Source organism: Phenylobacterium sp. (assembly GCF_965229015.1).
GTDB lineage: Bacteria > Pseudomonadota > Alphaproteobacteria > Caulobacterales > Caulobacteraceae > Phenylobacterium.
On sequence record NZ_CBDDIM010000002.1, the window covers coordinates 711259 to 768929 of the forward strand.

Annotated in this window: 51 protein-coding genes, 2 pseudogenes and 1 riboswitch (1 of these 54 running past the window's edge); of the genes and pseudogenes, 33 read left to right on the plus strand and 20 right to left on the minus strand. The window is 67.3% G+C overall.

Translation table 11 applies throughout. The features are described from left to right. Positions 1–249 precede the first annotated feature (249 nt). Positions 250–2073, plus strand: coding sequence for an ATP-binding protein (locus ACO06I_RS19785; RefSeq protein ID WP_421934334.1), 1824 nt, complete (start codon positions 250–252; stop codon positions 2071–2073). 114 nt (positions 2074–2187) lie between these two features. On the opposite strand, the gene ACO06I_RS19790 is transcribed toward ACO06I_RS19785, so the two are convergent. Further along, positions 2188–2367, minus strand: a complete 180-nt coding sequence (locus tag ACO06I_RS19790; protein WP_421934335.1) for a hypothetical protein — start codon at positions 2365–2367, stop codon at positions 2188–2190. Between the two features lie 117 nt (positions 2368–2484). Continuing rightward, on the minus strand, positions 2485–2850 hold the full coding sequence (locus ACO06I_RS19795; protein ID WP_421934336.1) for a hypothetical protein: 366 nt from the start codon (positions 2848–2850) through the stop codon (positions 2485–2487). Between the two features lie 101 nt (positions 2851–2951). Between ACO06I_RS19795 and ACO06I_RS19800 the strand changes: the two genes are divergently transcribed. The 4 genes from ACO06I_RS19800 (at position 2952) to ACO06I_RS19815 (ending at position 6333) form a co-directional block, all read left to right on the plus strand. Then, positions 2952–3170: an IS66 family transposase gene (locus ACO06I_RS19800; RefSeq protein WP_421935108.1), complete on the plus strand. Its 219-nt coding sequence runs from the start codon at positions 2952–2954 to the stop codon at positions 3168–3170. A gap of 297 nt (positions 3171–3467) precedes the next feature. Continuing rightward, positions 3468–3872: a helix-turn-helix domain-containing protein gene (locus ACO06I_RS19805; RefSeq protein ID WP_421934337.1), complete on the plus strand. Its 405-nt coding sequence runs from the start codon at positions 3468–3470 to the stop codon at positions 3870–3872. A 558-nt stretch (positions 3873–4430) separates the two neighbouring features. Beyond that, positions 4431–5633 (plus strand): hypothetical protein, encoded by a 1203-nt coding sequence (locus ACO06I_RS19810; RefSeq protein WP_421934338.1) that lies wholly within the window; start codon positions 4431–4433, stop codon positions 5631–5633. 307 nt (positions 5634–5940) lie between these two features. After that, the gene (locus ACO06I_RS19815; protein ID WP_421934339.1) at positions 5941–6333 is read left to right on the plus strand and encodes a response regulator; all 393 of its coding nucleotides are present in this window, start codon (positions 5941–5943) and stop codon (positions 6331–6333) included. A 57-nt stretch (positions 6334–6390) separates the two neighbouring features. Here the strand turns inward: ACO06I_RS19815 and ACO06I_RS19820 are convergent, their stop codons facing one another. After that, positions 6391–6621, minus strand: coding sequence for a hypothetical protein (locus tag ACO06I_RS19820; RefSeq protein ID WP_421934340.1), 231 nt, complete (start codon positions 6619–6621; stop codon positions 6391–6393). 306 nt (positions 6622–6927) lie between these two features. On the opposite strand from ACO06I_RS19820, the gene ACO06I_RS19825 reads away from it, so the two are divergent. Further along, positions 6928–9243, plus strand: a complete 2316-nt coding sequence (locus ACO06I_RS19825; RefSeq protein WP_421934341.1) for an ATP-binding protein — start codon at positions 6928–6930, stop codon at positions 9241–9243. 131 nt (positions 9244–9374) lie between these two features. Beyond that, positions 9375–10103, plus strand: a pseudogene (locus tag ACO06I_RS19830) (TonB-dependent receptor); the annotation flags it as partial. Between the two features lie 65 nt (positions 10104–10168). On the opposite strand, the gene ACO06I_RS19835 reads toward ACO06I_RS19830, so the two are convergent. Then, on the minus strand, positions 10169–11938 hold the full coding sequence (locus tag ACO06I_RS19835) for a DNA methyltransferase (RefSeq protein WP_421934342.1): 1770 nt from the start codon (positions 11936–11938) through the stop codon (positions 10169–10171). A gap of 561 nt (positions 11939–12499) precedes the next feature. Between ACO06I_RS19835 and ACO06I_RS19840 the strand changes: the two genes are divergently transcribed. The 4 genes from ACO06I_RS19840 (at position 12500) to ACO06I_RS19855 (ending at position 16292) form a co-directional block, all read left to right on the plus strand. Next, complete coding sequence (locus ACO06I_RS19840) at positions 12500–12928, plus strand: hypothetical protein (RefSeq protein ID WP_421934343.1); 429 nt, start codon at positions 12500–12502, stop codon at positions 12926–12928. 707 nt (positions 12929–13635) lie between these two features. Further along, positions 13636–13884, plus strand: coding sequence for a hypothetical protein (locus tag ACO06I_RS19845; RefSeq protein ID WP_421934344.1), 249 nt, complete (start codon positions 13636–13638; stop codon positions 13882–13884). A 445-nt stretch (positions 13885–14329) separates the two neighbouring features. Next, positions 14330–14515 (plus strand): hypothetical protein, encoded by a 186-nt coding sequence (locus ACO06I_RS19850; RefSeq protein ID WP_421934345.1) that lies wholly within the window; start codon positions 14330–14332, stop codon positions 14513–14515. 388 nt (positions 14516–14903) lie between these two features. Beyond that, the gene (locus ACO06I_RS19855; RefSeq protein ID WP_421934346.1) at positions 14904–16292 is read left to right on the plus strand and encodes a hypothetical protein; all 1389 of its coding nucleotides are present in this window, start codon (positions 14904–14906) and stop codon (positions 16290–16292) included. Between the two features lie 542 nt (positions 16293–16834). Here ACO06I_RS19855 and ACO06I_RS19860 read toward each other — a convergent pair. The 5 genes from ACO06I_RS19860 to ACO06I_RS19880 form a co-directional block, all read right to left on the minus strand. Continuing rightward, on the minus strand, positions 16835–17128 hold the full coding sequence (locus ACO06I_RS19860) for a hypothetical protein (protein WP_421934347.1): 294 nt from the start codon (positions 17126–17128) through the stop codon (positions 16835–16837). A gap of 127 nt (positions 17129–17255) precedes the next feature. Next, entirely contained in the window at positions 17256–17657 is a 402-nt protein-coding gene (locus ACO06I_RS19865) for a hypothetical protein (protein ID WP_421934348.1), read from the minus strand. Positions 17658–17802: 145 nt separating this feature from the next. Further along, the gene (locus ACO06I_RS19870) at positions 17803–18018 is read right to left on the minus strand and encodes a hypothetical protein (RefSeq protein WP_421934349.1); all 216 of its coding nucleotides are present in this window, start codon (positions 18016–18018) and stop codon (positions 17803–17805) included. Between the two features lie 151 nt (positions 18019–18169). Next, a complete protein-coding gene (locus tag ACO06I_RS19875) occupies positions 18170–18535 on the minus strand; it encodes a hypothetical protein (protein WP_421934350.1) in 366 nt (121 codons plus the stop codon). Positions 18536–18620: 85 nt separating this feature from the next. Next, positions 18621–19025 (minus strand): MerR family transcriptional regulator, encoded by a 405-nt coding sequence (locus tag ACO06I_RS19880; RefSeq protein WP_421934351.1) that lies wholly within the window; start codon positions 19023–19025, stop codon positions 18621–18623. Between the two features lie 69 nt (positions 19026–19094). On the opposite strand from ACO06I_RS19880, the gene ACO06I_RS19885 reads away from it, so the two are divergent. The 4 genes from ACO06I_RS19885 (at position 19095) to glyA (ending at position 24545) form a co-directional block, all read left to right on the plus strand. After that, entirely contained in the window at positions 19095–19490 is a 396-nt protein-coding gene (locus ACO06I_RS19885) for an MFS transporter permease (RefSeq protein WP_421934352.1), read from the plus strand. Further along, positions 19487–19699 (plus strand): GDCCVxC domain-containing (seleno)protein, encoded by a 213-nt coding sequence (locus tag ACO06I_RS19890; protein WP_421934353.1) that lies wholly within the window; start codon positions 19487–19489, stop codon positions 19697–19699. Before ACO06I_RS19885 ends, ACO06I_RS19890 begins: the two co-directional genes overlap by 4 nt. 821 nt (positions 19700–20520) lie before the next feature. Next, positions 20521–20750, plus strand: a riboswitch (cobalamin riboswitch). Between the two features lie 104 nt (positions 20751–20854). Then, positions 20855–23182, plus strand: a complete 2328-nt coding sequence (gene metE, locus ACO06I_RS19895) for a 5-methyltetrahydropteroyltriglutamate--homocysteine S-methyltransferase (RefSeq protein WP_421934354.1) — start codon at positions 20855–20857, stop codon at positions 23180–23182. A gap of 70 nt (positions 23183–23252) precedes the next feature. Continuing rightward, entirely contained in the window at positions 23253–24545 is a 1293-nt protein-coding gene (glyA, locus tag ACO06I_RS19900; RefSeq protein WP_421934355.1) for a serine hydroxymethyltransferase, read from the plus strand. Here glyA and ACO06I_RS19905 read toward each other — a convergent pair whose 3' ends face one another. Beyond that, positions 24546–25946, minus strand: a complete 1401-nt coding sequence (locus ACO06I_RS19905; protein ID WP_421934356.1) for a short-chain fatty acyl-CoA regulator family protein — start codon at positions 25944–25946, stop codon at positions 24546–24548. A 63-nt stretch (positions 25947–26009) separates the two neighbouring features. Next, positions 26010–26186 carry a hypothetical protein gene (locus tag ACO06I_RS19910; protein WP_421935123.1) on the minus strand — a complete coding sequence of 59 codons (177 nt, stop codon included), beginning with the start codon at positions 26184–26186 and terminating at the stop codon, positions 26010–26012. Between ACO06I_RS19910 and ACO06I_RS19915 the strand changes: the two genes are divergently transcribed. From ACO06I_RS19915 to prpB, 6 genes and pseudogenes are all read left to right on the plus strand, one after another. Then, positions 26116–26313: a biotin carboxylase N-terminal domain-containing protein gene (locus ACO06I_RS19915; protein ID WP_421935109.1), complete on the plus strand. Its 198-nt coding sequence runs from the start codon at positions 26116–26118 to the stop codon at positions 26311–26313. The two genes, ACO06I_RS19910 and ACO06I_RS19915, sit on opposite strands and share 71 nt — an antisense overlap. Then, positions 26241–26435: pseudogene (locus ACO06I_RS19920) on the plus strand (biotin/lipoyl-containing protein); the annotation flags it as partial. The gene ACO06I_RS19915 and the pseudogene ACO06I_RS19920, both read left to right, overlap by 73 nt. A 149-nt stretch (positions 26436–26584) precedes the next feature. Further along, positions 26585–27016: an acyl-CoA thioesterase gene (locus tag ACO06I_RS19925; RefSeq protein ID WP_421934357.1), complete on the plus strand. Its 432-nt coding sequence runs from the start codon at positions 26585–26587 to the stop codon at positions 27014–27016. Then, on the plus strand, positions 27017–28516 hold the full coding sequence (locus ACO06I_RS19930; RefSeq protein ID WP_421934358.1) for an MmgE/PrpD family protein: 1500 nt from the start codon (positions 27017–27019) through the stop codon (positions 28514–28516). A 12-nt stretch (positions 28517–28528) separates the two neighbouring features. Next, a complete protein-coding gene (gene prpC / locus ACO06I_RS19935; protein WP_421934359.1) occupies positions 28529–29686 on the plus strand; it encodes a bifunctional 2-methylcitrate synthase/citrate synthase in 1158 nt (385 codons plus the stop codon). A 9-nt stretch (positions 29687–29695) separates the two neighbouring features. Further along, the gene (gene prpB / locus ACO06I_RS19940; protein WP_421934360.1) at positions 29696–30625 is read left to right on the plus strand and encodes a methylisocitrate lyase; all 930 of its coding nucleotides are present in this window, start codon (positions 29696–29698) and stop codon (positions 30623–30625) included. Between the two features lie 87 nt (positions 30626–30712). Here the strand turns inward: prpB and ACO06I_RS19945 are convergent, their stop codons facing one another. The 3 genes from ACO06I_RS19945 to ACO06I_RS19955 form a co-directional block, all read right to left on the minus strand. After that, complete coding sequence (locus tag ACO06I_RS19945) at positions 30713–32812, minus strand: TonB-dependent receptor (protein ID WP_421934361.1); 2100 nt, start codon at positions 32810–32812, stop codon at positions 30713–30715. A 217-nt stretch (positions 32813–33029) separates the two neighbouring features. Then, on the minus strand, positions 33030–33248 hold the full coding sequence (locus ACO06I_RS19950) for a hypothetical protein (protein WP_421934362.1): 219 nt from the start codon (positions 33246–33248) through the stop codon (positions 33030–33032). Positions 33249–33545: 297 nt separating this feature from the next. Further along, entirely contained in the window at positions 33546–35687 is a 2142-nt protein-coding gene (locus ACO06I_RS19955; RefSeq protein WP_421934363.1) for a TonB-dependent receptor, read from the minus strand. A gap of 183 nt (positions 35688–35870) precedes the next feature. On the opposite strand from ACO06I_RS19955, the gene ACO06I_RS19960 reads away from it, so the two are divergent. Beyond that, a complete protein-coding gene (locus tag ACO06I_RS19960; RefSeq protein ID WP_421934364.1) occupies positions 35871–36857 on the plus strand; it encodes a calcium-binding protein in 987 nt (328 codons plus the stop codon). Positions 36858–37146: 289 nt separating this feature from the next. Here ACO06I_RS19960 and ACO06I_RS19965 read toward each other — a convergent pair whose 3' ends face one another. Next, positions 37147–38433 carry an integrase arm-type DNA-binding domain-containing protein gene (locus ACO06I_RS19965; protein WP_421934365.1) on the minus strand — a complete coding sequence of 429 codons (1287 nt, stop codon included), beginning with the start codon at positions 38431–38433 and terminating at the stop codon, positions 37147–37149. A 394-nt stretch (positions 38434–38827) separates the two neighbouring features. Here ACO06I_RS19965 and ACO06I_RS19970 point away from each other — a divergent pair, with 394 nt between their 5' ends. Beyond that, the gene (locus ACO06I_RS19970; RefSeq protein ID WP_421934366.1) at positions 38828–39466 is read left to right on the plus strand and encodes a hypothetical protein; all 639 of its coding nucleotides are present in this window, start codon (positions 38828–38830) and stop codon (positions 39464–39466) included. 7 nt (positions 39467–39473) lie between these two features. Here the strand turns inward: ACO06I_RS19970 and ACO06I_RS19975 are convergent, their stop codons facing one another. The 3 genes from ACO06I_RS19975 to tauD form a co-directional block, all read right to left on the minus strand. Next, positions 39474–40400, minus strand: coding sequence for a DeoR family transcriptional regulator (locus tag ACO06I_RS19975; RefSeq protein WP_421934367.1), 927 nt, complete (start codon positions 40398–40400; stop codon positions 39474–39476). A gap of 105 nt (positions 40401–40505) precedes the next feature. Then, positions 40506–41249: a hypothetical protein gene (locus tag ACO06I_RS19980; RefSeq protein WP_421934368.1), complete on the minus strand. Its 744-nt coding sequence runs from the start codon at positions 41247–41249 to the stop codon at positions 40506–40508. A 243-nt stretch (positions 41250–41492) separates the two neighbouring features. Next, on the minus strand, positions 41493–42371 hold the full coding sequence (gene tauD / locus ACO06I_RS19985) for a taurine dioxygenase (RefSeq protein WP_421934369.1): 879 nt from the start codon (positions 42369–42371) through the stop codon (positions 41493–41495). Positions 42372–42458: 87 nt separating this feature from the next. Between tauD and ACO06I_RS19990 the strand changes: the two genes are divergently transcribed. From ACO06I_RS19990 to ACO06I_RS20005, 4 genes are all read left to right on the plus strand, one after another. Then, a complete protein-coding gene (locus tag ACO06I_RS19990) occupies positions 42459–42728 on the plus strand; it encodes a hypothetical protein (RefSeq protein ID WP_421934370.1) in 270 nt (89 codons plus the stop codon). Between the two features lie 232 nt (positions 42729–42960). Then, on the plus strand, positions 42961–44877 hold the full coding sequence (locus tag ACO06I_RS19995) for a methyl-accepting chemotaxis protein (protein ID WP_421934371.1): 1917 nt from the start codon (positions 42961–42963) through the stop codon (positions 44875–44877). 260 nt (positions 44878–45137) lie between these two features. Then, complete coding sequence (locus ACO06I_RS20000; protein WP_421934372.1) at positions 45138–47834, plus strand: TonB-dependent receptor plug domain-containing protein; 2697 nt, start codon at positions 45138–45140, stop codon at positions 47832–47834. A gap of 66 nt (positions 47835–47900) precedes the next feature. After that, entirely contained in the window at positions 47901–49583 is a 1683-nt protein-coding gene (locus tag ACO06I_RS20005) for a CocE/NonD family hydrolase (RefSeq protein WP_421934373.1), read from the plus strand. Positions 49584–49629: 46 nt separating this feature from the next. Here ACO06I_RS20005 and ACO06I_RS20010 read toward each other — a convergent pair whose 3' ends face one another. Together ACO06I_RS20010 and ACO06I_RS20015 are read right to left on the minus strand one after the other, a co-directional pair. Beyond that, positions 49630–50097, minus strand: a complete 468-nt coding sequence (locus ACO06I_RS20010; RefSeq protein WP_421934374.1) for a hypothetical protein — start codon at positions 50095–50097, stop codon at positions 49630–49632. 63 nt (positions 50098–50160) lie between these two features. Beyond that, complete coding sequence (locus ACO06I_RS20015; protein WP_421934375.1) at positions 50161–50874, minus strand: hypothetical protein; 714 nt, start codon at positions 50872–50874, stop codon at positions 50161–50163. Between the two features lie 331 nt (positions 50875–51205). On the opposite strand from ACO06I_RS20015, the gene ACO06I_RS20020 reads away from it, so the two are divergent. The 6 genes from ACO06I_RS20020 to ACO06I_RS20045 all read left to right on the plus strand — a co-directional run. Beyond that, positions 51206–52228 carry a Rieske 2Fe-2S domain-containing protein gene (locus tag ACO06I_RS20020; RefSeq protein ID WP_421934376.1) on the plus strand — a complete coding sequence of 341 codons (1023 nt, stop codon included), beginning with the start codon at positions 51206–51208 and terminating at the stop codon, positions 52226–52228. A 9-nt stretch (positions 52229–52237) separates the two neighbouring features. After that, a complete protein-coding gene (locus ACO06I_RS20025) occupies positions 52238–53356 on the plus strand; it encodes a CapA family protein (protein WP_421934377.1) in 1119 nt (372 codons plus the stop codon). A gap of 72 nt (positions 53357–53428) precedes the next feature. After that, entirely contained in the window at positions 53429–53920 is a 492-nt protein-coding gene (locus ACO06I_RS20030) for a TRAP transporter small permease (RefSeq protein ID WP_421934378.1), read from the plus strand. After that, a complete protein-coding gene (locus ACO06I_RS20035; RefSeq protein WP_421934379.1) occupies positions 53910–55214 on the plus strand; it encodes a TRAP transporter large permease in 1305 nt (434 codons plus the stop codon). Before ACO06I_RS20030 ends, ACO06I_RS20035 begins: the two co-directional genes overlap by 11 nt. A 2-nt stretch (positions 55215–55216) precedes the next feature. Next, positions 55217–56335, plus strand: coding sequence for a 2-hydroxyacyl-CoA dehydratase (locus tag ACO06I_RS20040; protein WP_421934380.1), 1119 nt, complete (start codon positions 55217–55219; stop codon positions 56333–56335). Beyond that, positions 56332–57671: the 5' portion of a CoA transferase gene (locus tag ACO06I_RS20045; protein WP_421934381.1), read on the plus strand. 970 nt of this gene lie beyond the right edge of the window; the window shows 1340 of its 2310 coding nt (coding positions 1–1340); its start codon is at positions 56332–56334; its stop codon lies off the right edge, out of view. Before ACO06I_RS20040 ends, ACO06I_RS20045 begins: the two co-directional genes overlap by 4 nt.

Sequence of the window (57671 nt, forward strand, 5' to 3'; positions counted from 1 at the left end):
GCGACCCATCGCCGCTCAGGTTGGCTCTCGGCCCGGCGTGATAGGGGGCCGCGCCATCCGAAACGGGACGTCGCACGAGCGATCAGGTGGCCGGCAGGGCAGTTGCGCCCGCGTCGGCCCGCCCTGGAGGACACCGCGCCGCGCGGGGTGGTCTGACATGCGCTGGGAAGAGCGCGAATTTCACGTAGCGAGCGCCAATCTGCGGTTGTTAACGGTGCGTCAGGCGTTTCGACCTCAAGCTCTGACCTGATGGAGCGCAAGATGCCGACGTCACCGCGAACGCCTCACCGGCCAGCGACCAGCATCGCAAATCCGCACTCGGTCGCCTTCTCCATCCAGCGCCAGCGAAATCTGATCGTGCAGGGGCTCGGCATGGGCATGGTCAGCCTGATGGGCCTGGCCATCCTGCCGTGGTTCGCGGTTCTTGCCTGGACGCTGGTGGCGATCGCTGTGGTCGTCGTCGAGGGCCATTGCCTGCGGCTCATGGTCGGGGAAGGGCGCTCCGCACGCACAGCTGGCGCATGGGCGCCGGCGCTTCGGGTTCTTGCAACCACGGTCTACGCCGTCGCGGCCTTCGCCTTCATCGTGAAGGGCGGGGCGGGCTTGCGCATGTTCGCCTTCGCCCTGATGAGCGCCTCGGTGGTTCATGTGCTCATGCGCCACTACCGATCGCCTCTGATCCTCCTGGCGAGCCTTTCGCCCTACATCGTCGTCCTGGGGCTGGTCGGATTCGGTCTGACGCGCACGGCGTTGCAGCAGGGCGACCTCCTCGCCGCCCTTGCGCCCGGCTTCACGATCGCGATGTTCGCGGTCCAGTTCTGGTCGGCGCGCGCGCAGCTCGCGGGCGCCTGGACCGAACTGATGACCGCGCGCCAGGCGGCCGAAGAGCGTGAACGCGCCGCGGCCGCCGCCAATCTTGCGAAATCGCAGTTCCTCACCAACATGAGCCACGAGCTTCGCACCCCCTTGAACGGGGTGCTTGGCATGGCCCAGGCGCTCTCCACCGACCGGCTCACCCGGGTGCAGCACGAGCGCGTCAACGTCATCCGCCGCTCGAGCCAGAGTCTGCTCGCCGTGCTCAACGATCTGTTGGATCTCTCCAAGATCGAAGCCAGCGCCCTGGAGCTCGAAGTGGTCGAGTTCGACTTGGAGCACCTCGTGCGTGGCGTGGTCGCCGCCTATCAGCCTCTGGCCGCGAAGAAGGGGCTGGCGTTCGAGTTCGAGGTCACCAAGGAGGCTCGCGGCCGCTATCTAGGCGATTCGGCGCGCATCCGACGAATTCTCTACAGCCTCTCCGAAAACGCCGTGAAGTTCACCCATAGCGGCGGTGTGGCGCTCCGGGTCGACCGCGACGCCGGGCAGGTCGTCTTCCGCGTGATCGACACGGGCATCGGTATCGCCGACAAGGACCTCGCGCATCTCTTCGAAGGTTTCTTCCAGGCCGACTCGACGCTCACGCGCCGATATGGCGGCGCGGGCATCGGGCTCGCGATCTGCGGCGAACTCACCACGCTCATGGGGGGCGTAATCGAAGCCTCTAGCGAGCTCGGCCGGGGATCCACATTCACCCTCATGCTGCCGCTGCCGCCGGCCGCGGCCTTGGCGGAATCCAAAGCTACTGAGGCGCTTCCAGCACAGGCGGGACGGCCAGCGGAGCTTCGGGTCCTCGCGGCCGAGGACAACGCCACCAATCAGTTGGTCCTCAAGACCCTCCTGGCGCCGGCGGGCATTGCGCCGACCATGGTGGTCAATGGCCGCGAGGCCCTCGCCGCCTGGGAGGGCCAGACCTGGGACATCATCCTGATGGATATCCAGATGCCCGAGGTGAACGGCGTCGACGCCACGCGGGCCATCCGGTTGCGCGAGCTGGAAACCGGTCGAACCCGCACACCTATCGTCGCCGTGACCGCCAACGCCATGACCCATCAGGTCGCGGAGTACGAGGCGGCTGGAATGGATGGGGTGGTGGCCAAACCCCTCGAGATCGCCAACCTGTTCAAGGTGATGGAGCAGGCTCTGGTGCAGGCCGACGCCGCCGCGGCGGAACCCAGCCGGCAGACTTCAGCCGCTTGAAACGGGCATTCGTCCATAGGCCTGCTATCGGGTCGTGGATCGATGTCTGCCGGCAGGCCTGTCGCATTTTATTCGGGTGACCGACGACGAACGCGCCGAATCACGACGACCAGCTCACATCTTCCTGTCAACGAGTTCGACCAGCCGGCCGTCTTGCCAAAGCTCAACCTCGCTGACGCCCTCGGCAAGCACTGCGAAGCGTTGTCGCGCCGCGTCATCTTCAGGGCACATACATTCCTCCGCGAGTTCGGCTCGCCCATCAGGCTTCACGATATAGACGCGATAGACCTGCACGGTTTTTGCCTGGCGCGGAGGTCGGCGATCGGCGTCGGGTGTCGTTCACGAGGGGCGGCGGCACGGTGAAACTCGCCAGCCGCCAGTGGCCCGCGCCTTAAACCTCCGGGAAGCTTATCAGCGAAACCGCGGCCCGAGGGAGCCGGCCCATCCGCACAACCTGTTGATCGCCTGGGTGACCTGGCCGACCTGATGCGTCTTGCGCAGAGAGCGACCTTCCGCGGGAATTCGGTCGCTCGGGATCGGCAGTCCCGAGGTTACGACAAGGCGAACTTCAGGCCACCGTTCACGCACAAGGCGCGCGAGGTCCGCCTGCTCCAAGCGGCCCGGCACGGTCGCATCCGCAAGAAGGTCCACATCGGACCGCCGCTGGAGGACCTCAAGCGCATCGTCCACGCTTGTCGCGTCCACGAACGTGCAGCCAGCCTCATCGACCCCGGCGGTTATGGCCATCCGCACAACCGGTTCATCATCGACGAGCAAGACCAAGAATTGCGGTGGGCGGCCCATTCATGCCTAACAGGCTGGAACGATGGAGTTTCCACGGTTGAGGTCCGCGGAGCCTACGACCCGACCGGTAAACGATATGTCCACGATTCGGGCTCACTACCCGATCAGGGAGCACACCCGACCGCGAACTCGGATGGGCTAGGCTCACCCACTTGCTGGAGGACGGCCGCATCGCGATCGACCACAACATCGTCGGGCGCTCTATTCTGCCTCTGGCGCTGACCCGAAGGAACCGCCAATTCGCCGGCGGCGACCGCTGGGCGACCCGCGCTTCGCTCATCGAGGCGGCTTAAGACAATGACATCGATCCCAGGCCCACGTCACCTGAGCTAGACTGGTCGGTGCAGGGTGTGGTTGGGCGATTGCAGCAGGGGGCAGGGGGCAGGGGGCGAGGTGGAAACGATGGGGATTTCGCCGGAGGGCGGGACCAGCCGGGCGGGGCATATTGACGTTGATACGAGCTCCGGCTTGACGGTTTGCATCAAATGTTGGGGCGATATCGCAAGGCTGCCACGGCTGCGTCCGATTGCCCCCCCTGTGCCGTTGGCGGCCTGGCCCATGCTGCCGCTTGTATCATTGAGGACACGATGATGAGCGTTGAGGTTTCGCGTAAGAGCCCTGATCGGTTGGACCTGGCGCTTGGCGCTGCGGTGCGGGTCCGTCGTCGGGCCATCGGCATGTCTCAGGAGGGCTTGGCCGAACACTGCGGCATCAGTTTTCAGCAGATTCAGAAGTACGAAAACGGACTCAATCGCATCTCGTTCTCGCGGTTGGTGCAGATCGCACGCGCGTTGGGCTGCCGGGTCGCGGAACTGATAGACGTGCTCGACACGTCGGGCGTCGAGGCCGCGAACTATAGTGACGTGCTTCGTCAGACGCGCACGGCCGGGGCCCTGGAATTGCTCGACGCCTTCGAACGCCTGCCGAAGGAGGCCCGCGCCTCCCTGCTCGACCTGATGCGAAGCCTGACGGCGACAGAGGCCGGCAGAGCCTGAGGCGGCGCAGTCCCCCACCGACCTAGGCCTTGCGCTCGACATCATCCGGCGGGCGCGGAGCGATGACTTCGAGGCGGCCCTCGTCTTTGCCGCGACCCGGATTTGACCGAAGGCGCAACGGAATTGCGCCAGATCGCTGCGGACAAGAGATGTTGGATCAGGATGGCGTCAGCCTATCCCTCCAGCCCGGCCGTGAAGCATGTTCGCGCCATCGACAGGACCGATTGGATCAAGATCGACCGCGCGGCCTGCGAGGCCGGCTTCGATACACGGGGCCATCGACCGAAGGAGGCTCCGTAGGCCACGCCTTCGGGGATGACGACCTCCCCACAACACGTCCAGCCCCAGTTGGGGGACCGCGCCGACGCAAGCTCGAAGCAACCGTCAGGCTTGGGTTCGGGTCAGCTCGTCGCGCTCCAAGGACGCCGGATCCGGTTTCCCATATCCTCGCTGTAACGCCGCCCGCCATGGTCAATTCAGGTTGTCCGTACCCATAAAGCTTATGGCAAGCCTATCCCTATATCGGTCTCCCACTCTCAATGCGTCGGAGTACGCCACATGCAGGCGCCTAAGGCTGGCGGCGGCGTGCGCAGCCTGAAAGGTATCGTCGCGACGGCCGGCGCCGCGCGGGTGCTGAACCTGCACGCGCTGGCTGCCGAGGACCGGGACGATCCAGAATACAACCAGCGACCGCTGTTCATCCATCCGGTGCTGAACCGGTCGATCATCATGAAGTACAATGTGCCTTCGGGCGAGGAGGACAACCTCGCGCCGCGGCGCTTCAACTCGACCAAGATCGTCTTTCCCTTCGACCAGGACGATCTAGACCTTGGTGGTCAGGGGCTGTTTGTCGACCAGGTCGATTTCCCCAACGTGCTCGCCCGGGTCTTGGATTACACCGACCTGCCGCTGGGGCGGGACGTGAGGGTGCTGCGGACCTTGGATAGGCTGCCGACGCTCGACCCGTTCCTGGTCCGCGAGACCCTGAAGCAGCTGCAGATCGACGTCGGCCGATGCTATTCCCGGCTCAACAGCGCCGACCAGACCGAAATGCTCGCCTTCGTGGCCGGCGAGGTCGAGGCCCTGATCCGGCAGTGTTTCGGCGAAGTGAAGTCGAACGACCGGCGCTCGCGGCGGTTATCGCAGCTGTTGTTGGCCGAGCAGGACAATGCGGAACTCCAGCCGCTGCGCGACATCTTCAGGATGGATGTGTCGGAGTTCGCCGAGGCGATGTTCTCCTGGAAGGGCTTCCTCTACTACCGCTGGCGGAGCCGGACGTTGGCGCCGATGCTCCGATCCACCCTGAAGTCGCTCTTGGCGGTCCGGGCCGGGCGCTATGGTCGCATTGAGTCGGCGTTCGTCGTCAGCGCCAGCGAACAAGTGCAGCAGACCATCACCGCCGCATGGCGGGAGGTTGGACAGCGGCTGAGACTGTATGATCAGGCGTTTGCCTCCCTAACCGACCAGGAAAACCCCGACGGTTTCCGCTCCTTCCTGATGCGTGGCTCCGGCCTGTTTATGGAGATCGGCGCCCGGATCGGACAGATGGAGCAGGTGGTCAGCTTCTGGAACTACTGCTTCAGCGCCGAGCGACTCGCGGGGATGTCGCCGGAAGAGGTTCTCGACGGCCTGCGCGATCTGCTGCAGGCGTTGTCGATCGGGACAGGCCTTGGCGCTCAGAGCGGGGTTGAACAGCTCAATGGCGCGATTGAGAAGCTTCCGGCGCCTCCAGCCCAGCCGCTGCGGGCCGCGCGGGATTGATATGACCATGGGGTCGTTCAACCGACGTTGAAGAGGCCCAGGAACTCCCTGTCGGCGAAATAGCGAACCTATGCGGTAATCACCGGCGCCTGCTCTTGGCGTAGCGGAATCTCCAGCGAGGACTCCACTCGTCGGGCGTCATCCGCTCGTGCCACGAGGGGTGCGTTGAGTGGGGCCGCGCGCCTGGCGACGGGCGCGCTCGTTGGCCCAATCGGCAAGCCGGACACAACTGGCGGAGAATGCCGTGGGCAATGGCGGGTATCCGACACAAAACCCTGCGCTTGGGTAGGCGCGGTGGGGGACAGACGTGTCGCAGATCGATGGTGCGGAGTCCGAGTTTCGGGTGCATGTCGTGGATGCCGACCCTGTGACGCGCATTCTGCTGACTGAAATCCTTGGCGATCGAGGATTCGACGTGCTGTGCGTCTCCAGTGTGGCGGCCTATGAAGCCTTGGACCACGAGGCTCCGACGCTCGGCGCTCTCATCGTCGACAGCGACATAGGCGGCGGGATCACGGGTTTCGAAGTCGCCCGCTATGCGAGGCGACTGAACCCGGCGGTCCCGGTGATCTTCCTCTCCAACGCTCACCGTGACTCGGTTGAGAAGTTCGGCGTTCCCGGCGCAGCCCACGTGACCAAGCCATTCGACCCCGATCTGCTCATCATCATCCTGCGGGAGTTGGCCGCGGACCGGCGATAACGTCTGTCCGAACAATCACGCTCATGCGACGCAAGCAGCGCCGGCAGCTATGGGCGTTCAGCGCGGGGCGGCGGCGGCGCCGGGAATGTCGAGCGACCGCATTTCCCCGTTCGTTTCCTGAACCAGCAGCGTCACCGCCTTGCCTTGGTCACGCGCCTTGGCCGCCAGCCGCAACGCAGCTTCCTCCGCATCGACGCGGTACTGGAATTTCCCCATTTGGCTGTCGTGGGTCAGCACGCGCCACCCGTCGGCGAATCGAACGACCGTGAGCTCTGTGGCGTTCTCCATCACATGCACTCCTACGTGAAGGACCAGGGCGACCATGACTCCGGCGTTCGCCGCTGTGAATCCAGAAAAATCACCCGGACCGACCCATTCGCATGCGGGTCGCTGACGCTGACGAAGTCTCCACGGAGTTGGAGTAGGCGCAGTAATCGCCGACGGACGCCTTCACACGGCGTGGCCGCATTGAGTGACGCCGCCCCCAACCCATGCGGCAAATTGTCAGCGCCCGGTCCTCAACCATAGCGCGTTAACCAGCGGCACGTAGGGTTTGGCTCCACGGAGCAGTCCTGCACGGCCGGGAGCGCATAAGTGTCCGACGTCTACGATGCCTCTAGCCGCCTGACCGCTAGTTGGTTCTTCGAAAATGCACGTGAGCTGTTCGGCGTGGTCTCGCCGGAGGGGCTCATCCTTGAGATCAATCCGGCCTGGACGGCGCTCACCGGCTGGATGCCCGAAGAGTTGCTTGGGCGTAACCTCCTGTCGCTTTTGCATGCCGACAGCCGCGACCCCGTCGTCGAGATGGGGCGAAAGTTGACCCGCGACGGCGACGTCCCGTCGCGCATGCAGATGCGCTGTGCGGACGACCGCTGGGTCTGGCTTGAAGGTAGTGCTCGCCGCGGTCCCCAGGGCGAGATGATGGGCATGCTGCGCGATGTGACGGAGGAATACCGGCGCGCCGAAGCGCTGCAGCATGCGAGCCAAGTGGAGAAGCTGCTCTCCCAAACCGCCGGCGTCGGTCTCTGGCGCTACGATCCCCGGACGGAAGAAATTCTGTGGTCGGCGGAGTGGACCGCGATGCTGGCCGCCGCCGGGATCAGCATGAAGACGCCGGAGGAGTTTGTTCAAGTCTGTCATCCTGACGACTTCGAGCACGTGTTGGCCACGATTACCGCGGCGGTGGAGCAGGGCCATGCCGGCGCCTTCAACCACCGCATGCGCGCCGCCGACGGCCGCTGGATTTGGGTTCGGGCCCACGTCCACGCCGAGCCCGCGGCTGAGGGCGTGCACGTGGTGCATGGAATCTCGCAGGATGTGACGGAGCTCGCCGAGGCGCGGGGCGAGGCCGAGGCCCAGTTCCAGCGGTTGAAGATCGCCCTGCAAGCCGCCAACGCCGCCGTGGTCGAGATCGGCTATGACGAGCCGTTCTTATGGACTTCCTCAGGCTTCGACGACCTAGTCGGCCAGTCGATGACCTACGCACAAGCACGCGCGACGGTGTGGCCCTTCGTCCATCCCGACGACGCCACGACGGTCGGAACGGCGGTCGGATCGTGGCTCGACGGCGGCCCGGTCGAACCCCTGGATGTACGCATTCTGCTGCCCGGCGGAGCCGAGCGTTGGGTGCAGGTTTTCAGCGAGATCCAGAAGGATGTCGCCGGCCGCTGGCGGCGCAGCATCCACCTCATCAAAGACGTCGATCAACGTAAGCGCCAGGAGCTGGCGTTGGTCGAAGCCGAGAAGGCCGCCCAGGCGGCGACCGAGGCCAAGTCTCAGTTCCTGGCCAATATGAGCCACGAGCTTCGGACGCCGATGAATGGCGTCCTCGGCGTCCTGCATCTTCTCAAGGGCCAGGAGCTTCCGCCGCAAGCCCGATCCATGATCGATGAGGCCTTGTCCTGCGGCGGCATGCTCCAGGCCTTGCTCGACGACATCGTCGACTTCTCACGACTGGAAGCCGACCGTCTGGAGTTGGCAAACGAACCGGTCGATGCTCACGCGGTGCTGGAAGGCGTCGCAGCGATGCTGCGCCAGAAGGCCGAGGAGAAGGGCTTGGCGCTGACTCTGGAGATGGGCGCCTTGCCCCCCTGGATCGCAGGCGATGCGCTCCGGCTGCGCCAGTGCCTGTTCAACCTGATCGGCAACGCCGTGAAATTCACGCGCGAGGGGTCGGTGACGGTTCGGACCATGACGCGGACCGCCGTCGACGGGCCGCGCCTGCGCTTTGAGGTCGAGGACACCGGCATCGGCATTTCCGCCGAGGTCCAGGCCGTCCTCTTCGAACGCTTCCAGCAGGCTGACACCTCGACCACCCGCCGGTTCGGCGGCTCGGGTCTCGGGCTGGCTATCACCCGCAAGCTGGTGGAAATGATGGGCGGGGAAGTCGGCGTCATTTCCGCGAGCGGACAGGGCGCGACATTCTGGTTCGAGCTCCCGGTTGAGGAGATCGAGCCGCCCGTTCCGGAGGGGGCGGCCGAAGCCGCCGTGCTCAATGGCTGTCGGGTGCTGGTGGTCGAAGACAATCCCACCAATCGCATGATCGCCACCAAGATGCTGGAGAGCCTCGGCGCGATCGCCTCCGTGGCGGAGGATGGCGAACAGGGCGTCGAAGCCGCCCTGGGCGGCGACTTCGATCTCATTCTGATGGACATCCAGATGCCGCGGCTCGACGGAATGGAAGCGACGAGACGCATCCGTGCGTCCGCCAGTTCCGCGGCCTCCACACCGATCATCGCGCTGACGGCCAACGTGCTGGCGCACCAGTGCGAGAGCTACCTCGCCGCCGGTATGGACGGTGTCGTCGGAAAGCCAATCTCGCCCGCGAGGCTCCTGCGGGAGATCAGCCGGCTGGTCCAGCCCCCCCCGACGGCGGGCAAACATGAAATAGCTTACGCCGTCGCGCGGTAAGTCGCGCCCCTCCGACAACCGAGCTGCACCCCTCCCGACTTGGCGTCTTTCTATGGGTCCACTCCCTAGGTGCATCGTGAAGTACGCTCCCGCATTCGAGTTGCGCGCGGTCTTCCGGCCAGCGTCTCAACCGCACCGACGACCTCGTTTCGCCCAGGGTCGGGGTGATCTACGAGCCGACCGGCCCGGTCTCGCTCTATCTCAGCTATTCAAAGTCATTCCTGCCGAGCTCCGGAGACCAGTTCGCCTCGCTGACCGCCACGTCAAAGACCCTCGAGCCGGAGGCATTTGAGAACTATGAGGCCGGGCTGAAGTGGGAGATCAATCCCAATCTGATGCTCTCGGCGGCCGTCTACCCACTCGACCGCGACAACACCACGGCGCGCGATCCGCTCAATCCCTCGGTCACGGTCCAGACCGGCAGCCAACGCACCAAGGGCTTCGAAGTCGGTGTTTCCGGCAAGATCACCGAAGTGTGGGAGATCGTTGGGGGCTACGCCCATCAGGAGGCCGGGATCACCAGCGCCACCCTGGCCGCGCCGGTCGGTCGGAAGGTGGCGCTGACGCCCCGGAACACCCTCTCGCTGTGGAACAAGTATCAGATTGCCGATGCCTGGGCGGTGGGTCTGGGCCTGATCTATCAAGACGAGATGTTCGCGGCGATCGACAACGCTGTGACCCTGCCGAGCTTCACCCGCGTCGACGCAGCCATGTTGCATGACCTGACAGATCACATCAAGGTTCAGGTGAATGTTGAGAACCTGCTCGATGAGGACTATTTCCCGACCGCGCATTCCAACAACAATATCACTCCCGGCGCGCCCCGCACGATCCGCGCCTCGCTGACGGCGAGATTCTAGGCGATCCAGGCAGGTCCACCTTGCGCTCGCTGGCGCGGGCTCAGATTGGGGCGCTTCTGTCCTGGCTAGGCTGCGCCCGTCTTCAGACTCTCGGCCGGCAGCAGGGCGGGGTTCAACACCTGTCCATCGGAAACGCTCACGGGGTTGCCATGGAACACGAACGCGAAGTGCGGCTGGCGCGGATCGGCTCGCTTAGGAACCTTTGCCTTTGTTCGATCCTGCGGGATTTGCAGCGGGATGGGTGTGGGTAGGCGAGGCCGCTGACCGGCAAACCACGCCTCCATGCTCACCAAGGTCAGCCTCTGATAGGTGGCGGATCCGATCTTGAAGACACCGGCGTCGGCGGCTTCCTGACGCATCTCGGCGGTGGGATTAGACCGGGTGACGAAGACGCCCATTTGCGCCTGCTCCCGATCCAAGACCCGCCGGAACTCCCGTACCGGCGCGACCGTCGTCTTGCGGCCCGCCTTCACCTGGACGAGCAGCCGCCCGGGCGAGCCGGGTCCGGCGAAGAACCACATTTCGCCATCTATGCCCCCGTCGGCGCCCTTCTTGCCGTCGTTCCACATCTGGCACCCCAGCTCGTCGACGGCCCATTGCTGGAAGCCGTACGGCGCAGTGTCGCCGAGGGCTTCGGCGCTGGCGAGATCGGCGGGAATGCCGGTGATTTCCAGCGGATATTTGGGGCCGAAATTGGCTTTGACCCTCCGGTCGATCAGCCGAATCCCATAGTAGGAAACGTCGATCCCGACCCAATTTCGGTTCATCTGGGCGGCGGCGTGGATCGTGGTTCCGCAACCGCAGAAGGGATCAAGCACAACGTCGCCCGCATTGCTTGACGCCTCGATGATCCGGCGAAGCAGCGGGACAGGCTTTTGCGTTGGGAAGCCGATCCGCTCGTTCGATGCGGCGTTCACAGGAGGAATGTCCGTAATGATGTCTTGGATCGGCGTTCCCTTGCCCACGGCGAGGTAACGCTTGAAGCGCGGCACCTTACCGCGCGGAGGCCAGTAGATCAGCTCGGCGTCGTCCAGCACGTCGAGCCGGTCCTGAACGTTCATCTGGGCGTAGCCCTGGGGAAACACAAACCACTCAGGCAAGGCGCGGTCGGGCGGCAGTTCCCAATGTCGACCACCCGACGTGGGGTCGGTGTCCCTCCACGGCGCGCCGCTGCTGGCGTCGATGCGGCGGCCGGGACCGGTCAGGGAGATGTCCTGGAAGACCCCGCGCTTGTCCTTCTTGTTGTAGTGCCCGTCCAGATAGGCGTCCTCGTACTCCTGGTAGGTCCGGTTCCACGTGTACTTGTCGGACATCGTGTAGAAGAGAAGCACATCGTGAATTGGTCCCCAACGCTTTGCGCGACCGTGGGCCCCGGTGCGTTTCCAGACCACCTCATTGCGGAAATTCTTCGGGCCGTAGATCGCGTCCAGGATGATCTTGAGATAGTGGCTCGCGGTCGGATCGCAGTGGAGATAGAGGCTTCCGGTCGGTTTGAGTACGCGACGGATTTCAAGCAGACGAGCTGACATCATGGCGAGGTAAGCCATGGTATCGCTTCGCCCCAACGCAGATCGAAGCGCGTTCAGGATCGCTGCGGAGGCTCCCCCATGCGCCACCACATATTCAAAGCAAGCTTGAGCTTCCTCTTCCCAATGCCAACTGTCATTGAACACCGACCGTTGCGCCGTCTCCCGCTGATTGGCCGGCGTCTCGTAGAGGACGTTATATTCGGCCTTCGAGTTGAACGGCGGGTCGAGGTAGACGAGATCGACGGACGCGCTCTCGACATGCTGGGCCAGGACCGGAAGATTGTTGCCGAAGTAGAGTTTATTCATAGAGGCCCCCGCCACTACAGCGCGCAATAGTTGCAAATTGTGGTGAAGATCGACTTGACGAACGTGGTTGCTCGTTCGTTAACCCGAGGGGTTCAGCTGCACGCTCGTCCATGACCACATCGACCACTGCGTGGCCGATGCCCGAGCGGCGATGCGGCCAAGGCGAGCGCTGGCGCGTTCAGAGACATCACGAAGTAGCTCTGAGACGCCAGTGCTCGAAGTTCTGGCCGATCGCACCAGTGGGCGCCGGCTTGGCGACGGCCGCACTGGGCCTCCTCGCTACGAACTTGCTGTGGCGGCCCTGAGGATGGAGATGATCGGCTATGTCGGGGTGGACCCGGTCGTGAACGCCATTACCGATCGCCTGCGCTGGCGCGCCTTTCCTGGTCTCGCTGGACCTCGACTAGGGCGCCTCGCGTTGAAGCGATCTTGTGATCACAAGTAAGCTAGGCCTCAGCGCTGCGGACCTGAACGGCGGATGACGTCAAGCCTCAGCCAACAATCAGGACAAGGCTGCTCCACTTTCTCCCAAGCCCTGCAGGCTCATGAAGGAGACCTCCGATGAAAGTGCTATTGGCGGCTTTGGTGGCCACGACCGCGCTGTCCGCCGCGGTTCCGGCCAGTTCGCAAAACTACTATGGCCGCGATCAGCGCGACTATGGTCGTGGGCAGAACGATTGGGAACGGGGCTCGAGCTATCGCCTCTCCCAACGTTTCGACCACGCCTATCGAGGCATCCAGCACGGCCTGGAGGACGGGTCTTTCACCCGCTGGGAAGCCCAAGGCTTCTTTGAGCACGTCCGGGAACTGCGCCGCCGGCTCGCTTACTACCAGCGGGACGGTCGCCTCAACGGCTGGGAGCGACAGGATCTGGACCGTCGACTGCAGCGCCTGCACGACGTAATGCACGCCGCCCATGAGGATGGCCACGTCGCCCAGCGCGATTACGGCGACGATGACGACGACGATCACGACCATGATCGCCGCTAGGGTCCAAGACGCGAACGCGCGTGTCTCTGTGGGCCAGGCGATCGCCAGGATGACCTATACCCCGCAGCAGGTGGAGCAGCCGAAACAAGGATAGGAAATTTGCCATGATTGTCCGACGGTAGCTGTCGATCCCCGGCGCGGTCGTCGCCGTGACCTGCCTAATTGCGACGCAAGCTTCTGCGCACGCCGATCTGGTGCGTTCCATGCCGAGAGTTGGGCCACCGTTTCCGCGCCGCGCAGCATCGACCTTATGTTCAGCGAGAAGCTCGTTCCGGGTTTCTCACCGTTTGAATTGACCATAGTCGACCACGCCATGGGCGTGCCGGTGCGAGCGACGGTCTCGAAAGACCGCAAGAATTACCGGTAGGAACAAAGAATGATGAGGGGCGCCTACAAGCCAACCTGGCGCACGGCCTCGAACGCGCTGAACCTGCGCCGTGCCGGGCGATCGGTCGCTCAATTGGCGAGCCAGGCGCAACTGGCGCGAGAATGCCGCAGCCAATGTTCGGAACCAGCCCTAGGCGCCTGCGTTCGAGGGGGCGGCAGGGCGGGCGTTATCGAAGGTTGGTCGGCCGTATGGAGTTCGAGTTTCGGGTGCTTACTGTGGACGCTAACGATAAGACCTGCGTCCTGTTGAACAACCTCCTTGGAGATCGGGGCTTCGACGTCATGTGTGTGTGTCCACCGAGGTGGCGGCATACAAGGCCTTGGACCACGAAGCCTCGACGCTGGACGCCCTCATCGTCGACATAGACGTCGGCGGCGGGACGATGGGCTTCGGTGTCGCCCGCTATGCGAGACGACTCAACGGGGCGATCTCCGTGATCTTCCTCTCCAGCGCTCACCATGACTCGGTTGAAAAGTTCGGCGTCTCTGGCGCAGCCCATGTGGCCAAGCCGTTCGACCCCGGCCTCCTCGTCATGATCCTGCGGGAGCTGGCGGCGGAGCGCACCTAGCAGCGTCCCGAACGACGTCGCCCCGATGATGCGTCCCTCGGTGACGTTCTGCGGGCGAGCCAAGCCATCCGAGGACGCCCGGCCTTTACGTCCTGGCCGTCAACGCGCGAGGATGGCCTCTTGACCGGCCGGCTCCTGCAATCCGTACGACCGCCAGCTCCGAGGCGTTCCCCATCACGCGCTACTCACCAGGAGGGTGGTCCGCCAACCCGCCCCGGGCGTCTACCGTCGAGCCTCACGAAGACGCACCCGGACCCCACGCGCGCATTGGGGCCGTGAGGCAGGCGGCGACGCCCGAACTGCTGCTCCAGCCACGCCGGTCGTGACGGCGCGGCGATGATCGGTAGACATGGGGACGAAGGCTCGAGTTCGACGAAATTCCAAGCATGGATTGGCTTTCGGCCTACAATCGGCGTCTGCCGCGCCACATGCGCGGCGAGAGTCCGTGGTGCCGCCATATCGCGCGTATATCGTGAAGCCCAATGGGCGAGCGGAACTCGCCGAAGAGTTCCTGTGCGCGGACGATGACGAGGCGCGCTTACGCTTCGGCGTGCTGGCCGAGGGCGCCGCCAAGGCGGAGCTTTGGCAGAACGGCCGGTTGGTCGAACTCATCGACAGGAAAACGCGCTAGGCGTGCGGATAGGTCGCTCGCGTCGTCGCCTGTGGGCAAGGCCCATCCGTCGGCGCCATTCACGACCACTCGCCATGTCCGTGCGGTCGGCGGCTAAACTTGCGCCCGCGACATCCCGCCGCATCCGTCCTTCCCCGGGGCGTTTCGACACAGCCTCCTAAAGATCGGAAATCTCGCCAGAATCCGTGGCGTCGAGAAGGCGCCCAACTCGTCGTCCGCCGACGGTCCGGCACGGGCGCCTATGTCTCCATTCTGCAATAATTTACTACTGTCAGAACAGGTGAGGCGGTCAATCCCACTCGGAAGCCACTAAGCGTCATGCGATCCGCGAGCGAGCCGAAACAGGCCACCCGCTACGCTTCGCAAGCCCAGAGCCGGAACTCAACTTATGCCGCCGCGTGACGGTAGATCGATCTGCTCTGAACCGAGCCACCTCTACGACGTCCAAGGCCGCCGGCAGATCGGCGCCCTGCTGGAAGGCTGGCTCGCCCGCAACCTGGCCACGCCGTTCGAGCTGATCCATCGCCCCGATCTCGTGCGTAAGCTTGTCGCGGCGGGCGCAGAGCTGCAGCACGCCATGCAAAAGGTGGCGGTGCCCGCGGCGCTGGCCCGAAAGACCAGCGTTCACGAAATCATTCGCGGCTTGCAGCGTGTGGTCGATGAGGCCGTCGCGAACCTCCTGAGAGATGACAAGCAAGGCCGCCTTCCGGTAATTGAGCCTGGGACGTTCGCCCAGGTCTGCATCGACCTGCTCGAGGCGCCGGATCGGCGGTATCTGTTGGGCGCCGGCCTAGCCCGCTTGCTCAGCGAGGCCGAAAGCTGGAACGCCAAGGTCCAGGTGTCGCTCGACCTGTTGGCCGAAGCCCCCACGAATCCTGCGGCCCGCGAACTTGCGCTCTCGGTTCTTGAGCAGCCGATCAGCGAGATTCTCGGCTCCGATGTCGGCTTGGCGAAGGTCGTCGGCCAGGAACTGGATCGCGGCGGACTGATTCTGGCTCTGATCGGCTTGGCCCATGGTCAGGTGGTCGAGGCCGTGACGAAGCTCCACCCGTCGCTGGCGAGCAAGTCCTCGCCGCCATCGGAGGTCGCCGCCGGCGTGATGCAATGCCTGGAGCAAGGTATGTTTCCCGGGCTGCGGGTCGAGATGGGTAAGAGAATCCTGCGCGAACTTCAGGCGCCCGGCCGGTTGCGTCCCGATAGCGTCGCAGCTGAGATCGAGCTGACGCGGGTCCTGGCGGTGATGCTCACGGCCTCGGCCGGGGGGAGCCTGCCGGACGACGAGGTGCGCGACGCGATTGTCGAACGCTCGCGGCGTCTGGTGGAGCCCGGTTTCATCAACACCTTGCTCGAGGGGGTCGCCTCACCGCTCGCCGAAGGCGCCGCTCTGCTTCTGGTGCTGGAGAACGTCACCGGAGACGCCAACCGCCTTCGAGCATTTCGCCTGGTCGAAGCGAACGTGACCTCGGCGCGGTTCTCCACGCAGACGATGGATCCCGCCTTTGGCCCCGAGACCATGATCCTGGAACTCGCGCGCTTCCATCGTCGCATCGCCCGCGCCGGCGCGGGCGTCGCAGGGGCCGAGCGGCTCTTGACCTATATCGGCGAGCTCGCTGGCAGAATCGATGAGCGCCACGGCGTGATCAAGGGGTTGACGAACGCGTTGATGCCGCGGCCCAAGAAGCTCGAACTCCTTCAGCGGATGGCCAGCGGCGAGACCGCGCCGCCGGGGCCCGTCGCCGAACAAGCGAGCGCGGTCACAAGGCGGCTCGGCGTCTGAAGTGGCCCTGGGGTCGACTAGGATATTTCTCCGCCGCAATTCGCCCGGAAGCACGGTTTTCGTCGATAGCCAAGGAAAGGCGTCGATCACGCCGCGAGCCGCGCCATCGGCTTTCGTGCTCCCTGAGCGGTCACCTCGTCATGAGGCCTCCTGGTGTTGAACTGGAATTGGCATGCGGGCAGAAGGGCGAGGCAGACACGGGCAGGGCGCGCGCGAAGGCGATCCTGACCGTCCTACTGTGGCAGGTCGCGGCGATCGGCTCGATCGGGACGCCGGCGACTGCGGCTGAGGTCCTGCCTGAGGACCTCAGCCATCCTGCGACATTAGATGTTCAGCCCCCAACTTTGGTGGTGCAAGTGGATGCGCTATGGGACAGGCCCAGGATCGCCCACATCAGTGGCCGAATAGGGCGCATCACGGCTTCCCGCTGGAAAGCTGCTCAGGACCGAGGAGCGAGCCGGAAGCGTCGGCGACGTCGTGAGCCGCCGACGCCCCTCCGTCCCCGCGCCCGGGGATAAATCGAGCGCAGGGTTGGGAGCTCGCTAGCCCTTCGGCGACGGGGTGGGGGCGACCATCATGGTCATGCACATGTCGTGCATGGCCGCGTCGCCTTTCATCATCGGGCAATCGCAGTTCGCCATCCGCGCATGCTCGGAACCCTCGCGCGGGACCTTGATCACGGTACGGAACACGTCGTGCGGGTTCGAGGGCGGCGGCGCGACACGATAGGTGTAGTCGCCTTGGGGTTCGGGTTGGGCCGCGAAGGCCAGGGTCGCGGCCGAGAGGCCGAGCGTCAGCGCCGCGGCGCCGATCGCGATGAGATTGCGGGAGGTCATGGGACCATCCTCCATTCCGGTTGAGCGCCCGCCGGACGGAGTCCGGGCGGGCCAATCTGGGCTGACGGCGTCGTTCGCACGTCAGCGGGCGCTCGATGTGAGCCCGCGCCGACGCTGACGCCTGCGATCAGGCCAGCGGTCTGGGAGGGTGGTAGAGGCGGGGCGCGGCGACGCCCTCGCGCGTCTGGTCGATGTTGGTGAAGGTCACGCTCTCATAGGCCACGGAGCCGGACACGCCGAACGAAGCCGGGGGCGGCGTCGCCACCGTCGCGCAGCCCATCTTGCCGATGCAGTCGGCCGTCATGCCCTTGCAGGGCGTCTGGATCGGCGCCTTGGCGGCAGGCGCCTTGGCCATGCCCGGCATGCCGCGTATCTCGGCGCAGTTCATCATGGCCGGCGCCATCTGGGCGGCGGCCGAGACGGCGTCCGTCGTCGGGGTCATGGGCATCGGCATGGCGCGCGCCGACGTCTGGCCGACAAAGCCGGCCAGGGCGAGCACCACGACGAGATTGCGGATCAGGTTCCACATGACACGACAGACCTAGGCCGGGCTCCGAGCTTAGGCAAGTTTCGTTTCGGTAAGGTAGCCGGCGCGGCGCTAAGGGCGCCTTGCGCGAAGGCGCCGACCCCTCAGGCCGCCATGGCGCCCTTGCCGGGCGCCATGGCGCTCGCCGTCAGCGAGGACGCTCGGGCTCGACCGCGGAGGCGTCGGCTGCGTGGGCGTCGGCCGCAAGCGGCGTCCTGACGACGGTGCGGAAGACGTCCTTCGCGTTCGAGGGCGGCGGCCCGATGCGGTAGGCGTACGCCCCGTCCATTCCTGAGGCGGCGTAGGCCCCGATCGCCAGCGGCAGGCTGAGCGTCAGGGCGGTGAGGACTAAGCGAGTGATCATTGGGGTTTCCCCGAAATCTATGGTGTCGTCAGACGGCAGGGCCGTCTTGGCGGGACGGCGCCGGGGTGGAATCAGGTCGCGCACCTGACAGTCCAGGCACCCGACCGCGCCACCAGCGGCGTGGCGGAACCGACGGCGACCGCCGTCGGCTTCACGCCATAGATTTCGGAGGTCGGTCGGGCCCAATGGGCACGTGGGAACGCCAAGTCGTGCTTTTCGACGGGGCAAGCGCCATCTGTGCTTCGAGGACCGCGAGGCTCGACATCCCCGCCAGAACGGCCACGCCGCCGGCGCAGGCCACCGAGCAGGTCTTCGCGCAGCCCTTCAACATCTTGTCGCAACAGGGATCGGATTTGACGGGCGCGGCGAGCCCATCGGCAGACGCACCCATCGACGCCATGCTGGGAGTGACGGCCTGGGGGGTATCCATGCCGCAGGCCATCGGCGCCGCCGAAGCGGTGATCGGGCTGGCCGCGAGGGCCAGAAGAGCAACAATGGCGATAAGAAAGCGCGCCATGACGCCATTTTCCGCCCGCTGGCCTGCACTGTCACGCTGAATTCCGGGCGGATTCGGCTGGCGCTGGGCCGTTGATCGGCCCGGATCAGGCGCAGAGCACCTCGATGACCGGGCAGGACGGCGCCGTGTCGCCCCGACACCGATCGACGGTGCCCGCCAGCGCCGCTTCAAGCCGAGCGAGATCGGCCATCTTGGCGCGCACGGTCTCCAGGTGCGCCGCCGCGATCGCCTGCACCTCGGCGCAGGAGGTTCGGCCGGGCTGAGCGAGTGCGATTAGCGCCCGGATGTCGTCCAGGCCGAATCCAAGCTCCCGCGCCCGTCGGATGAAGGCCAGGCGCCGGCCTTGTTCGGCGGTGTAGCTGCGATGTCCGCCTGCCGTGCGGTCTGGCTTGGGCATCAGGCCGATGCGCTCGTAGTAGCGCACGGTCTCGAGGTTGACGCCGGCGGTTTGCGCCAGCCGGCCGATTGTCAGTCCACGCCCGCCAGCCATGATTTTACCTCTTGAACCCGTAGTCACTACGGGTTGCACCTTAACAGCGAAGGGTCGCGGAGGCGCTGCATGTCCGTCGAAAATCGCCGCCAAGAGCTCGGCAAGGCTGATCTTGTGCTGGGTTGGTCCGCCGTCGCGACGGCGAGCGCGGCCGTTTTCGCCTGGACGGCGTGTTGCGTCCTACCAATCGCGCTGTCGGTTGCAGGCCTTAGCCTTGCGGGAACCGCGTGGATCGCCGGGCAACGGTCGTGGTTGACGATCGCGACGGTGCTGGTCCTGGGCGCGGGTTGGTGGACGGTGTGGCGCCGCCGACGGGCCTGCGACGCGGATTCGAATTGCCGGCCGCCGTCGCCGATGACCCTAGGCCTGCTCTCGGCGGCGACGCTGTTGGCCTTGGCGGCGCTGGTCTGGCGGCCCCTGATCGAGCCCTGGCTCCTTTCTCTCCTGCGGGCGGTGCGAGGATGAACGCCGTGACGATCTCGACGCTCACCTGTCCGCATTGCGGCCATCAGGCCATCGAGTCCATGCCGACCGACGCCTGCCAGTATTTCTACGACTGTCGTGGGTGCGGAGCGCTCCTGAAACCGAAAGCTGGGGACTGCTGCGTGTTCTGCTCCTATGGCGATGTCGCCTGCCCGCCCGTGCAAGACGCGGGGACGGGCTGCTGTCGTTGAAGCGGTCAAGGCCACCTGTCGCGGACGGGCGTCCGACTGCAGGGTTATCGAGGCCCTGGAGGCGTCGGTCAGCGAACACCTATAGAATCCTCTCGGAGGTTGGCAGGCGCGGGGAGGGGGGGAACTTGGCGAACGGCCTTAATGAGCGTGGCTCGTTGAACAGCTTTCGCAGGCGGTCCGGCGTTCAGCTCGACAAGTTGCGCTTTCAGCAGGAAAAAAACGGCGCTGATAATAGCGCCCTCACCCCTGCGCGGCCTACCAGCGGTCCGCCGCGGCGTCTGGGCGATCGGCTTCGTCTCGATGTTCATGGATATCTCCTCGGAGATGATCCAAAGCCTGCTGCCGGTGTTTCTGGTGAGCACGCTCGGCGCCAGCGTGGCCCTGGTCGGGGCGATCGGAGGGATCGCCGAAGCCGCGGCCTCGGTCACAAAGGTTTCTCCGCTTGGATCAGCGACCGGCTCGGCAAGCGCAAACTCCTGGCCGTGCTCGGCTATGGCCTCGGGGCGCTCACCAAGCCGGTCTTCCCCCTCGCCATGACGCCGTTCGAAGTGTTCGCGGGTAGGTTCTTCGCTGGCGCAAGGACGGACGTTTGCCCCCGTCAGGATCGGTCTCCATCCGCCGAGGCAATCTCATCGCGGTGCCGACCTACTCCGTCGAACTTGCCGAGCGATCGCTCGCCAATCCCGCGATCATCGAGGCGTGGCGCGCAGCCGACAAGATTAGTTAGCAATAACAAACTCCGCGATGCGAGATCCCACGCTCCATGTCATATAGATATAAAGATGTCTTTATATCAGAGTTGACAGAGGGCCCTTCCTGCGCTTTGCTCCAGGCGTCGTGGTACCCTGGGGCGTTCGCTCCCCTGGGGCTAAGATGGAAGCCGGTGCTGGCCCTCGGGCCTATTCCGGAGCTGCCCCCGCAACTGTGAGCGGCGAGCCGCTGTCCGATAAGTGTCACTGAGGCGCCGAACTTCAACGGTGGCGCTTCGGGAAGGCCAGGACAGAGGCGTTGACCCGTAAGCCAGGAGACCTGCCCCGACAGATAACGTCCTCCGGCGGGGTGTCCGGTCAGGCCGCAAGTCAGGCGTGACCAGCCCTCGCTGGCGCGCGCCTGCTCGCGTCTGATCGCCTCGCCACAACAGATTGGCTTGGCATCATGACCGTCACCGTCGCTTCCCTTGGTTTCCCCCGCATCGGCCCGCGGCGTGAGTTGAAGACCGCCCTTGAACGGTTCTGGTCCGGCAAGAGCGACGCGGAGACGCTGCTAGCCATCGCCGCGGATCTTCGCGCCAAGACCTGGGCGCGCCAGCGCGACCTCGGCGTCGATCACATCCCGAGCAACGATTTTTCGTTCTACGACCATGTGCTCGACACCAGCGCGATGGTGGGCGCCGTGCCCAACATCTACGGCTGGACCGGCGGGCCGGTGGCGCTCGACAGCTATTTTGCCATGGCGCGCGGCGCCCAAGGCGAGGCGGAGCACGCCGACTGCGGCCCTGGCCATCACCAACACACCGTCGATGTGCCGGCGGCGGAGATGACCAAGTGGTTCGACACCAACTACCACTACCTGGTCCCAGAGGTGTCGCCGGGCCAGACCTTCGCCTTGTCTTCGACTAAGGCGCTCGACGAGTTCAAGGAGGCCAGGGCGCAGGGCGTCCATACCCGACCCGTTCTGCTGGGGCCGGTCACCTTCCTGAAGCTCGCCAAGAGCAAGGACGAGACCTTCAATCCCCTGACCCTGCTGGACGACCTCATTCCGGTCTACGCCAAGGTGCTGAACCAGCTGGAGCTGGCCGGCGCGACCTGGGTGCAGATCGACGAACCCTGCCTGGTCCTCGACCTGGATGAGGCCGACCGCGCCGCCCTCGCGCGAGCCTACTGGCTGCTGTCGCGGACGGCCCCGGGGATCAAGCTGATGCTCGCCACATATTTTGGTGGGCTGGGCGAGAACCTAGAGACGGCGCTCACCCTACCGGTGGCCGGGCTGCACGTGGACCTGATCCGTGCGCCCGATCAGCTCGAAGACGTCATGGCCGGCGCGCCGGCGACGATGGCCCTGTCCCTCGGTGTGATCGACGGCCGCAATGTCTGGCGCGCCGACCTTGAGAAGATCCTCAACCGCCTGAGCCCCCTGTTGAAAGGCGGCCGGGAGATTGTCCTGGCGCCCTCCTGCTCGCTGCTGCACACGCCCATCGACCTCGATCAGGAGAAGGGGCTGGACGCCGACGTGCGGACCTGGCTCGCCTTCGCCATCCAGAAGATCGAGGAACTGGTCGTTCTCGCCGGCGCCTTGAATAACGGCTGGGCCAGTGTCGCCGAGACGCTGGCCGCCAGCGCGGCGGCGGCCCAGGCCCGGCGCACGTCTCCAAAGATCCACGACGCCGCTGTTTCCGCGCGGCTGGTGCAGGTCGACGCCGCGATGACCAAGCGCGCGTCGGCCTTCGCCGCTCGGCGTAAGGTCCAGATCGAGCGCCTTAATCTGCCGGCGTTCCCGACCACGACCATCGGTTCGTTCCCCCAGACCGACGAGGTTCGCAAGGCCCGCGCCGCCCACGGCAAGGGCGATCTCAACGACGCCGACTATGAGACCTTTCTGCGGGAAGAGACCGCCCGCACGGTGGCCTGGCAGGAGGAGGTCGGCCTCGACGTGCTGGTCCACGGAGAGTTCGAGCGGAACGACATGGTGCAGTATTTCGGCGAACAACTGGCCGGCTTCACCTTCACCAAGCACGGCTGGGTTCAGTCCTACGGCTCGCGCTGTGTGCGTCCTCCCATCCTCTACGGCGACGTCTCTCGGCCGAAGCCTATGACGGTCGAGTGGTGGCGCTACGCCCAGAGCCTGACGGATCGGCCGATGAAGGGCATGCTGACGGGGCCGGTGACCATCCTCAACTGGTCGTTCGTGCGCGACGATGTCTCGCGAGAACTGGCCTGCCGCCAGATCGCGCTGGCCATCCGCGATGAGGTGGTCGGCCTGGAAGCGGCCGGCGCCGGCATCGTCCAGATCGACGAGGCGGCGCTGCGGGAGGGGTTGCCCCTGCGCCGCGGCGATTGGGACAACTATCTGCGGTGGGCGGTGGAGTGCTTCCGCCTGACGGCATCCGGCGTGGCGGACCACACCCAGATCCATACCCATATGTGCTATTCGGAGTTCAACGACATCATCGCCGCCATCGGCGACATGGACGCCGACGTCATCTCAATCGAGACGGCCCGCTCCAAGATGGAGCTGCTGGACGCCTTCGCCGACTACGCCTACCCGGCCGAGATCGGCCCTGGCGTCTACGACATCCACTCGCCGCGGGTGCCGGCCGTCGATGAGATGGCCGAGCTGCTGAAGGCGGCCCGCGGCCGCCTCCCGGCCGACCAGCTCTGGGTCAATCCCGACTGCGGATTAAAAACCCGCAAGTGGCCGGAGACCCGTGCTGCGCTGATCAACATGGTCGAGGCTGCCAAGCAGGCCCGCGCCGTCGGCGCGTGATCAAGGCTCGCCGCAGGCCCGCTCGAGGGCTGCGGCGGATGCTGTCCCCCTTCCAAATCCAGGAACCGTCATGTCCATGTTCTTCTCGCGCAGCCTCGCCGCCGACCCCGTCATCGCTCAGGCCCTGGAGGCTGAGGCGGCGCGGCAGGACGGTCAGATCGAACTGATCGCCAGCGAGAATATCGTCTCGCCCGCGGTGCTGGCGGCGCAAGGCTCGATCCTCACCAACAAATATGCTGAAGGCTATCCGGGCCGGCGCTACTACGGCGGCTGCGAGTACGCCGACGTGGTGGAGGCCGCCGCGATCGACCGGGCGAAGACCCTGTTCGGCTGCGGCTTCGCCAACGTCCAGCCTCACTCCGGGGCGCAGGCCAACGGCGCCGTCCTGATGGCGCTGCTCAAGCCCGGCGACACCATCCTCGGGATGTCGCTCGACGCGGGCGGCCACTTAACCCATGGCGCCAAGCCGACCCTGTCGGGCAAGTGGTTCAACCCGGTCCAGTATGGCGTGCGCCGCGAGGATGGCCTGATCGACTATGAGGCGGTGGAGCGACTGGCGGCGGAGCACCGTCCTAAGTTGATCATCGCCGGCGGCTCGGCCATCCCCCGGCAGATCGACTTCGCCCGCTTCCGCGCCATCGCCGACAGCGTGGGCGCTTGGCTGATGGTGGACATGGCGCACTTCGCGGGCCTGGTGGCGGGCGGCGCCCATCCCAGCCCCTTGCCTCACGCGCATATCGTTACGACCACGACGCACAAGACCCTGCGCGGCCCGCGCGGCGGGCTGATCCTCACCAACGACGAAGCCCTCGCCAAGAAGATCAACTCGGCCGTCTTCCCCGGCCTGCAAGGCGGTCCGCTGATGCATGTGATCGCCGCCAAGGCGGTGGCGTTCGGCGAAGCATTGCAACCGGATTTCAGGGACTACGCCGTCCAGGTCGTCGCCAACGCCCGCGCGCTGGGCACGGCTCTGACCGGGCGGGGCTTCGATCTGGTGACGGGCGGCACCGACACCCACCTCGTGCTGCTGGACCTACGTTCCAAGGGCCTCACCGGCCGCGCGGCCGAGACCAGCCTGGAGCGCGCCTGGCTGACCTGCAACAAGAACGGAATCCCCTTCGATCCCCTGCCGCCCGCCCAGACCAGCGGCGTGCGCCTGGGGACGCCGGCCGGAACGACGCGGGGCTTCAAGGAGGCGGAGTTCCAAAAGATCGGAGACTTCATCGCCGACGTGCTGGACGGACTGGTCGTCCATGCCGGCGACAACGCCGTTGTTGAAGAGCGTGTGCGCGCCCAAGTGGGGACATTGACGGCGCAGTTCCCAATCTACGCATCCACCAGCCAGCGGCTCGCCGCGGAGTAGTCAGGCGACGGGATAAGGGGTGCGGGCGCTTCGGTTCACGTCCACGGCGATGGCGCGTCCCACAGCCGGGAACGCACGTTGCGGACAGGCGGGGCGTTCGCAGACCTTGCAGCCGACGCCGATCGCCGTCGTCAGGTCGGTCTTGTCGAGCCCTTTGCCATACACTAGGCGCGACGCATGGCGGATGTCGCAGCCCAATCCCACGGCGAAGGTCTTGCCGGGCAGTCCGAAGCCGGGACTGGGGCGGCCGACAGTCCGGGCGATCCAGAGGTAGGTCCGGCCATCCGGCATCTGAGCGAGCTGGGTCAGGACCGCGCCCGGCCGGTTGAAAGCTTCGTAGACGTTCCACAGCGGGCAGGAACCGCCAACGCGGGAGAAATGGAAGTCGGTGGCGGACTGACGTTTGGAAATGTTCCCGGCGCGGTCCACGCGAACGAAGAAGAAGGGCACGCCCCGCGCGCCGGTCCGCTGCAGCGTCGAGAGGCGGTGGCAGATGGTCTCGAAGCCGACCCCGAAGCGCCGCCCCAGCTTCTCGATATCGTAGGCCTCGGCTTCGGCGGCGGCCAGGAACGGGCCATAGGGCAGGATCAGCGCGCCGGCGAAGTAGTTCGCCAGGCCGACACGAGCCAGCTTGCGGGCTTCCTCGCCCGCCAGGGCCGGATCATCGGCCAGCTGTTCGATGAGCTCCCCGAGCTCCAGGAACGCCAGTTGCGTCGCCATCTGGAACGCCTGCTGCCCTTGCTTCAGGTCGGCCGAGATGTGGAGCGTGCGGTTGACGGTGTCGAATTGCCGCTGCGCGCCGTCACCCTCGTCCAGAACCACGCGGACGCCGTGTTTCTCCGCCAGCCAGGCGGCGAGTCCCGCGTGGACCGACCGCGGTGCGAGGCCGGCCGCCGCGTAGAGCCGCTCGGCCGCTTCGTCCAGCACTTCGATGTGGTTGTGGCGCGCGTAGAAATAATCACGCACCTGCTCGAAGGGCATGCGCGCTGGCCCGGCGGCGATCCAGTCGTCCCCGAGCTGGGCGGCCATGGCTTCGCCGCGCTCGGCCGCCTCGCGATAGCGGCGATAGAGGGACACCAGGGCCCGTCCGACGACAGGCATGTTGGACGCCAGCTCGCGGATTTCCGCTGTCGCCACGGACTCGGCCTGCGCCCCGTCCGACAGGGCTTCGCGCAGGTCGGTGATGAGGCGGGCCTCCTCATCCTCGGAGAACAGCTGCACGTCGACGCCGAAAACGGCGTTGATCTTCAGCAGCACTGGGACCGTTAAAGGCCGCTGGTTCTGTTCCAGCTGGTTGAGATAGCTGGACGAAATGCCGAGCGCGTTCGCCAGCTCGACCTGTTTGAGGTTCTTCTCCTCTCGCAGTCGGCGCAGCCGTACGCCCATGAACGCCTTGCGCATACAGTGTCCGATCTTCGCAATATTTGCTAATTTGACGACATTTGTCCGCAAATTTTCGCTTATTCAGTCGTTCCCGCAGATGGGGAAGCTGCGGATATTGCAAAGAATGTCGATGATCGACAAGTGGCAGGTGGGGCAGACGAACCGACGGAAGCCCATCCGCCGATTGATGGTCGCCAAGCGGTCGGAGATCGCGATCCGGGTGTTCCGGGCCGCGGCCGAACTGGCGGTGCGGACCATCGCCATCAATGCCGAAGAGGATCGGCTTTCGCTCCATCGCTTCAGGTTGGAGCGCCGATGGCGGGTGCCATCTCCTCGATCGTGGCGCGGAAGGGACAGAAGGTGTCTGCGGGCCAGCCTCTGCTGACGCTTGAGGCCATGAAGATGGAGACGACACTGAACGCGCCGCGAGATAGCGTCGTCGCCGATCTGCTGGTCAGTGCGCGCGACAGCGTCGAGGCCAGGGATCTGCTGGTCATCCTGACCTGATCCATGATGCGCCCCGCTCAGTAGAACCAAGCTCGCTCTCCGACGACCTTCGATTGCTTCGCAATCTTCGCTGATTTGCAGATCGGCGTCCGCATTTCTCCGCTTTTTCAGTCATTCCGCCGGGCGGAGGCGTTGCGGATAGTGCGTGCATGATCCCGCACCGAGATCCCAGCGCCGTGCTGCCCAGTAACTTCGAACCGGCTGAAACGCGCTTCGTGGAGATGGTCTTTCCCGAACAGGCCAATCACTACGGCACGCTTTTCGGAGGAACGGCGCTCAGCCTGATGGGCAAGGCCGCCTTTGTCGCCGCCAGTCGCCGGGCCCGTTGCGCTGTGGTGATGGCGACCTCCGACAAGGTGGAGTTTCACCACCCGGTGGCTGTCGGTCAGCTGGTCGAGATCGCCGCGTATGTCTCGCGGGTCGGTCGCAGTTCCATGACGGTCGAAGTCGGCGTCACGGCCGAGACCCTGGTCAGCGGAGAGCGACGACTGGCCATGCACGGCCGCTTCGAAATGGTCGCCGTCGATCAAGCCGGTCTGCCGATCCCTATTCCCGAAAACTCTGTCCCAAAGGAAGCCTGAATGTCGCTGCACGACGTCCGCACCTACAAGTCCGCTGAGCCGCTGGCGCGGGAGGACCAACTGGCCTGGAAGCTGGCGGCTGTCGCGACCGATCCGGTCGCGGTCGATCCCGAGGTGGCCGAGATGATCGGCAACCGGATCATCGACAACGCCTCGGTGGCAGCGGCGTCTATCGCGCGCGGTCCCATCCGCTCGGCGCGCGCCCAGGCGCTGGGTCATCGCTCGGGGCGCGGCGCGCCGGTTTTCGGTCTCGCCGGAGACGTCAAGGTGAGCCCGGAGTGGGCCGCTTGGGCAAACGGCGTCGCCGTGCGCGAACTGGACTTCCACGACACGTTCTTGGCTGCGGAATACAGCCATCCCGGCGACAATATCCCGCCGATCCTGGCGGTGGCCCAGGCCAAGGGCCTCGATGGCGCCGCCCTGGTGCGCGGTCTGGCCGCCGGTTACGAACTCCAGGTCGATCTCGTGAAGGGCATCTGCCTGCACGAGCACAAGATCGACCATATCGCGCACCTGGGTCCCAGCGCCGCCGGCGGCATCGGCGCGCTGCTGGGTTTGTCCACCGCGATCACCTATCAGGCGATCCAGCAGGCGCTGCACACGACGACGACGACGCGCCAGTCGCGCAAAGGCGAAATCTCCACCTGGAAGGCCTATGCGCCTGCCTTCGCCGGCAAGATGGCCATCGAGGCCGTGGACCGCGCCATGCGGGGCGAAGGCGCGCCATCGCCCGCCTATGAAGGCGAGGACGGCTTCATCGCCTGGCTGCTATCCGGCCCTGGTCATGTCTACCAGGTCCCGCTACCGGGCCCCGGGGAGCCGAAGCGCGCGATCCTCGACACCTACACCAAGGAGTATTCGGCCGAGTACCAGAGCCAGGCGCTGATCGACCTGGCCAAGCGTATGGGCCCCAAGATCGGCGACCTCTCTCAGGTCGAGAGCGTCCTGATCAAAACCAGCCATCACACCCATTACGTGATCGGCACGGGCGCCAACGATCCGCAGAAGATGGACCCGAACGCCAGCCGTGAAACCCTGGACCACTCGATCATGTACATCTTCGCCGTCGCCCTGCAGGACGGCGGCTGGCACCACGAGAAAAGCTATGCGCCGGAGCGTGCCCGCCGCCCCGACACGGTTGAGCTGTGGCGCAAGATCACCACCGAGGAAGATCCCGCCTGGACGGCGCGCTACCACGCGCCCGGCGCCGACAAGGCGTTCGGCGGCCAGGTCGTCGTGAAGCTGAAGGACGGCCGGACCATCGTTGACGAACTTGGCGTCGCCGATGCGCACCCGGCCGGCGCGCGCCCATTTGCGCGGCCGAACTACGTCGAGAAGTTCCGCACCCTGGCCGACGGCATCGTCGAACGGGCGGAGCAGGACCGCTTCCTGGCCCTGGTCGAGAAGCTTCCCAGCCTCAGCGGCGCCGAGGTCGCGCAACTCAACTTCACAGTCTCATCCGACAAGCTGGGGCCTGACGCCCCGGCCGGCATTTTTTGAGCGGAGGCGATCATGGCGGGCGAATTCAAGCCGAAGAAATCCGTGGCGCTGTCCGGCGTCACCGCGGGCAACACGGCGCTCTGCACCGTGGGCCGCACAGGCAACGACCTGCACTATCGCGGTTACGACATCCTGGACCTCGCCGAGACTAGCGAGTTCGAGGAGATCGCCCATCTGCTGGTGCATGGCGACCTGCCGACCGCACCGCAGCTCGCGGCCTACAAGGCCAAGCTCAGGAACCTCCGCGGCCTTCCTCAATCTGTGAAGGAGGCGCTGGAGACGGTGCCGGCGGCCGCCCATCCGATGGACGTGATGCGTTCGGGGGTCTCGGCGCTGGGCTGCGCCCTTCCGGAGACCCACGACCACAATCTGCCGGATGCGCGCGACATCGCCGATCGGCTGATGGCGTCCCTGGGGTCGATGCTCCTCTACTGGTTCCACTTCGCCCATCATGGCCGGCGGATCGAGGTGGAGACCGACGATGACAGCATCGGCGGCCACTTCCTGCACCTGCTGCATGGGAAGCCGCCGTCGGACAGCTTCGTCCGGTCGATGCATACGTCGCTGATCCTCTACGCCGAGCACGAGTTCAACGCCTCGACCTTCGCGGCGAGGGTCATCGCCGGCACCGGCTCCGACATCTATTCGGCCATCGCCGGCGCCATCGGCGCCCTGCGCGGCCCAAAGCACGGCGGCGCCAACGAAGTCGCCTTCGAGATCCAGAAACGCTACGCGACGGCGGCCGAGGCCGAGGCCGACATCCGGCGGCGAGTGGAGGCCAAGGAGGTCATCATCGGCTTCGGCCATCCGGTCTATACGGTGTCCGACCCGCGCAACGTGGTGATCAAGCGGGTCGCCAAGTCTCTGGCCGACGAGAGCGGGTCGCAGCGCCAGTTCGCCGTCGCCGAGCGCATCGAGCAGGTGATGGGCGAAGCCAAGCAGATGTTCCCCAACCTCGACTGGTTCAGCGCCGTCTCCTACCACCTGATGGGCGTACCCACCGCGATGTTCACACCGCTGTTCGTGATCGCGCGGACCTCCGGCTGGGCGGCCCACGTGATCGAACAGCGCCAGGACAACAAGATTATCCGTCCGTCCGCCAACTATGTCGGCCCGGACAACCTCGCCTTCGTGCCGCTGGCGGCGCGCAGCGAAACCCTGCCGGCCTGAGGAGTCCCCATGCCCTACCTCGTCGCCAACGATCTTCCCCGCGAGAGCGCCGGCCGCCGGTTCCGCGCGCTGCTGGCCCAGCCTGAAATCCTGCAGCTTCCCGGCGCCCACAACGGCATGGCCGCCCTGCAGGCGCGGGCCGCTGGCTTCCAGGGTCTCTATCTGTCGGGCGCGGCCATGACCGCCTCGATGGGCCTGCCCGACCTGGGTGTCATCACGGTGGACGAGGTGGCCTTCTTCGTCCGCCAGATAGTCAGGTCCTCCGGCCTGCCGGTCCTGGTGGATGGCGACACCGGCTATGGCGAAGCTCTCAACGTCATGCACATGGTCCGCACCTTCGAGGACGCAGGTGCGGGCGCCGTACATCTAGAGGACCAATTGCTTCCCAAGAAGTGCGGTCACCTGAACGACAAGAAGCTGGCCGACGCTCGGGACATGGCGGCCAAGGTGACGGCGGCCAAGAAGGCCAGCCGCGACATCGTCATCATCGCCCGCACGGACGCCGCGGCAAGCGAGGGGCTGGACGGCGCGGTGGCCCGGGCCCAGCTCTACGTCGAGGCGGGCGCCGACGCGATCTTCCCCGAGGCGCTCAACACCCGTGAGATGTTCACGGCCTTCGCCCAGCGGATGCCGGGAGTGAAACTGCTCGCGAACATGACCGAGTTCGGCAAGACGCCGTTCTTCACCGCCTCGGAGTTCCAGGACATGGGCTACCGCATGGTGATCTGGCCGGTCTCGTCGCTCCGCGTCGCCAACAAGGCGCAGGCGGACCTCTACGCCTCGATCGCGCGCGATGGCGGCGCGCATAACATGGTCGACCGGATGCAGACGCGATCCGAGCTCTACGAACTGATCGGGCTTCATGACTACGAGGCGTTGGACGCCTCTATCGTTCAGACCGTCGTTCCTGATGTGATGCTTCAGCGCGAGCCAAGCTGAGCGGATGGCTGCTGATGCGGAGGCCGGCCTCGATCACGCTTTCCTTAAAGGTGTTGCAGCCCAGGGACGACATGGCCTCTTCGGCGGCTACGGCAAGGCGTAGCGGAGCGTCACCATGGCCGAGCGGGGCGCGCCGGGGAGGTTGAGGTTCGGGCTCGTGCCGTGGCCGGAGACAATGTAGCCCTCGTCCAGCAGGTTGCCGACATTGAGCTGGGCGACCAGCGGGCCGAAGCGCTTCCAGACCATGGCGTCGACCGTGACATAGGCCGGCAGGGTGACAGTATTGCCGGGATTGGCGAAGCGGTCGCCGACATAGTTGGCGCCGACCCCGAAGCCGTAACGGCCCTCGACGCCCTTGGTCAGCCAGATGTTGGCGCTGTGCTCGGGCGTGATGGTGGCGCGCTTGCCCTTGATCGGCCGTCCGGCGTCGACGGCGATGGAGTCGGTCACCTTGGCGTCGAGATAGGCGTAGCCGGCGAGCGCGCGCCAGCCGTCGGCGAGATCGAGGTGGCCGGTCAGCTCGATCCCGTCAGTACGCTGCACGCCGATCGGGATGATCTTCAGCGTCGCCGGGTCGGTGGCCTTGATGTTGGTGCGCTCCAGCCGGAAGACCGAGACCGTGGCGCTGGCCTGGCCGTCCAGGAAGTCGAACTTGCCGCCGACCTCGGTGTTGGTGGTTTCCTCCGGGGCGATGTCGGCGTTGCTGGCGGCCAGGGCGAACGTCTCGCCGGACGGCTGGAACGAGCGGCTCCAGGACGCGTAGTAGGACTGGTTCTTGGTCGGCTGCCAGACCAGGCCCAGGCGCGGGCTCCAGTTCTTGTCGGTGCGCGCCAGGTCGGCCAGGCCGGGCAGGTGCTGGTCGGTCTCCTGCTCGAAGCGGTCGTAGCGAACCCCGACCAGGGCCTTCCAGTACTCGCCCAGCGACACCAGATCCTGGACATAGACCCCGAGCGTATCGAACGTCGTGCGGTTGTCGGCGGTCGGCGCGCCGGGCACGGTCCTCGGTAGGAACGGCAGGACCGGGTTGAACAGCGAGACGGTCGCCACGCCGCTACGCGAAAAGGTCAGGGCGTCCTTCACCTGGCGGCCGACCTCGATCCCGTAGAGGATCTGGTGGCCGGTGGCGCCCAGAGTCAGGTCCTGGCTCAGTTCGGCCTGATTGAACCAGCCGTGCTCGTCGCGCTCCACGTTCGAGCGGTTGAGGCTGACGGTCTGGGCCGCCTCGTTGACCGAGCCGGGCAGGGTGTTGAAGCGCGACAAGCTGTAGTCGTAGTAGCGGAAGGCGTTGCGGAACTTCAGGGTTTCGCCGAAGCGGTGCGTCAGGGTCGCCGTGCCGGACGCGACCTTGCTCTCGCTGGTGTCGACGTCGCGGGCGTTGGCCGCGCCGTAATAGGTCCTGGCGTCTACCGCCACCGGCCGGCCGCGGTAGGCCGGGACGCCGAAGTCGGTGACGCGCTCGTCGCGCAGATAGTCGGCCTGGAGCAGCAGGGTGGTGTTCTCGCCGAGCGCCAGGCTGACGGCGGGGGCCACCGCCTCGCGCTCAAGGAACTGGGGATCGCGATAGCCGTCGGCCCGTTCGACCGCGCCGGTCACCCGCACCGCCGCGCTGTACTGCGGCAGTACCTTGCCGAGGTCGAACTCGATGCGCCCGTCGCTCCAGGCCCCGAAGCTGACCGCGGCGGCGGCCAGGTCGAAGCCCGGCTTGCGGGTGACGCGGTTGATCAGCCCGCCCGAGGACCCGCGGCCGTAGAGCACCGAGGCCGGGCCCTTGATCACCTCGACCCGCTCGATGTTCGACAGGTCGCGGAAGTAGAGCGCATCATCGCGCACGCCGTCGATGAACTGGTCGGCGATGGCCGTGAAGCCGCGTATCGAGACCTGGTCGCGCTGGCCGTCGCCGTGCGAGAAGCCGACGCCGGGCACGTTCTTCAGCACGTCCTGCAGCGACAGCGCCCGCTGGTCCTGCATGACCTGCAGCGCCACCACGTCGATGGTCTGGGGAATGTCGCGCAGCGGCGCATCGACCTTGGTCGCCGTGGTCGCCACGGTCGGCTTGTAGTCGTTCTTGCGCCCAACCAGCGTCAACTCCGAGACGGTGGTCGGCGCGTCGTCAGCCCGCGCCGGCAAGGGAGCCAGCAAGGATGTGGCCAGGAGAGACAGCAGCAGGCGGTTGGACGAAAACGACACAGGCGGACCTTCTTGAAAATAAGAATGCGTCTAATAATCATTCGCAATACTTGTGTCAACGCTGAAACCCCCGACATGGGCCGCGTGGCGCCCGCGACCGGCCCAACCGTTCAGACCCTGGCCATCGGGCCATGTCTCTCCGGCGCGGGAATGAAGTTGACCGTCTCCACCGCACGACAGGCGGCGCCGATCGGCGCGGGCTTGATCAGCGCGACCGTCAACCTGGGGGCGGCGGCAGCGGATGAGCGGTCCCAAGATCGCGAAGGCGCTGGGCATGGCCTGCTCGACGGTGGGCGCGGTGCTGCGCCGGCTTGGCCTGGGCAAGCTGGCGAACCTCGATCCGAAGCCTGTGGTGATCCGCTACGAGCGCTTCGCGCCCGGCGAGATGATCCACCTGGACATCAAGAAGCTCGGCCGCTTCGACATCGAAGGCCACCGGATCACCGGCGACCGCCGCAAGGGCCGCTCGCGCAAGGCCGGCTGGGACTTCCTGCACGTCTGCGTCGATGACGCCTCACCTACGCCGAGATCCTGCCCGGCGAGCGCAAGGAGGACACCGCCGCCTTCCTGGAGCGGGCGCTCGCCCGCCGCGCCCGCCCAATCGCGCCCTGTCTCCTTCTCCGCCCCCTTCCACGCCACCGCAGCCTCGTTCCAGTCCCCGAACGATCGCGGTCCCCTCCGCGGACGCTGGTGGTCACCGGAGCGACACACTGCACTTCCGTTGAGACAGCCCTCAGAAGCTGGCGTTCAGCGACACCCGCACCGCGCGCGGGGCGCCGGGCATGATGTTGTTGTCGCCGTGGCTGGTGGGGAAGTAGCGCTTGTCGAACAGGTTCTCGACGTTGACCTGCGCCCGCAGCTGGTCGGTCAAGCGCACGAATACTGCCGCGTCGATCCGCGTGAACCCGGGCAGGGTCACGGTGTTGGAGATGGAGGCGAACATCTTCGTCTGGTGGATGACGCCCAGGCCCGCGCCGAACCGGTCGTTGAGCTCGTACTTGTTCCAGAGCGAGAACGTGTGCTCGGGCACGAGCGGGACCTGGCGGCCCGCCGGCGCGGCCGAGGTGGTGCTGGTGATCTCGGCGTCCTGCCAGGCATAGCCACCGACCACCTCCCAGCGCTCGGTGACGCGACCGGTGAGGCCCGCCTCGAAGCCCTCAGTGCGCTGGGAGCCGGTGAGCACGACCTGGCCCGGGCGCGCCGGGTCGGGCGCGGTCGTGTTCTCGCGGTCGAGGCGATAGAGCGCGGCGGTCAGCAGCAGATCGGGCGTGATCTCCCACTTCAGGCCCGCCTCGAGGTTCTCGAACTCCTCGGGCTCGAGGGTCTCGCCGGTGGCGCTGAGCGAGGAGAACTGGTCGCCCGAGCTCGGCAGGTACGAGACGCTGTAGCTGGCGTAGAGCGACACCGGCTCCACCGGCTTGAACACGACGCCCAGGCGCGGCGACCAGAGGTCGTCCTGCCGCGAGAAGTCGCGGCGGCCGGTGGTCGAGGCGCGGCGGTCGACGAAGTCGACGTCGAAGCTGTCGAAGCGCAGGCCGGCGATCAGCTGCAGCTGGGGCGTCAGGTCGATCTGGTCCTGTAGGTAGACGGCAGCGACCGTGGCCTTGACCCGGTTGTTGGCGTCATTGCCCGTGGTGGTGAAGAAGATCGGCAGGCCGCGCCGGGTCGGGTCGGCGAACGGATTGCCGGCCAGGGTCGTGGGGCCGGTGACGGTGTTGAAGTGGCCGGTGCGCCGCAGGTTTGAGGTCTTCTGCCGGCCGAACTCGGTGCCGGCGAGGAATGTGTGCCGCATGCCGCCGAGGTCGGTCTTCCAGACGATGTCGGTCTGGTTGAACAGGTTCTCGCGCGGGCTGACGTTCTGATAGGCCTGCAGCGGATAGGTCGCCGGCGCGCCCGTGGGCCCGGCCACCGCCGCCCCGCCCGGGAAGATGTTGGCGTAGTACTTGTCGTAGTCGCCGTAGACCGTGCGGTTGCGCACCGTCAGGCTGTCGGAGACCTGATACTCGACGCCCAGGTTCACGAGGTCGACGTTCGTCCGCGCGTAGCTGCGCTCGGGATCGCCGAAGAACGCGCCGCGCGGCGCTGGCGACGGTCGGCCGGCGAACGAGGGGGCGCCACGGTCGGTCGTGCGGTCGTCCTCGAAGTGCTCATAGGACAGGGATACGGTCAGGCCCGCGTCGTTGCGCCAGCCGATCGAGGGGTTCACGCCCCAGCGCTCGACGTTGACGAAGTCGCGGAAGCTCTCCGAGCGTTCATAGAGGCCGACGACCCGCCCGGCGAAGGCGTCGTTGAGCGGTTGAGCGAGGTCGACGGTGAAGCGGCGGTGGTCCCAGGACCCGAGTTCGACGGTGGCGGAGCGCTCGTCGGACCAGTCGGCCTTCTTGGTCACGCGGTTGATCAACCCGCCGCCGCCGCCACGGCCGAAGATCATGGCGTTGGGGCCCTTCAGCACCTCCACCCGCTCGACGTTGTAGAGGTCGCGGAAGTACTGGACGTCGTCGCGCACGCCGTCGACGAAGAAGTCCGCCGTCGTCGCGTTGCCGCGGATTGTCGGCGCGTCGCGATGGCCTTCGCCTTGGCCCATGGTGACGCCGGGCACATAGCGGACCACGTCGGCCATGGTCTGCATGGCCTGGTCGCGGATCAGCTCGTCGGTGACGATCGTGACGGCCTGCGGGACGTCCCGCAGCGGCGTATCGGTCTTGGTGGCGGTCGCGGTGCTCTTGGCTCGATAGGTGTCGTCCCGGGGGGCGATCACCGTCAAACCGCTGACCTCTGCGGACCCGGCCGCGTCGTCCGCATGCGCCGCCTGGGCAGCCAGCGCCAGCATGAGGGGCGCGAGGGCGACGAATGTGGCGTTGCGGCGGATGTTCACGAAAGGCCTCTCAACAGGTACGACTGCAAATGAGACGCGCTCTTAAGTGTCACGTTTCAATTTGGCAATGAGAATTAATCTCAATTCAGGTCGCCGCCCGCCGACGCCATTCATGCCGGGTTCAGCCGCCCGGCGCGCTCCTTGGCCTCACGAGGGATGGTCATCTCAAGGGGTCCGGCGCCGATGGCCGTTCTGACGATCAATTCTTATTCGGGTTTCGACATGACGCGGGGCCTGTTCCCCGCGGGCCGGCTGCTCGATGTGTTGGAGGCGCGCTCCTACGAGCATTCCATCGCCTACGACAACGAGTCCGGCGACTACGCCGAGGAGGACTTATTCGGCTTCGGGTTCACCTATAACGCCTTCGACGAGCTGGTCGGCGGGATCGTGACCGACCAGGACCACTACGTCGAAGGCCTTCCCGTCTTCTCGCTCAGCGACGCCGACATCTCGGTGGCCACCTGGCTGGACTATGTGGACGCCGGCGACGCCGTGGGCGAGCTCGCCTATGTGTTTCGCGGCGACGACGAGATCCTCGGGAACCAGTGGGACGACCGGCTCGTCGGCATGGGCGGGTGGGACGACATCTGGGGCGGCGGCGGCGATGACGACATCTACGGCGGGGCCGGCGACGACTACCTGCGCGGCGAGGGCGGCGACGACCTGATCGAAGGCGGCGACGGCCATGACGACCTCCACGGCAACACCGGCTCCGACCTGATCTATGGCGGCTGGGGCGACGACTGGGTCGTGGGGGGCAAGGACCACGACGAACTCTACGGCGAGGCTGGCTGGGACATCGTGCTGGGCAGCCTGGGCGACGACTACGTCTCCGGCGGCGACGGCGACGACTGGGTCCGCGGCGGTCAGGGCGACGACGAGGTCGTGGGCGGCGCGGGCTGGGACTGGCTCTCCGGCGACCGCGGCGCTGACACCGTGACGGGCGGCTCGGGGGCCGACATTTTCCACACTTTCGGTGAAGCCGGCGTCGATCGGGTTTTGGACTTCAACCTCTCGGAAGGCGATCGCGTCATGCTCGACTTTGGCACGACCTATTCCGTCGCCCAGGTGGGTCCCGACACGGTGATCAGCATGGGTGGCGGTGGGCAGATGATCCTGGTGGGAACGACGTTGGGCGCGCTGACCCCTGGATGGATTTTCGCGTCGTAGAGCCGAGGTGATCCGCTCCCACTGCGGGCATGTCTACGGGTTAGTTTCCATGCGGGGCGCGGACTTGAAACCGCACCGCAGGCTTGATTCTTGGTGGAGCGGCGAGCGCCGATGATGGTCCTGGGAGCTCGATCGCTATGGCGACCTCGCTCCCGGGACCATCATCGGCGCCGGCGCGCGTGCGTTGGTTGGACGTGAAATCGCGAGGAAGCACCGCTGTTGGGCAGCAGGACCTCGTGGTCCGACCACCTAATCCAGCCGAGGGCGAGAGATGTCGGCCGTGTCCAGTTCACGCCGCCAATGAAAGCTCCGCTGGCACGACGGTTTGCGGTTCGACGCGCCCGCCCCGAAGCCACTGCGCGACCTTGCCATCCGGCGCCTTCCCGAGGCTGTCCATGACGACCTGCGAGATCCGCTCCTGCTGCTTGCGCAGGTGGCCGCTAAGGAGCCGGTCGCGGGTGATGTAGCCGGCGTTCACGCCGGGGAGCGAGTGGTTCATCAGTAGGTGGACATCAAGCTCGGAGACGCCGGCGACCTGGGCCAGGGTGCGGTAGCTCTGGCGAAGATCGTTGCCCCACTTCGACAGCACGTCGCGATCTTCCTTGTGCTCGATCAGGTGGCCGCTGACGCTGTCGGCTGGGAACAGCCAGAACTCCGCCTGCTCGGGATAGAACGTCCGGCCAAGTCGCATCGCCCGGATCATGCAGCGGATCATCGGGCGCGAGAGCGGGATGCCGAACGCCTTACGAACACCGCCCTTGGGTTTGGGGATATGGACGATGCGCTGGCGCAGGTCGATGTGCTCGATCCGGATGTGCTTGAGCGCCGTCGGCCGTGATCCGGTCAGCAGGGTCAGCAGATGGAACTCGCGCCGGATGGCGTTGTCGAGGGCGTGCAACTCATGCAGCCAGCGCCCGGTTTCGCGATCGCCCATCCCGGTGTCGCGGCGTACTTCGGGGTTCCAGTCGACAGCCTTCACGGGATTGATCGGCGGCAGGTCAGGATTGCTCTTCAAGGCGTGGTTGTAGACCGCGCGCAAGCTGCGCATCGCGCCGTTGGCGGCATAGCGGCCATTGTCCGCGGAGATCTTCTCATGTCGCTCGGCGACGATGGCCGGTCGGCGCCCGAGGCGGCTCAACGGATGATCGAGCCAATCCGCCAACAGCCGCTCGATGTGGTCGCGGTAGTTGCGGATCGTGCCCTCGTCACGACCCTTTCGGATAAGATGGGCGTCCCTGTAGCGCTCCCAGGCGGCCCGGAGCGTGATCTCCCCGGGTTTTGGCTTAGCGGCATCGCCAGGCCGCTCGCCGCGCGCGATCGACGCCAGGGCTTCCTTGGCCTTGCCGCGGGCCTCCCGGGTGGAGATGTCGCCGAAATCGCCGAGCTTGACCTGGGCGCGTATCTCGCGGACGCCGTGGCGCCAGAATTCGCCCTCGACCATGTAGGTCTTGGAACGCTTGCCGACCTGAACGAAGAACCCACCAAGCTCGGCGTCGCGGACCTTATATTGACCCGATGTTGCATACGGCAGTCGAATGATCGCCTTGTCGGTCAGTGGAGGTTGTTGGGACTTCATGAGACTTGCCAGCAATTTTAGTCGGGGCTAGTCGGGGGAGGTCGTTTCCGAGGGTCTTCTCGGTTCCGTCTCGCCAACATACGCCAGACTACGAAAATGTCCTTAGGGAACAATGGCATATGTTACTGCAAACTGCCAGCAATAGTACTCTAGCGTAACCTCGGATATGGCCATCTATATTCTACGAATCTGAGGGTCGGACGTTCGAATCGTTCCGGGCGCGCCAAATTCTTCCCACTCCTTTGCGAGACGCCGGGCCCGGCCTCGATCCGGCGCTCGCCGCCGCTCGCCGCCGGGAGACGATGCGGGGTTTGGGGAACTTGCCAAACTTGTCGCCCCACCAGAAACCTATGACGCCTGACCGTCGCTCCGATGGTGGGCGGGGGAGAACATCATGCGGATCATCAGCCCGGGCCTCTGCGCGCTCGTCCTGCTCGGCGGCTGCGGCGCGCAAGCGCCCGCCGCCAAGCTCCCGGCGGCGCCCGCCGCGCCGGTCTCGGCCCTGCGCGACGCGCCGGAGTTCGCCGGCTGCGACTGGCGGGAGGTCAAGGGCGCGCGGTTGACGATGCAGGCCTTCGCCTGTGGCCCCGACCACGGCGGGGTCCATGTCGAGGCCGACGACGGCCTGCCCGGTTTCCGGCTGGTCGACGCCACCGGCGAGAGCCGGATGGTGGTCCGCACCTTCGACAAGGCGGCCGATGCGCCGCTGGCGGCCATCCTGCCGGCCGTGCGCGCCGCCTCGCCGGGGCCCTACACCGCCGCCTGCGCCTTCGCCCCGGCCCCGGGCCATGACGCCAAGGGCAAGGACCGCTTCGTGTTCGAACCCACCGGCGCGGACAAGGCGGCCTGGGACAAGAGCCAGGCCAGCGACGCGCCCATGGAGCCGCCCTGCGGCCCGCTGGGGGTCTCCATCACCGGCGACCGCTTTTTCACCGTGATGTCCGGTCATCCGCAGACCGTCGTCTATGCCGACATGGGCAGCGAGATTCAGATCTTCGACCCGGAAACCCTGCGGCTTGTGAGCGCGCCGTAGGGCGCGGCTAGGCGGGGATCGAGGCGCGCGCCGCCGGGCGGCGGACCTTGGGGGCGATGGCCTCGACGTCCAGGCCGATCTGCCGGGCCGCGCGGATCAGCTGCAGGAAGCGCTGCACGATGATCTGGCTGCCCTGCATGACCTCGGGCGCCTGCTGGCGGCTCATGGCCGACAGGTAGCCGCCGCGCACCCGGTCGGCCCAGCCCAGCACCTGGTGGCGGGCGAGGCGGCGGCGCACCGTCTCGTGGGGCATGCCCAGCCGCTCGGCCAGCTCGGTGACCGTGGCCGGCCGGCGAAGCGCGTCGGGGGGCGGGCTGTCGGACCAGGCATAGGTCGCCGCCAGCTCGGGGTCGTAGGTGATGGCCTCGGCATTGGCCACCACCAGGGCCGAGAAGATCACCGCGTCCAGCATCGAGCCGTAGGGTTCGACCCCGGCCTCCAGAACCCGCAGGATGAAGTCGTCCAGCAGGTCGGAGAGCGGGGCGGCCAGGGCGTCGTCGTCCATCGGGGGGCCGAGCGGGCCAGGGTCGAACGCGAAGTTCAGGCCCTTGAGGTCGGCCACCAGGGCGCGCAGGGCGGCCAGGCGTCCCCGGGCGCGCCCGACGCGGGGCCAGATCGGTTCGTCCGAGAGCCGCACCCCGGACTCGCCGGCCCGCGCCAGCAGGCCCGCGGCCTCCAGGGCGCCCACCTGGCGGCGGGTGGTCTCATAGGGGAGGTCCAGGGATTGGGCGACGGCGCGAACGCTGATCGCGCCGGCCGGGCCGGCCGGTCGGCGGTGCGAGGCCTGGGCGACGGCCAGGTGGACGGCCGCGCGGGTGATGCTGCCCTCGTGGCTCAGGATCAGACTGCGGCACTCTTCCAGCAGGAACTCCAGCACGCAGCGCAGGATCAGCCGGTAGCGCTGGTTGGTGGCCGAATCGGACCGATGAATCATGGCCAGCTTCCCCCAAAGCTGGACCAGAACAGCCCGTAAGCGGGGCCGCCGCAAGGCCGGGTACGATGTTTTACAAAGTCGCCGCCGGCGCCGCGCCGCCGCGCTCTAGCCGGGGCCTGGCAGGCGGGTGGTCATCGGGACCTCCGGATCGGTCGGGGGCGCGACGGCGGGGGCGGGGGGCGGCGCGGGGGCGGCGGTGGTCACCTGAGGTACGGCCAGGGGCGCGGGCGCGATGGGAGCCGGGCTCGCGGCCGCCTCCGTCCGGTTCGGCGCGCGCGCCGGCGGAGGGGAGGCCGCCCGGGGCCTGGCGAGGGCCGGCTTGGCGGGCGGAGCTTGCAGGACCGGCGGGGGCGGCGGCGCGGTCTCCGCCGGCGTGGGGGCGGTCGCGACGGTCGCCGGCGCCGCGGGCACGGCTTGCGGCGCCTTGGGCGTCAGCAGCATGGCGGCGATCACGGCGGCCGCGGCGATCAGGACGCCGCCGCCGGCGATCAGCGGAACCCGCGACCCCCCGGCCTGGGCGCCGGAGGCCTGGCTGGTGCGGGCCAGGACCGAGTCGCTCACCAGGGTCCTGTCGGGCGCCGGGGCCTCGACCGGCGGCGGGGCAGCCTGCGCCGCGACCGGCGCGGGCGGCGCGGCGGGGGTGGGGGCCATTCCGCCGCTGAGGATGCCGCCGCTGAGGATGTTGCGCGGGGCCGGCGCCTCCGCGCGGGGCGCCGGGGCGCGGATCAGGTTGGGCCGGGCGGGGCGCTGCGGCCGGGGCGTGATCGTCCGGCTGAGGCCGAAGGTGGTGGGGGGTTGGCGGCCCCAGGCGCCGCGGGGCGTTCCAAACGGGTTTTCGTCCTGGGACATGAGACCTCCCCCGCCGCCGCGAGCGGCGCGCTGCAAATCCCCCGACCCGCCTCTTAGGTCGCCCGGGACTTCGGCGGTTCTATGACGCCGCCGCGCCTCAGGCGGGGGGGCGCGCGCACATGCGGCGGAACCGCTCCACCCCCACCGGCGTCAGGGCCGCCGCCGTCCGGCCGGCGTCGGCCACCCAGCCGGGTCAGGACGGCGAGAAGACCGATGTCGGCATGTAGGTGACGGGCGTCTCGCTCACGCGGCGACCGCCTTCATGCCGGCCGGCATGCGCGAGCGATGATAGGGCCGGTCGCCCAGGACGGTGGCGCGGTTCATGATCCGGCGATGGGGCAGGTAGTCGTTGACGGCGTAGTGCTGGGTCACCCGGTTGTCCCAGAAGGCGATGGCGTTGTCCTTCCAGCGCCAGCGGACCAGGAACTCCGGCTTCTGGATGTGCTCGAACAGCATGCCCAGGATGGCGTCGCTCTCCTTGCGGCGCAGGCCCTTGATGCGGTCGGTGAAGCCGTAGTTGATGAACAGGCCGTCCTCGCCGGTCTCCGGATGGGTGCGCACCACCGGGTGCAGGACCGGGGGATTGGCGGCCAGCGCCTTGGCGTGCTTCTCGGCGCCGGCGCCGGCCGCGACGATGCCCTGCTGCGGGAAGCCGCGGGCGAAGTCGTGCACCGCGTCCAGGCCCGACAGGAATTCGCGGAAGGTGGGCGACAGGGCCTCATAGGCCGCCTTCATGTTCGACCAGATGGTGTCCCCGCCGCTGGGGGGCAGGTGCTTGGCGTAGAGGATCGAGGCCATGGGCGGGGTCTCGATGAAGGTGACGTCGGTATGCCAGCTGTCGTTGTCGGTGGGGTTGTCCTTGTGGTTGTCCAGGATGAACAGTTCCGGCGCCTCCGGCACGCCCGGATAGAGCGGGTGGGTGTGGAGCGCGCCAAATCTCGCGGCGAAGTCGCGATGCTGAACCGGCGTGATGTGCTGGTCCTCGAAGAAGATCACCTGATGGGCCAGCAGGGCGGCGCGGACCTCCGCCAGCTCTTCGTCGTCGAGCCGTTGCGACAGGTCGATTCCCTCGACCACCGCGCCGATGGTGGGGGTGAGCGGCGTCACCTGGAACTTGGCCATCCTTGATCTCCCTTGCGCCGGCATCTAAGCGCGCCTCGCCCCGGCTTGCCAGGGGTCGGGGCCGGGGAATCATGCGAGTTTGCCACCATGTCCAGCCCCCCCGGCCTTCCCGAGTTCGACCTGCCGATGATCTTCGCCGACAAGGTCGCGGGCCTGGGCTTCCAGTCGGGGGTCTTCCGGGTGGCCTTGGCGGCCAGCGTGGCCAACACCACCGGCGAGACCGAGATCATCAAGTCGGGCTACCTGATCCTCAGCCCCGAGGGCATGCTGGAGCTGCGCAGCCAGGTCGATCAGCTGATCGGCGAGCTGGAGCGCCGCGGCCTGATGAACCTGAAGCCCGCCAAGCTGGACGGCTAGCGCCCGGATATACTTGTCTGCGGCAATCTGTCTTGCGCGCCCCGGCTCGCGATAAGCGAGCTGTTAAGTCGGGTGACGCACGTTGCGGGATGGCGTCCGGTCAGCGTGCGCCCGCGGAGGCGAATATGCGGACTTCAGGTCCTGTGGCGTCGGCGCGTCCACCTCACCTTAACCCTGTCACTTTACCCAGGATTGCGATCCCGAGCGCGCGCTCGGTCCAAGGACATATTTGATGAGCTTCATTTCAAACCTCCGCATCCCCGGCAAGATTCTGCTGATCGTGGCGATGCTGCTGTCCCTCACCGCGGCCATGACCGCCTTTGCGGTGATCAAGGCCAACGAGATGGCGGCGGCCACCTCCCGCCTGGTCCATGATCCGGTGAAGGGCAATTCCCTGGCCGCCCGCGCCGACAGCGCCTTCACCCGCATGCACCAGATCGCCTACGAGAGCGTGGTGGAGACCGACGACGCGGCGCTGGAGGGGCTGAACAAGGAGTTCGACGCCCGGGTGGCCGAGGTCCGGGCCGCCCTGACCGAGATGAAGCCGCTCATCGATGGCGAGCACGTCGCCCCCTACAACACCCTTTTGCAGAGCCTCGACGCCTATGTCGCCCTCGACAAGGAACTGCGCGACCAGCGGATGATCCACCTGCTGTTCGACTGCGAGACCACCCTGCAGGACAAGATGAGCCCGGTGTTCGACAAGGCCGACGCCGCCGTCACCCTGCTCACCAAGCAACAGCAGAAGGACATCGACCAGTCGGCGATCGACGCCGCCGCCGACCGCCAGGCCGTGCTCTGGTGGCTGGTGGGCGCCGGCGCCCTGGGCGGCCTGCTGATCGGCGCCCTGTCGCTCTATATCTCCCGCAAGGAGATCGCCGGCCCTATCGCCGGCATGACCGACGCCATGGAGCGGCTGGCCGGCGGCGATCTCTCCACCCACGTGGCCGGCAAGGAGCGCCGCGACGAGATCGGGGCCATGGCCCGCGCCGTCCAGGTCTTCAAGGAGAACGGCCTGGCGCTGACCACCGCCGAGGCCGAGAAGGTCCGGCTGGAGGCCGAGACCGCCCAGGAGCGCCAGCGCGCCGAGGCCGAACGCACCGCGCTGGCCGCCGAGCAGGCTCATGTGGTGTCGGCCGTGGGCGAGGGGCTGTCGCGCCTGTCCGACGGCGACCTGCTGCACCGCCTGCCCGACGATTTCCCCGCAGCCTATGTGAAGCTGCGCGACGACTTCAACCGCGCCATGAGCGGGCTGGAGGAGGCCATGCTGGTGATCGCGGCCAATGCGTCCAGCATGCAGAACGGCGCGGGCGAGATCTCCGGCGCCGCCGACGACCTGTCGCGCCGCACCGAACAGCAGGCCGCCTCCCTGGAGGAGACCGCCGCGGCCCTCGACGAGATCACCGTGACGGTGAAGAAGTCCGCCGCCGGCGCCGAGCAGGCCAATGCGGTGGTCAACGCCGCCCGCGGCGACGCCGAGCGCTCCGGCGCGGTGGTGAGCGAGGCCGTGGCCGCCATGGGCGAGATCGCCTCGTCCTCCACCCAGATCAGCCAGATCATCGGGGTGATCGACGAGATCGCCTTCCAGACCAACCTCTTGGCCCTCAACGCCGGGGTCGAGGCGGCTCGGGCCGGCGACGCGGGCCGCGGCTTCGCGGTGGTCGCCTCCGAGGTCCGCGCGCTCGCCCAGCGCTCGGCCGAGGCCGCCAAGGAGATCAAGACCCTCATCGCGGCCTCCACCCGCCAGGTGGAGAGCGGCGTGCGCCTGGTGGGCGAGACCGGCCAGGCCCTGTCGGGCATCGTCGACAAGGTCAGCGAGATCTCGGGCCTGGTGTCGGAGATCGCCGCCTCGTCCCAGGAGCAGGCCACCGGCCTCAACCAGGTCAACGCCGCGGTCAACCAGATGGACCAGGTGACCCAGCAGAACGCGGCCATGGTGGAGCAGTCCACCGCCGCCAGCCACAGCCTGGCCCAGGAAGCCCAGGAACTGAACCGCCTGGTGGCCCGCTTCAAGACCGGCGGCGCGGCCGCCGCGCCGCAGTCGGCTCGCCGCGCGCCGCCCGCCGCCGCCCACGCCCCGCGTCCGCAGATGCGCGCCACCGCCCAGGCCAAGGCGCGTCCGGCCGAAGACTCCTGGGAGGAATTCTGACCCTCGGGATTCGACCCGCAACCTCCTCCTTCGCGGTTCGTCAGTAAGGCCCTCCCCCTCCCCAGGGGGAGGGCTTTTTCTTGCGGCGTCGGGGCGAGACTGCGGCGCCGGCGCCACGGTCGGCCCATGGTGAAGCTCGGGTTCAGCGAGCCGCTTGCGCGTATTTAGTTTGTCGAACATACTAATTGTTAGAACAACGGTTGAGCGATAGCTCCATCGGCCCGCAGCTTAGACGGGACAACACGCCACGGGAGGGCGTCATGGGTATGAAGCGGCCAGTTTCACTGCGTCTCGGCGCGTCGGTCATCGCTCTGGCGGCGGGCCTCGCTGGCCAGGCCTGGGCCCAGGACGCCAGCGAAGTCTCCGAAATCGTCGTCACCGGCACCTCGATCCGCGGTATCGCGGCCACCGGCTCGCCGGTCACCGGGGTCGACCAGGAACAGCTCAAGGCCTCGGGCGTGGCCTCGGCCAGCGAGGTCACCAAGCTGCTGCCGGTGGTGCTGAACCTCGGCGCCGACGAGGCGCGCAACTCCTTCACCGGCGGCGCCCAGGACGCGGCGGCCAACGGCACGGCGGTGCGCACCGTCAACCTGCGGGGCATAGGGCCCGAAGCCACCTTGCTGCTGTTCAACGGCCGCCGCCTGGCCCCCAACGGGGTGATCAAGGCCCTGTCGGACATCGACCAGATCCCTGCCGTGGCCCTGGCCCGCATCGAGGTCGTGGCCGACGGCGCCTCGGCCATCTACGGCTCCGACGCCGTGGCCGGCGTGGTCAACCTGATCACGCGCAAGAACTTCGACGGGGCCGAGACCGCCTATCGCTACGGGGCGGCCGACGATCTCTATCAGCGGGTCTATTCCCAGACCTTCGGCAAGACCTGGGACGGCGGCAGCGCCTTCTTCGCCTACGAGCACAATGAGCGCAGCCACCTGTCGGGCGCCGATCGCCCCTGGGCCAGCCAGGACCGCCGCGCCCGTGGCGGCTCCGACGCCCGGCCCTTCACCGCCGCCCCCGGCAATATTGTGATCTCGGGCGTCCGCTACGCCCTGCCCAACACCAATGGGGTCGGCGTCAGCCCGGCCGCCCTGGTGGCCGGCACGGCCAATCGCTACGACGAGGCCGCCGCCGCCGACCTGCTGCCGGCCCAGGAGCGGGACACCCTCCTGTTCAACGTCCACCACAAGGTCGATGACCGGCTGGAGCTCTGGTACGAGGGCTTCTATTCCCGCCGCAAGTTCGACCTGGCCGCGCCCCCGGCCCTGTTCAGCCTGGCGGTCCCCAACACCAATCCGTGGTTCGTGGCCCCGGCCGGTGTGACGCCGACCCCCACGAGCGAGACGGTGGAATACCGCTTCGTCGACGACCTCAATCCCAACTCCACCGGCTGGGAAAACTCCCAGCAGAACGCCGTCGGCTTCGTCTTCGACGTCACCGACGACTGGCAGATGCAGGGGTCCTTCGACCACAGTATGGACCGCGGCTTCCAGTCGCGTCAGAGCGTCCTGAACAACGTGGTGCTGGGGGCGGCGCTGCGCTCGTCCAACCCGGCCACGGCCTTCAACCCCTTCGGGAACGGGACCTTCAACCAGGGTAACAACCTGGCCCTGCTCAACCTGATCGACGGCGAGCGCGACCAGTACGGCACGGCGATCAGCAAGGACTTCCAGCTCAAGGCCGACGGCCCGCTGATGAGTCTGCCGGCCGGTCAGGTGCGCCTGGCCCTCGGCGCCGACTATCACAACAACAGCTTCCGCCAGTCCCTGTTCGCCACCAATGTCGCCGCCGACGGCAGCGTCACCTCCAAGCTGGTGGTCAACCGCCGCAATGTGCGCGGCGTGTTCGGCGAACTGTTCATCCCCCTGGTGGGGAGCGAGAACGCCGTGCCCGGCGTCGAGCGCCTGGACCTGTCCCTGGCCGGCCGGGTGGAGAAGTATTCCGACTTCGGCCGCACCTCGAACCCCAAGGTGGGCCTGGTCTATTCGCCCTTCGCGGGCCTGAGCCTGCGGGCCACCTACGGCACCTCGTTCCGCGCCCCGTCCCTGGTGGACGGCGCCGACCAGATCCTCAACATCTTCATCCAGAACCTGACCGACCCCACCTCGGGCTCGGGCACGACCCGGGGCATCTTCTACAACGGCGGCAATTCCAAGCTCGGCCCGGAGGAGGCCACGACCTGGTCCTACGGCCTGGACTGGAACCCCTCGTTCCTGAGCGGCCTGCGGGTCTCGGCCACCTATTACAAGATCGACTACACCAACCGCATCGACGTGGTGCCCAACAGCGCTCTGACCAACGCCGCGGTCTACGGGGCCTACGCCCTGCGGCGGCCGGCGGCCTCGGACGTGGCCGGCAACGCGGCCTTCGACGCCCTGGTGGCCACCTTCATGACCAGCCCGGACCTGCAGAACCCGGCCGAGGCGGTGACCAACATCAAGGCCATCATCGACGGCCGCCGCCAGAACCTCGGCAGCCTCAAGCAGGACGGCCTGGACGTGAACGTCGGCTACCGGATGGAGACCGGGATCGGCGAGTGGAGCGCCTCGGTGGACGTGGCCAAGATCTTCAACGTCAAGCGGCGCACGGCCGCCGGCGCGCCGGAGATCGACGTCAACGACACCTTCGGCAACCCGGTGGACCTGCGGGTCCGCTACGCCCTGGGCTGGCGGCTGGGAGGCTGGAGCGCCAACGCCTTCGCCAACTATGTCGACAGCTTCAGGAACACCGCCATCACCCCCAATGTCGAGGCGCCCAGCCAAACCACCTATGACGCCACGGTCTCCTACGCTTTCCCGGAGACCGCGCCCTACCATCTGGACGGGGTGCGCCTGACCCTCTCGGCCCAGAACCTCACCGACGAGGATCCGCCCATCGTGCTCAACGGCACGGTCAGCTGGGACAGCCAGACCGCCTCGCCCATCGGCCGGATGGTGGCCTTCGAGATCAGCAAGAGCTGGTAGGTTCCTCCTGGCGGCGCGGTCGTCCCCACAGCCGCGCCGCCGCCTTCCATTCCGCCGGAGTCCGCGATGCGCCTTTCAGCCCCCTTGGCCTGGATGGCCGCCGCCGCTCTCCTGATGCTGGGATCGCCCGCCGCCGCGGCGGCCTTCGGCGCCTATCATCCCGCGCCGCAGTACGACGAGGAGGTGGTCACCTCCTTCTACCTGCCCATGCGCGACGGCACGCGCATCGCCGTCTCCCTGCATCGTCCGTCCAAGGACGGTAAGGCTGTCGAGGCCCGCCTGCCGGTGATCTGGCACAACACCCTCGCCATCGACGCGGCGGGGACCGGCAAGCCGCCCCCCGGCCTGGCGAGCCTGACCCGCCAGGGCTATGTCGTCGCCGTCGTCGCCCGGCGCGGCAACGGCGCCTCCTTCGGGACCCGCCGCGGCTATGAGGACCTCACCGAGGGCTATGACGCCTACGAGGTCACCGAGTGGCTTGCCGCCCAGCCCTGGTCGGACGGCAAGGTTGGGATGTTCGGCTGCTCCAACACCGGCGAGGCGGTGATGCACGCCATCGCCGCGCGCCCCCCGCACCTGGCCGCCGCCTGGGCCGGCTGCTTCGCCTGGGACCGCTTCGACGGCCATACGCGCGGCGGGATCATCGCCCAGTTCGGCGCCGGCCCCAGCCGCACGGTGGAGCAGGACTTGCAGACCAATCCGGTCCAGGGCGACGAGGCCAAGACCTTGCTGCGCCAGGCGGCCGAGGAGCACCTGCTCTCCACCAACCTGCTGGAGCTGATGAAGGGCATGCCCTATCGCGACTCCTACTCCACCCTGGTGATGAGCCGCTTCTGGTACGAGGTCAGCCTGGGCGCCGTGGCCGACCAGGTGAGGCGGGCGGGTGTGCCGCTCTATGTCCAGGGCGGCTGGCTGGACGACTTCCGCACCCAGGGGCTGGTGACCATGGCCAACCTGCCCGGAACCCGGATGCTGATCGGCCCCTGGCGCCACTGCCGCAATGAGGGCTTCGACTTGCAGAGCGAGCAGCTGCGGTTCTTCGACTATCACCTGAAGGGAATCGACACCGGCATCGCCGCCGACGCCCCGCTGCACTACTTCACCATGCGGGGTCCCAAGGACGGGCAGTGGCGCGCCACCCGCCAGTGGCCCCTGCCGGCCGCCAAGGCGACGCCGGTCTTCCTCGACGGCGGCAAGCTGGCGGCCAAGGCCGGCAAGGGCGCGACGCCCTTCACCGTCACCTACGACACCCCGTGCCCGGCCGAACCGGTGGGCGCCTTCTCGGTCTCCTGCCATCCGGAGGGCGGGGCGAGCTTCATGCAGGGGCCCCTGAAGGCCGACACAGAGGTCACCGGTCACCCCATCGCCGACCTCTGGATCACCTCGAGCGCGCCGGACGCCAACCTCTTCGTCGTCCTGGAGGACGTGGCCCCGGACGGGACGATCACCGTGGTCACCGACGGCCGCCAGAAGGCCTCGCTGCGCCGGCTCAACCCGTCCCCCTGGCCGCTGCTGGGCCTGCCCTGGCATCGCAGCTGGAAAGAGGACGCCCAGGACCTGAAGCCCGGCGAACCGGCCCAGGTCACCTTCGACCTGCTGGCGACCTCCTATGTCTTCAAGGCCAGCCACCGCATCCAGATCACCGTGGCCGGCGCCGACTACCGCGAACGCGCCCAGCCGCGACTCACGCCCGCGCCCACCCTGACGGTGCTGGCGAAATCCTCGGTGAGCCTGCCGATGATCAGGTAAAGCGCCGCGGCCAGTCTAGCCGAGCCTCAAATGCCTGAGATTGTGGTCAGTAGGCCATGAAGCTGTCCAGCCCCAGCAAGGGGAGGAGGCTGCCGATGTCCTTGGCGGCGCGGACTTGGGCGAGCAATGGCGGGAGGACATTGTCGGACTCGTCGTATTGCCCGTGATCCTCGGGGAAGGCTTCCAGCCAGGCGCAGGCCCGAGCCTGCACCTCGCCGAGCGTCAAAGGTTCAAGCGCCTCCAGCTCATGCTCGATTCTTGATTGTGGCTTACCGTACAGGAGCAGCGATACGACCGCCGCCCATAAGGATTCAGCGCGGCCTATTCGAGTCACGGACCGGACGATCCAACGGCGCCCGTCGGCGTCAACGAGCTCCATCCCGATCTGGCGGTTGTGTTTAAGCGTGAGGGGGCCACAGGAGGTGAGTGTGTTGAGGTCCTGGAAACCCCACATCGCGGGCTCCGGTGTGAACCCCAGCACCGGAAAATGAAAGCCGGCTTCCGTAGTCTTCATATGCGCCTCCCGCATGGAACATAGAGGGAACAACGAATCAACCTTCGCTGCAAGTCAGCGTGCTCAACGGGGAGCGGGAGGCTGATCGCTGTCGGTCTCGAAGGGTCGGCTGAGGTTTTCCCAGGTGTCGGATGCGTAGCCCGCGACGCCCGTCGGTACGGCCTTCATCCAGTCCGTTGTGCCGTACCAGACGCGCCGGATAGGGTCGTATCTCGGCTCTCCCTTCCAGCTGCCGGTCAGCCGCCGATGCTGCGCCTTTGGAAGCACCTTGAGCAGCGCATAGTGGTTGCGCGGATCCTGGGCGCTCCGACTGGTCCCCTTGAGGGCGATGGTGTGGTGAATTTCGTCGCCCTTTTTCGCAAGTCCAGCCTTTCGGATTTGGTAGGCGGCAGCACCGGCCGTCACAGACCCCTTCTTCAATACGCCGATACCTTTTCTCGCGGCGTTCAGCCCTTTGAAGGCGACTCCGAGGGGCAAGGCGTCGGCCACCGCCATTGCGCCATTGAAGGTCGCGCCGGCGTAGTTCCCATCCTGAAGATCGGCGACCGCTTCCCAGGCCGGCCCGACCACCGGAATGAACGACTCCGCCAGGTTCGGGCGCGCGATCGCTGGGCCGTTCTGAAAGTCATGCAGCGCGTCCTGAGCGACATCGAGGGGCGAGCGAAATCCTTGATCCTCGGCTTCCCGCTTCGCCTTCAGCTTGGCCATTTCCTGGTCGTACAACTCGCCGGCAGGATCCGGCACGGTCCGCGGCTGCCCGCGTGGCGCGAGGGCCATCTTCTTCTCCATCCATGAGGTGTGGAATCTTACACGCCTGCCTTGAGCAGGCGCGGAGCCTCCGCCTAAGCGGGGCGAAAAACTAAAGAAGACGCTCTTGCTGCTGGCCGTGTCCGCTCAGCGCGGATGGTCATATGCAGTGATGGTCAGGCTTGCACCGTTCCATACAAGCCGCCCCTAGTCAAGAACAAATAGGGAACAACCTGGTGTCCTGCGAGGGCGCCCACGATTCTCATGAAGCCAAGCGCCACGCTCTTGACCGGACCGTCGCGCCCGTAAATAGTATGTAGAACATACAAACAGACTTTTCGAGCTATCTGGGAGCCGCGCCATGTTCATCCGCAATCGCTGGTATGTGGCGGCCTGGGACAAGGAGGTGGGGCGCAAGCCCCTGGCGCGCACCATCTGCGGGGAGAAGGTGGTGCTGTACCGCCGCGCCGACGGCTCGGCTGCGGCGCTGGCCGACTTCTGTCCCCACCGCCTGGCGCCCCTGTCGCTCGGGACCGTGGAGGGCGACAACCTCCGCTGCGGCTATCACGGCCTGGTGGTGGACGGGTCCGGCGCCTGCGTGGAGATGCCGGGCCAGGACGCAGCCCCGCGGCTCTCGGCGCGGGCCTATCCCCTGGTGGAGCGCTACCGTTTCGTCTGGGTGTGGATCGGGGAGGCCGCCCTGGCCGACCCGGCCCTGATCCCCGACCTCTGGTTCTGCGAGCACCCCGACTGGACCTTCGAGGGCGATGTCTACGCCGTGGCCTGCGACTACCGCCTGCTCGTCGACAATCTGATGGACCTCAGCCACGAGACCTATGTCCACCCGTCCTCCATCGGCCAGAAGGAGATCGTCGAGGCCCCCATCGACACGCGGCTGGAGGGTGAGCACGTGGTCGTCGAGCGCTGGATGAAGGGCATCGACGCTCCGCCGTTCTGGCGCACCTTCCTGGGCAAGGACGGCCTGGTGGACCGCTGGCAGATCTGCCACTTCGCCCTGCCGTCGGCCGTCACCATCGAGGTGGGCGTGGCGCCCGCCGGGACCGGGGCGCCGGAGGGCGACCGTTCCCAGGGCGTCGAGGGGGTGGTGGTCAACTTCATGACCCCGGAGAGCGAGACCACCTGCCGCTACTACTGGGGGATGGCGCGGAGCTTCGACATCGGCGACGCGGGCCTCACCGAGCGCATGCGCCAGAGCCAGGCGGGCGTCTTCGACGAGGACGTGGTGGTGCTGGAGGCCCAGCAGCGCAATATCGACCTGCGCCCCGACCTGCGGTTGGTGACGCTCGGCATCGACGCGGGCGGCGCCCACGCCCGCCGGCTGATGGAGCGGGCGGCCCTGGAGTCGGTCCAGGCCCCGGCCTAGGCTGGAGCCATGACCCTGAGACTGATGCTGGTGGGCGACCTCGTCCTGGACGAGCCCAAGGCCGACTTCTTCTTCGACCTGTCCCGCGACGCGCTGGGAGAGGCCGACATCCTGGTGGGCCATGTGGAGGTGCCGCATACCGATCGCGGCACGGAGTCGGTGGGGGACATCCCGGCCCCCGGGGCCCCGCCGGAGAACCTGGCCGCCCTCGGCCGGGCCGGGTTCCACATCGCCACCCTGGCGGGCAACCACATCCATGACCGTGGCGCAGACGGGATCGCCGACACCGTCGAGGGCCTGCGCGCCCTGGGGATCGAGACCACCGGCGCCGGCGCCAACCTGGCGGCCGCCCGCGCCCCGGCCATCGTCGCGCGCGGGGGTCTGAAGATCGGCGTGCTCTCCTACAACTGCGTGGGGCCCAAGGAGGGCTGGGCGGCCGAGCGCCGCGCCGGCTGCGCCTATATCAAGATCATCAGCCACTATGAGCCGGAGGGCGCCAATCCGGGCGGCCCGGCCAAGGTCTACACCTTCGCCGATCCGGATACGGTCGACGCCATGGCCGCCGATATCGCGGCTTTGCGGCCCCTGGTCGACGTCCTGGTGGTCGCCTTCCACAAGGGGGTGGTCCACACCCCCGCCCACCTGGCCATGTACGAGCGCGCCGTGGCGCGCGCCGCCATCGAGGCCGGCGCGGACATCGTCACCGGCTCCCACGGCCACGTCATCCAGGGGGTGGAGACCTATCGCGGCAAGCCGATCTTCCACGGGCTGGGCAACTTCGTGGTGGTCACCAAGGCCCTGTCCGTGGAAGGCAATGATAGCCCCGAGCGCAAGGCTTGGGCCATCAAGCGCAAGGTCCTGTTCGGCTTCGAGCCGGACCCGGACTATCCCCTCTATCCCTTCCACCCCGAGGCCAAGAACCTGATCCTGGCCGACTGCCTGATCGGCGACGACGGGTCGGTGAGCGCCGGCTTCCGGCCGGGTTGGATGACGCCGGCCGGCCAGCCGGAGGTGCTGGGCGACGACCCCCGCGGCCAGGCGGTGGTGGACTATGTGGCGCGCATCGGCGCCGCGGCGGGGCTGAAGACCCGCTTCGCCTGGGACGGGGACCGGGTCACCTTTTCCTGACGTTGACACGGATCGGCGAAAACCGTTTACTCAACAAACGATATAACAAACAAACGAATTGGGAGCGGCAAGGTGGCGGAGGGAGAGGACAGGCTCGGCCGTCCGGCGGCCGTCTGCTTCGCCCTTGGCGGCGTGGGTCTGTTCGCCGCTATGGCCGTGGATTTCCTCAGCGTGGTGGGCCGTCATGTCGGCCTGCCCTTCGCCGGCGCCATCGAGATCGTCCAGGTCTGCGTGGTGATCGCCGCCTCGGCCGCGCTGGTGGGCGCGACGCTCGCCGGAACCCACGCGGCCGTCCATGTGATCACCGAGCGCCTGCCCGCCGGGCCGCGCCGGATGCTGGCCCGCCTGGCCGCCCTGCTGGCCACCGTGTTTTTCGCGGGCCTCGCCGTCGGCGGCCTGTGGCTGCTCTCCGACACCCTGCCCGGCGATGAGCGCACCGACCTGCTGCACCTGCCCCTGGCGCCTCTGCGCATCCTCTGGTGCGGCGCCTGCGCGGCCGCGGCCCTGCTGTTCCTGATCCAGGTCTTCCGGCCCAAGCCCGCGGAGGCCGTCCTTGAGCCCTGACATGATCGGCGTCCTGGGCGTCGTCGCCCTCCTGGTCCTGCTGGCGCTCGGCGCCCCCATCGCCGTCTCCCTGGGGGTGGTGGGGATGGCCGGCCTGGCGGTGCTGATCTCGCCCGAGGCGGCCCTGATCAAGGCCGGGGTCGTGGCCTTCGACATGGTGTCGAAGTACGAGCTGGGGGTCCTGCCCCTGTTCCTGCTGATGGCCCACCTGTGCTTCGCCGCGGGGGCCAGCCAGAACTTCTACGACTCGGCGGCCAAGTTCATCGGCCACAAGCCCGGCGGCCTGGCGCTCGCCTCCATCGTCGGCTGCGCGGGCTTCGGCGCCATCTCCGGCTCCAGCCTCGCCACCGTGGCCACCATGGGCCTGGTGGCCCTGCCGGAGATGCGCAAGCGGAACTACTCGCCGGCCCTGGCGACAGGGGCGCTGGCGGCGGGCGGCACCATCGGCTCGCTGACCCCGCCCAGCGCCGCCCTGATCGTCTACGGCATCCTGGCCGAGCAATCGATCGGGCGGCTGTTCACCGCCGCCATCATCCCGGCGGTGACCCAGGCCCTGTTCTACATGGCCGTCATCTGGATGATCTGCAAAGTCCGGCCGTCGATGGGGCCCCCCAGCCCCCGCGTCGCCTGGCCCGAGCGCATCGCCTCGCTCAAGGGGCTGATCGATGTGGGCCTGCTGGTCCTGCTGGTGATCGGCGGCATCGCGGCCGGCTGGTTCTCGCCCACCGAGGCCGCCAGCATCGGGGCCATGGGCGCGCTCGCCATCTGCGCCTGGCGCCGCCGCCTGACCCTGCCGGCCCTGTCCAAGGCCGTCGGCGACACCCTGCGCACCACCGGCATGATCTACGCCATCATCATCGCCGCCATCATCTTCTCCACCTTCATCAGCGCCACCGGCTTCGGTGAACTGATCAGCGGCGCCATCGCCGACGCCGGCCTGTCGAAGCTGGGGGTCATCGTCGCCTTCGTCGTCCTGCTGCTGGCGCTGGGCATGTTCCTCGACGGCCTGGCCATGATGACCCTGGTCATTCCGATCTTCCTGCCCATCACCCACCAGATGGGCATAGACCCCATCTGGTTCGGCATCCTGATGGTGCGGACCATGGAGATCGGCTTCGTCCACCCGCCGGTGGGGATGAACGTCTACGTCATCCACAACCTGGCCCGCGACATCCCGCTGATGACCATCTTCAAGGGCATCGTGCCCTTCCTGCTGGCCGACCTGGCCCACGTCGCCCTGATCGTGGCGGTCCCGGCCATGGCGCTGTTCCTGCCCAAGCTGCTCGGAGCCTGATGATGGCCGATGTCTTTGCGCCCTTCGCCCAGGCCCTCGCCGACCGCGAGGCCGCAGCCCGCGCCCACAAGGCGGCCGGGGGCAGGGTGGTGGGCTGGCTCACCAACACGAGCCCCAACGAACTGATCGCCGCGACGGGCGCCTTCCCCCTGCAGCTGGCGGCCGGCGCGGACGCCACACCGCTCGGCGACCGCTACATGGAGGACCTGTTCGACCCCATCGTCCGCGCGGTGTTCGAGGGCCTGCTGGACGGCCGCTACGACTTCGTCGACGCCGTGGTCCTGCCGCGCACCTCCGACTCCGTCCAGCGCCTCTACTACTATCTCTGCGAGGTCCGCCGGATGGGCGAGGCCCATGTGCCCGAGCCCCTGCTCTTCGACCTGCTGCACACCCCCTGGTATTCCAGCGCCGAATACAATTTCAGCCGCACCCTCGAGCTGAAGGCCGCCCTGGAGCGGGTCACCGGGACCGCCGTCACCGACGCCGACCTCACCGCCGCCATCGGGACGGCCAACGCCCGCCGCGCGGCGATGCGCGATCTCGTGGCCCTGCGGCGCGAGGGGCGGATCACCGGCGTCCAGGCCAACCAGCTCTTCGCCGCCAAGGGCGCCATGGCGGGCGCGGCCTTCGACGCGGCCCTGGCCCAGGTCCTGGCCGCCCCCGCACCGGTCTCCCGGGCCCCCCGCATCGTCCTGGCCGGCAGCCCGCTGGACACGCCGGCCCTGCACGCCCTCGTGGAGGGCGCCGGCGGCCGGGTGACAGGCGATTTCCACGAGTTCGGCGAGCCGATGATCGGGCCGGACATCGAGGCGGGCGCCGACCCGCTGCGCGCCCTGATGGCCCACTATCACCGCGACGTGGTCTCCAGCCGCACCTTCCCCCAGTCACCCAAGCCGCTCGCCGACTTCGCCCGGGCCTGCGGGGCGCAGGGCGTGATCTTCAACTTCTATGCGGAGGAGGAGGCCCTGACCTGGGAGTATCCGGCCCAGCGCCGCGCCCTGGAGGCTCACGGGATCGCCACCCTCTGCTTCGAGGGCCAGCCGCACCATCCCGACGCCGCGGCGCTCTCGCCCCTGCTGGCCAACTTCATCGGTGGGCTGACGGCCCGCGTGCCGGCATGAGCGGCCTGCTCGCCGGCTATCGCGTCCTCGACCTGGGCGGGGCCCTAGGCGCCGCCTGCGGGCGCTTCCTGGCCACCCTGGGCGCCGACGTGGTCAAGGTCGAGCCCCCCGGCGGCGATCCGGCGCGCCTCGACGCCCACGGCCGTCTCGATCCCGCCTGGATCGCGCGCAACCTCGGCAAGCGCTCGGTGGTGCTGGAGCTGGACAGCCCGGACCTGAAGGCCCTGGCCGCCAAGGCTGACATCCTCATCGACGCCCTGCCGGCCGCGAGGCGGGCGGTGCTCGGCCTCGACCACGCGACCGCCAGCCGGACCAATCCCGGCCTTATCGGCGTCTCCATCACCCCCTTCGGCTCGGCCGGCCCCTATGCCGACTGGGCCGGCGGCGAACTGGTCTGTTCGGCCCTGGGCGGGACCATGGCGGTCACCGGCTATCCCGACCGCGCCCCGGTGAAGGAGGCCGCCGACGCCTGCGTCTTCCACGCCAACGGCTCGGCCGCCGCCGGGGCCCTGTTCGCCGTGGTGGAGCGGGCCACCTCAGGCCTTGGCCAGCACGTCGACGTCTCGATCCAGGAGGTGGCGGCCAGCCGCAACACCAACGGCGTCCTGGCGTGGCAGTTCGACCGCAAGCTGCTGCCCCGCACCGGGGTTCAGATCGCCTATGGCATGGCCAAGATCCGCTGCATCTGGCAGCTGGCCGATGGCTACGCCTTCCACAGCCTGGCCTCCGGCCGCGCCGGCGCCGCCCCCAACGCGGCCCTCTGCGCCTGGATGACCGAGGCCGGGTTCGACTGTCCGATGGCCGAGGTGGACTGGCCGACTTACAACCGCTCCACCGTGCCGGCCGAGACCCGCGCCCAGTGGGAGTCGGCCATGGACGCCTTCTTCCAGACCCGGACCAAGGCGGAGGTCGCCGCGCGGCGCGAGATCAACGCCACCGTCGCCAACGAGCCCGGCGACGTCCTGGCCGACCCTCACCTGCTGGCCCGCGGCCTGTTCGCCCAGGCCGGCGACCTGGTGGCGCCCAAGGCCTTCATCCGGGCCGGCGAACTCTCGATCGGGACCGCGCCCGAGATCGGCCAACACACCGCCGAGGTCCTGGCCGAATGGCCAGCCGCGTCGACGGCCGCGCACGTGGCCAAGCCCAGCCACGAGCCGCCGCTGAAGGGTCTGAAGGTCCTCGACTTCTCCTGGGCCCTGGTGGGTTCGGTCACCACCAAGAACCTGGCCGACTACGGGGCCACGGTGATCAAGGTGGAGAGCTCGACACGCCCCTGCCTGTCGCGCATCGACGTCCAGGTGGCGGCCTCGAAGGCGGGCCAGTTCGACGACAAGCC

Bases quoted from the DNA above. Each gene is read 5' to 3' on its own strand.
- ACO06I_RS19785 (WP_421934334.1), top strand. From the start codon at position 250: ATGGAGCGCAAGATGCCGACGTCACCGCGAACGCCTCACCGGCCAGCG.
- ACO06I_RS19805 (WP_421934337.1), top strand. From the start codon at position 3,468: ATGAGCGTTGAGGTTTCGCGTAAGAGCCCTGATCGGTTGGACCTGGCG.
- ACO06I_RS19810 (WP_421934338.1), top strand. From the start codon at position 4,431: ATGCAGGCGCCTAAGGCTGGCGGCGGCGTGCGCAGCCTGAAAGGTATC.
- ACO06I_RS19820 (WP_421934340.1), bottom strand. From the start codon at position 6,621: ATGGAGAACGCCACAGAGCTCACGGTCGTTCGATTCGCCGACGGGTGG.
- ACO06I_RS19835 (WP_421934342.1), bottom strand. From the start codon at position 11,938: ATGAATAAACTCTACTTCGGCAACAATCTTCCGGTCCTGGCCCAGCAT.
- ACO06I_RS19840 (WP_421934343.1), top strand. From the start codon at position 12,500: ATGAAAGTGCTATTGGCGGCTTTGGTGGCCACGACCGCGCTGTCCGCC.
- ACO06I_RS19855 (WP_421934346.1), top strand. From the start codon at position 14,904: ATGCCGCCGCGTGACGGTAGATCGATCTGCTCTGAACCGAGCCACCTC.
- ACO06I_RS19860 (WP_421934347.1), bottom strand. From the start codon at position 17,128: ATGACCTCCCGCAATCTCATCGCGATCGGCGCCGCGGCGCTGACGCTC.
- ACO06I_RS19865 (WP_421934348.1), bottom strand. From the start codon at position 17,657: ATGTGGAACCTGATCCGCAATCTCGTCGTGGTGCTCGCCCTGGCCGGC.
- ACO06I_RS19870 (WP_421934349.1), bottom strand. From the start codon at position 18,018: ATGATCACTCGCTTAGTCCTCACCGCCCTGACGCTCAGCCTGCCGCTG.
- ACO06I_RS19875 (WP_421934350.1), bottom strand. From the start codon at position 18,535: ATGGCGCGCTTTCTTATCGCCATTGTTGCTCTTCTGGCCCTCGCGGCC.
- ACO06I_RS19880 (WP_421934351.1), bottom strand. From the start codon at position 19,025: ATGGCTGGCGGGCGTGGACTGACAATCGGCCGGCTGGCGCAAACCGCC.
- ACO06I_RS19885 (WP_421934352.1), top strand. From the start codon at position 19,095: ATGTCCGTCGAAAATCGCCGCCAAGAGCTCGGCAAGGCTGATCTTGTG.
- ACO06I_RS19890 (WP_421934353.1), top strand. From the start codon at position 19,487: ATGAACGCCGTGACGATCTCGACGCTCACCTGTCCGCATTGCGGCCAT.
- metE (WP_421934354.1), top strand. From the start codon at position 20,855: ATGACCGTCACCGTCGCTTCCCTTGGTTTCCCCCGCATCGGCCCGCGG.
- glyA (WP_421934355.1), top strand. From the start codon at position 23,253: ATGTCCATGTTCTTCTCGCGCAGCCTCGCCGCCGACCCCGTCATCGCT.
- ACO06I_RS19905 (WP_421934356.1), bottom strand. From the start codon at position 25,946: ATGCGCAAGGCGTTCATGGGCGTACGGCTGCGCCGACTGCGAGAGGAG.
- ACO06I_RS19915 (WP_421935109.1), top strand. From the start codon at position 26,116: ATGGTCGCCAAGCGGTCGGAGATCGCGATCCGGGTGTTCCGGGCCGCG.
- ACO06I_RS19910 (WP_421935123.1), bottom strand. From the start codon at position 26,186: ATGGTCCGCACCGCCAGTTCGGCCGCGGCCCGGAACACCCGGATCGCG.
- ACO06I_RS19925 (WP_421934357.1), top strand. From the start codon at position 26,585: ATGATCCCGCACCGAGATCCCAGCGCCGTGCTGCCCAGTAACTTCGAA.
- ACO06I_RS19930 (WP_421934358.1), top strand. From the start codon at position 27,017: ATGTCGCTGCACGACGTCCGCACCTACAAGTCCGCTGAGCCGCTGGCG.
- prpC (WP_421934359.1), top strand. From the start codon at position 28,529: ATGGCGGGCGAATTCAAGCCGAAGAAATCCGTGGCGCTGTCCGGCGTC.
- prpB (WP_421934360.1), top strand. From the start codon at position 29,696: ATGCCCTACCTCGTCGCCAACGATCTTCCCCGCGAGAGCGCCGGCCGC.
- ACO06I_RS19960 (WP_421934364.1), top strand. From the start codon at position 35,871: ATGGCCGTTCTGACGATCAATTCTTATTCGGGTTTCGACATGACGCGG.
- ACO06I_RS19965 (WP_421934365.1), bottom strand. From the start codon at position 38,433: ATGAAGTCCCAACAACCTCCACTGACCGACAAGGCGATCATTCGACTG.
- ACO06I_RS19970 (WP_421934366.1), top strand. From the start codon at position 38,828: ATGCGGATCATCAGCCCGGGCCTCTGCGCGCTCGTCCTGCTCGGCGGC.
- ACO06I_RS19975 (WP_421934367.1), bottom strand. From the start codon at position 40,400: ATGATTCATCGGTCCGATTCGGCCACCAACCAGCGCTACCGGCTGATC.
- ACO06I_RS19980 (WP_421934368.1), bottom strand. From the start codon at position 41,249: ATGTCCCAGGACGAAAACCCGTTTGGAACGCCCCGCGGCGCCTGGGGC.
- tauD (WP_421934369.1), bottom strand. From the start codon at position 42,371: ATGGCCAAGTTCCAGGTGACGCCGCTCACCCCCACCATCGGCGCGGTG.
- ACO06I_RS19990 (WP_421934370.1), top strand. From the start codon at position 42,459: ATGTCCAGCCCCCCCGGCCTTCCCGAGTTCGACCTGCCGATGATCTTC.
- ACO06I_RS19995 (WP_421934371.1), top strand. From the start codon at position 42,961: ATGAGCTTCATTTCAAACCTCCGCATCCCCGGCAAGATTCTGCTGATC.
- ACO06I_RS20000 (WP_421934372.1), top strand. From the start codon at position 45,138: ATGGGTATGAAGCGGCCAGTTTCACTGCGTCTCGGCGCGTCGGTCATC.
- ACO06I_RS20005 (WP_421934373.1), top strand. From the start codon at position 47,901: ATGCGCCTTTCAGCCCCCTTGGCCTGGATGGCCGCCGCCGCTCTCCTG.
- ACO06I_RS20010 (WP_421934374.1), bottom strand. From the start codon at position 50,097: ATGAAGACTACGGAAGCCGGCTTTCATTTTCCGGTGCTGGGGTTCACA.
- ACO06I_RS20015 (WP_421934375.1), bottom strand. From the start codon at position 50,874: ATGGCCCTCGCGCCACGCGGGCAGCCGCGGACCGTGCCGGATCCTGCC.
- ACO06I_RS20020 (WP_421934376.1), top strand. From the start codon at position 51,206: ATGTTCATCCGCAATCGCTGGTATGTGGCGGCCTGGGACAAGGAGGTG.
- ACO06I_RS20025 (WP_421934377.1), top strand. From the start codon at position 52,238: ATGACCCTGAGACTGATGCTGGTGGGCGACCTCGTCCTGGACGAGCCC.
- ACO06I_RS20040 (WP_421934380.1), top strand. From the start codon at position 55,217: ATGGCCGATGTCTTTGCGCCCTTCGCCCAGGCCCTCGCCGACCGCGAG.